The organism is Streptomyces sp. NPDC048277, from assembly GCF_040652235.1.
GTDB lineage: Bacteria > Actinomycetota > Actinomycetes > Streptomycetales > Streptomycetaceae > Streptomyces.
This window is the reverse complement of sequence record NZ_JBEZLQ010000045.1, coordinates 1-50,950: the sequence shown is the minus strand read 5'-3', so window position 1 is coordinate 50,950 and position 50,950 is coordinate 1. Positions and strand designations below refer to the sequence as shown.

The 50,950-nt window shown below is 68.8% G+C and carries 42 protein-coding genes and 6 pseudogenes; 31 read left to right on the top strand and 17 right to left on the bottom strand.

Translation table 11 applies throughout. The annotated features are described in order from the left end of the window. The 3 genes from AB0D85_RS49605 to AB0D85_RS49595 form a co-directional block, all read right to left on the bottom strand. Positions 1-185, bottom strand: a 185-nt coding sequence (locus AB0D85_RS49605; RefSeq protein WP_362337377.1) for a hypothetical protein, incomplete at its 3' end; no start/stop codon positions are given. An 89-nt stretch (positions 186-274) separates the two neighbouring features. Beyond that, positions 275-1,204 carry an LLM class F420-dependent oxidoreductase gene (locus AB0D85_RS49600; protein WP_362337363.1) on the bottom strand — a complete coding sequence of 310 codons (930 nt, stop codon included), beginning with the start codon at positions 1,202-1,204 and terminating at the stop codon, positions 275-277. A gap of 209 nt (positions 1,205-1,413) precedes the next feature. Next, positions 1,414-2,340: an LLM class F420-dependent oxidoreductase gene (locus AB0D85_RS49595; protein ID WP_362337361.1), complete on the bottom strand. Its 927-nt coding sequence runs from the start codon at positions 2,338-2,340 to the stop codon at positions 1,414-1,416. Positions 2,341-2,928: 588 nt separating this feature from the next. Between AB0D85_RS49595 and AB0D85_RS49590 the strand changes: the two genes are divergently transcribed. From AB0D85_RS49590 to AB0D85_RS49565, 6 genes are all read left to right on the top strand, one after another. Further along, on the top strand, positions 2,929-3,126 hold the full coding sequence (locus AB0D85_RS49590; RefSeq protein ID WP_362337359.1) for a ferredoxin: 198 nt from the start codon (positions 2,929-2,931) through the stop codon (positions 3,124-3,126). A gap of 1 nt (position 3,127) precedes the next feature. Beyond that, a complete protein-coding gene (locus tag AB0D85_RS49585) occupies positions 3,128-4,375 on the top strand; it encodes an FAD/NAD(P)-binding oxidoreductase (RefSeq protein ID WP_362337357.1) in 1,248 nt (415 codons plus the stop codon). Positions 4,376-4,442: 67 nt separating this feature from the next. Beyond that, complete coding sequence (locus AB0D85_RS49580) at positions 4,443-5,675, top strand: cytochrome P450 (RefSeq protein WP_362337354.1); 1,233 nt, start codon at positions 4,443-4,445, stop codon at positions 5,673-5,675. After that, the gene (locus tag AB0D85_RS49575) at positions 5,672-6,529 is read left to right on the top strand and encodes an SDR family NAD(P)-dependent oxidoreductase (protein ID WP_362337352.1); all 858 of its coding nucleotides are present in this window, start codon (positions 5,672-5,674) and stop codon (positions 6,527-6,529) included. Before AB0D85_RS49580 ends, AB0D85_RS49575 begins: the two co-directional genes overlap by 4 nt. Next, the gene (locus AB0D85_RS49570) at positions 6,526-6,939 is read left to right on the top strand and encodes a carboxymuconolactone decarboxylase family protein (protein ID WP_362337349.1); all 414 of its coding nucleotides are present in this window, start codon (positions 6,526-6,528) and stop codon (positions 6,937-6,939) included. Before AB0D85_RS49575 ends, AB0D85_RS49570 begins: the two co-directional genes overlap by 4 nt. A 57-nt stretch (positions 6,940-6,996) precedes the next feature. Beyond that, positions 6,997-7,650 (top strand): TetR/AcrR family transcriptional regulator, encoded by a 654-nt coding sequence (locus AB0D85_RS49565; RefSeq protein ID WP_362337346.1) that lies wholly within the window; start codon positions 6,997-6,999, stop codon positions 7,648-7,650. Positions 7,651-8,706: 1,056 nt separating this feature from the next. Here AB0D85_RS49565 and AB0D85_RS49560 read toward each other — a convergent pair. The 4 genes and pseudogenes from AB0D85_RS49560 to AB0D85_RS49545 all read right to left on the bottom strand — a co-directional run. Then, a pseudogene (locus AB0D85_RS49560) lies at positions 8,707-9,473 on the bottom strand (serine hydrolase domain-containing protein); the annotation flags it as partial. 756 nt (positions 9,474-10,229) lie between these two features. Beyond that, positions 10,230-10,985, bottom strand: a complete 756-nt coding sequence (locus AB0D85_RS49555) for a dienelactone hydrolase family protein (RefSeq protein ID WP_362337343.1) — start codon at positions 10,983-10,985, stop codon at positions 10,230-10,232. 101 nt (positions 10,986-11,086) lie between these two features. Beyond that, positions 11,087-11,223 (bottom strand): annotated as a pseudogene (locus AB0D85_RS49550) (IS256 family transposase); the annotation flags it as partial. Between the two features lie 237 nt (positions 11,224-11,460). Next, complete coding sequence (locus AB0D85_RS49545) at positions 11,461-11,844, bottom strand: hypothetical protein (protein WP_362337341.1); 384 nt, start codon at positions 11,842-11,844, stop codon at positions 11,461-11,463. Between AB0D85_RS49545 and AB0D85_RS49540 the strand changes: the two genes are divergently transcribed. Beyond that, positions 11,831-11,998 (top strand): hypothetical protein, encoded by a 168-nt coding sequence (locus tag AB0D85_RS49540; RefSeq protein WP_362337338.1) that lies wholly within the window; start codon positions 11,831-11,833, stop codon positions 11,996-11,998. The two genes, AB0D85_RS49545 and AB0D85_RS49540, sit on opposite strands and share 14 nt — an antisense overlap. Positions 11,999-12,121: 123 nt before the next feature. Here the strand turns inward: AB0D85_RS49540 and AB0D85_RS49535 are convergent, their stop codons facing one another. Next, positions 12,122-12,805, bottom strand: a complete 684-nt coding sequence (locus tag AB0D85_RS49535; RefSeq protein ID WP_362337336.1) for a helix-turn-helix domain-containing protein — start codon at positions 12,803-12,805, stop codon at positions 12,122-12,124. A 72-nt stretch (positions 12,806-12,877) separates the two neighbouring features. Here AB0D85_RS49535 and AB0D85_RS49530 point away from each other — a divergent pair. The 3 genes and pseudogenes from AB0D85_RS49530 to AB0D85_RS49520 all read left to right on the top strand — a co-directional run. Next, positions 12,878-13,981, top strand: a pseudogene (locus tag AB0D85_RS49530) (methylmalonyl-CoA mutase family protein); the annotation flags it as partial. Next, positions 13,981-14,304 (top strand): annotated as a pseudogene (locus AB0D85_RS49525) (biotin/lipoyl-containing protein); the annotation flags it as partial. The pseudogenes AB0D85_RS49530 and AB0D85_RS49525, both read left to right, overlap by 1 nt. 398 nt (positions 14,305-14,702) lie before the next feature. Then, complete coding sequence (locus AB0D85_RS49520) at positions 14,703-15,716, top strand: cytochrome P450 (RefSeq protein ID WP_362337374.1); 1,014 nt, start codon at positions 14,703-14,705, stop codon at positions 15,714-15,716. Positions 15,717-15,785: 69 nt separating this feature from the next. On the opposite strand, the gene AB0D85_RS49515 is transcribed toward AB0D85_RS49520, so the two are convergent. After that, positions 15,786-15,995, bottom strand: coding sequence for a hypothetical protein (locus AB0D85_RS49515; protein ID WP_362337333.1), 210 nt, complete (start codon positions 15,993-15,995; stop codon positions 15,786-15,788). A 736-nt stretch (positions 15,996-16,731) separates the two neighbouring features. On the opposite strand from AB0D85_RS49515, the gene AB0D85_RS49510 reads away from it, so the two are divergent. From AB0D85_RS49510 to AB0D85_RS49500, 3 genes are all read left to right on the top strand, one after another. After that, positions 16,732-17,346: a helix-turn-helix domain-containing protein gene (locus AB0D85_RS49510; protein WP_362337330.1), complete on the top strand. Its 615-nt coding sequence runs from the start codon at positions 16,732-16,734 to the stop codon at positions 17,344-17,346. A gap of 40 nt (positions 17,347-17,386) precedes the next feature. After that, positions 17,387-18,592 (top strand): acyltransferase, encoded by a 1,206-nt coding sequence (locus tag AB0D85_RS49505; protein WP_362337327.1) that lies wholly within the window; start codon positions 17,387-17,389, stop codon positions 18,590-18,592. A gap of 326 nt (positions 18,593-18,918) precedes the next feature. Next, on the top strand, positions 18,919-20,538 hold the full coding sequence (locus AB0D85_RS49500) for a hypothetical protein (protein ID WP_362337324.1): 1,620 nt from the start codon (positions 18,919-18,921) through the stop codon (positions 20,536-20,538). Positions 20,539-20,978: 440 nt separating this feature from the next. On the opposite strand, the gene AB0D85_RS49495 is transcribed toward AB0D85_RS49500, so the two are convergent. Further along, complete coding sequence (locus AB0D85_RS49495) at positions 20,979-22,601, bottom strand: ABC transporter ATP-binding protein (protein ID WP_362337371.1); 1,623 nt, start codon at positions 22,599-22,601, stop codon at positions 20,979-20,981. A 439-nt stretch (positions 22,602-23,040) separates the two neighbouring features. Beyond that, positions 23,041-23,430 (bottom strand): hypothetical protein, encoded by a 390-nt coding sequence (locus AB0D85_RS49490; RefSeq protein WP_362337321.1) that lies wholly within the window; start codon positions 23,428-23,430, stop codon positions 23,041-23,043. Between the two features lie 781 nt (positions 23,431-24,211). Here AB0D85_RS49490 and AB0D85_RS49485 point away from each other — a divergent pair. The 5 genes from AB0D85_RS49485 (at position 24,212) to AB0D85_RS49465 (ending at position 30,153) form a co-directional block, all read left to right on the top strand. Next, positions 24,212-24,940, top strand: a complete 729-nt coding sequence (locus AB0D85_RS49485) for a response regulator transcription factor (RefSeq protein ID WP_362337318.1) — start codon at positions 24,212-24,214, stop codon at positions 24,938-24,940. A gap of 3 nt (positions 24,941-24,943) precedes the next feature. Further along, entirely contained in the window at positions 24,944-26,494 is a 1,551-nt protein-coding gene (locus tag AB0D85_RS49480; protein WP_362337315.1) for a HAMP domain-containing sensor histidine kinase, read from the top strand. Between the two features lie 308 nt (positions 26,495-26,802). Beyond that, entirely contained in the window at positions 26,803-28,824 is a 2,022-nt protein-coding gene (locus AB0D85_RS49475; protein ID WP_362337312.1) for a hypothetical protein, read from the top strand. A gap of 138 nt (positions 28,825-28,962) precedes the next feature. Then, the gene (locus AB0D85_RS49470; protein WP_362337310.1) at positions 28,963-29,256 is read left to right on the top strand and encodes a hypothetical protein; all 294 of its coding nucleotides are present in this window, start codon (positions 28,963-28,965) and stop codon (positions 29,254-29,256) included. A gap of 100 nt (positions 29,257-29,356) precedes the next feature. Continuing rightward, positions 29,357-30,153 (top strand): IS5 family transposase gene (locus AB0D85_RS49465; protein ID WP_362337368.1). Its coding sequence is split into 2 segments (ribosomal slippage): positions 29,357-29,687 and positions 29,687-30,153, totalling 798 coding nucleotides; the frame shifts between segments, so codons are not numbered across the junction. A gap of 6 nt (positions 30,154-30,159) precedes the next feature. Here AB0D85_RS49465 and AB0D85_RS49460 read toward each other — a convergent pair. Beyond that, the gene (locus tag AB0D85_RS49460; protein ID WP_362337365.1) at positions 30,160-30,477 is read right to left on the bottom strand and encodes a DUF2625 family protein; all 318 of its coding nucleotides are present in this window, start codon (positions 30,475-30,477) and stop codon (positions 30,160-30,162) included. A 98-nt stretch (positions 30,478-30,575) separates the two neighbouring features. Next, positions 30,576-30,887: pseudogene (locus AB0D85_RS49455) on the bottom strand (DUF2625 family protein); the annotation flags it as partial. Between the two features lie 690 nt (positions 30,888-31,577). On the opposite strand from AB0D85_RS49455, the gene AB0D85_RS49450 reads away from it, so the two are divergent. Beyond that, the gene (locus AB0D85_RS49450) at positions 31,578-32,111 is read left to right on the top strand and encodes a TerD family protein (protein WP_362337307.1); all 534 of its coding nucleotides are present in this window, start codon (positions 31,578-31,580) and stop codon (positions 32,109-32,111) included. Positions 32,112-32,246: 135 nt separating this feature from the next. On the opposite strand, the pseudogene AB0D85_RS49445 reads toward AB0D85_RS49450, so the two are convergent. Further along, positions 32,247-32,519, bottom strand: a pseudogene (locus AB0D85_RS49445) (helix-turn-helix domain-containing protein); the annotation flags it as partial. Positions 32,520-32,970: 451 nt separating this feature from the next. Beyond that, complete coding sequence (locus tag AB0D85_RS49440; protein WP_362337304.1) at positions 32,971-33,867, bottom strand: helix-turn-helix transcriptional regulator; 897 nt, start codon at positions 33,865-33,867, stop codon at positions 32,971-32,973. 216 nt (positions 33,868-34,083) lie between these two features. Here AB0D85_RS49440 and AB0D85_RS49435 point away from each other — a divergent pair, with 216 nt between their 5' ends. The 6 genes from AB0D85_RS49435 (at position 34,084) to AB0D85_RS49410 (ending at position 39,182) form a co-directional block, all read left to right on the top strand. Continuing rightward, positions 34,084-34,410: a carboxymuconolactone decarboxylase family protein gene (locus tag AB0D85_RS49435; protein WP_362337301.1), complete on the top strand. Its 327-nt coding sequence runs from the start codon at positions 34,084-34,086 to the stop codon at positions 34,408-34,410. A gap of 75 nt (positions 34,411-34,485) precedes the next feature. Then, positions 34,486-34,878, top strand: coding sequence for a cupin domain-containing protein (locus tag AB0D85_RS49430; RefSeq protein ID WP_362337298.1), 393 nt, complete (start codon positions 34,486-34,488; stop codon positions 34,876-34,878). A 103-nt stretch (positions 34,879-34,981) separates the two neighbouring features. Continuing rightward, complete coding sequence (locus AB0D85_RS49425; protein WP_362337295.1) at positions 34,982-35,749, top strand: glucose 1-dehydrogenase; 768 nt, start codon at positions 34,982-34,984, stop codon at positions 35,747-35,749. A gap of 98 nt (positions 35,750-35,847) precedes the next feature. Next, entirely contained in the window at positions 35,848-36,222 is a 375-nt protein-coding gene (locus AB0D85_RS49420) for a DUF2255 family protein (protein WP_362337292.1), read from the top strand. 92 nt (positions 36,223-36,314) lie between these two features. Further along, a complete protein-coding gene (locus tag AB0D85_RS49415; RefSeq protein ID WP_362337289.1) occupies positions 36,315-37,286 on the top strand; it encodes an aldo/keto reductase in 972 nt (323 codons plus the stop codon). An 819-nt stretch (positions 37,287-38,105) separates the two neighbouring features. Further along, on the top strand, positions 38,106-39,182 hold the full coding sequence (locus tag AB0D85_RS49410; protein ID WP_362337287.1) for a lytic polysaccharide monooxygenase auxiliary activity family 9 protein: 1,077 nt from the start codon (positions 38,106-38,108) through the stop codon (positions 39,180-39,182). A gap of 290 nt (positions 39,183-39,472) precedes the next feature. Here the strand turns inward: AB0D85_RS49410 and AB0D85_RS49405 are convergent, their stop codons facing one another. Next, entirely contained in the window at positions 39,473-39,658 is a 186-nt protein-coding gene (locus AB0D85_RS49405; protein WP_362337284.1) for a hypothetical protein, read from the bottom strand. A 92-nt stretch (positions 39,659-39,750) separates the two neighbouring features. Continuing rightward, entirely contained in the window at positions 39,751-40,989 is a 1,239-nt protein-coding gene (locus AB0D85_RS49400) for an IS256 family transposase (RefSeq protein WP_362337281.1), read from the bottom strand. A gap of 424 nt (positions 40,990-41,413) precedes the next feature. Here AB0D85_RS49400 and AB0D85_RS49395 point away from each other — a divergent pair, with 424 nt between their 5' ends. The 6 genes from AB0D85_RS49395 (at position 41,414) to AB0D85_RS49370 (ending at position 50,525) form a co-directional block, all read left to right on the top strand. After that, positions 41,414-41,821 carry an NUDIX domain-containing protein gene (locus AB0D85_RS49395; protein ID WP_362337278.1) on the top strand — a complete coding sequence of 136 codons (408 nt, stop codon included), beginning with the start codon at positions 41,414-41,416 and terminating at the stop codon, positions 41,819-41,821. A 733-nt stretch (positions 41,822-42,554) separates the two neighbouring features. Then, on the top strand, positions 42,555-44,558 hold the full coding sequence (locus AB0D85_RS49390; RefSeq protein ID WP_362337275.1) for an ABC transporter ATP-binding protein: 2,004 nt from the start codon (positions 42,555-42,557) through the stop codon (positions 44,556-44,558). Then, positions 44,555-46,054, top strand: coding sequence for an NUDIX domain-containing protein (locus AB0D85_RS49385; RefSeq protein ID WP_362337272.1), 1,500 nt, complete (start codon positions 44,555-44,557; stop codon positions 46,052-46,054). Before AB0D85_RS49390 ends, AB0D85_RS49385 begins: the two co-directional genes overlap by 4 nt. Before the next feature lie 111 nt (positions 46,055-46,165). After that, a complete protein-coding gene (locus AB0D85_RS49380; RefSeq protein WP_362337269.1) occupies positions 46,166-47,344 on the top strand; it encodes a protein-L-isoaspartate O-methyltransferase in 1,179 nt (392 codons plus the stop codon). 904 nt (positions 47,345-48,248) lie between these two features. After that, a complete protein-coding gene (locus tag AB0D85_RS49375; RefSeq protein WP_362337266.1) occupies positions 48,249-48,587 on the top strand; it encodes a restriction endonuclease in 339 nt (112 codons plus the stop codon). Positions 48,588-48,608: 21 nt separating this feature from the next. Beyond that, positions 48,609-50,525 (top strand): ATP-binding protein, encoded by a 1,917-nt coding sequence (locus AB0D85_RS49370; RefSeq protein ID WP_362337263.1) that lies wholly within the window; start codon positions 48,609-48,611, stop codon positions 50,523-50,525. Positions 50,526-50,950 lie beyond the last annotated feature (425 nt).

Sequence of the window (50,950 nt, the reverse complement as noted above, 5' to 3'; positions counted from 1 at the left end):
AGGCCCGCGTCACGGACCCGGGCGGCGGAAGCGGCGAGGTCGGTCAGTGCCTCACCGCGCGCCTGGAGCAGGACAGCCGCCTCGGCGACGTCGAGGGCGACGCCGTCCCTGGCGCGTTTGAGGGCGCGACGCATGGAGTTCTCGGTGGGGCCGGTACCGCCGGGGCGATCGGTGATTCTGTTCAAGGCGTTCCCGTCTGGGGGCAGGTGGACGGCGGGCGTGGAGGTCTCCGCGTACCGGTCGCTCACCGTCCCCCGTACAGCGGCGAGCGAGGTTACGACAGCAGGACGTTCGCGAGGCGGCGCCATCCCTCTCGGACCTCGGGGTGCAGCGGCTGCCCCTCGGTCAGCTGCCGGGCTTCGGCCGGCTTGTCGGTGATGACCTGGATGGCGACGTGGTCCGCACCGGCGGCGAAGAACATGTCCAGCCGTTCCTTGATGCGCTGCTCGTCGCCCCAGGCGATGAGCGCGTCGACGAGCCGGTCGCTCCCGCCGTTCGCAAGGTCCTCCTCGGTGAACCCGGCCCTGAGCAGGTTGTTGGTGTAGTTGGGGGTGACGGTGGTCGGAAGGAACATACGGCCGATGGCGCGGGCCCGGTCGGGGTCGGTCTCCAGGAGAACCTTCACCTCGGGGGCGAGCAGGGCCGCGTCGCCCAGTGCCTCGCGGGCCTGCGCCGTGTGTTCCACCGTGGAGTGGTAGGGCAGCGAGCCGGCGGACCGGTCACGCGCGAGTTTCAGCATCTTGGGCCCGAGAGCAGCGATGAGGCGGCGGTCGCCCGGCTGGCCGCCCGCATCGAGGTCGTCAAGGTAGCCGGCCATCGCGGAGAGGGGGCGGCGGTAGCGTTCGTTCACGAGCGTCGCGTGGCTCACGCCCAGACCGAGCAGGAACCGGCCGGGATGTGCTTCTTCCAACTGGGCGAACTGTTGGGCCACGCTTTCGGCCTTGTGGTCCCAGATGCTCAGGATGCTGGTGCCCACGGTCAGGTGGGAAGTCTCTTCGACCAGTGGTGTGATCTGCTGGACGGACGGGCTGCCGCCGATCCAGACCGCGCCGTAACCCGCCTCCTCCAACTCCCTGGCGACTTCGCCCAGTTCCGCGCGCTGGGACGGATTCATCACGCGTAGCGCCATGCTCCAGGCGCCGTAGCGGCCGATGGACTCCTTGAGCCTGGCAAGATCTGGGCTCGCGTTCGCTGTATCGATCATGCGTTCAACTCCTTCGGGATGTGGGGCGGGGGTGGGGTGGGGCGTTGTGCGCGACGAGCGACCCGCCACGGTGCGCAGTCATCCACCTGTCCTGACGACACTTGCTGCGTCCGTCCCCAGGGCGGACGAGGGCCTCCGCATTCCGGCGCTCCCGCTGCCCGCACGTTGCCCCTTCGGCGACTGTCGGTTGCGGTCGCGGCTGTCCATGGTCAGGAGAAGAGGATCTGGCCGAGGCGGCGCCAGCCTTCGCGCAGCTGGCTGTCGAGCGGCTGCCCGCCCTCCTTGTAACCCCTGTCCAGCGGGGTGTCGGTGAGGATCTGGACGGCTACATGGTCGGCGCCCGCGGCGAAGAAGGCGTCCAGGCGCTCCTTGATACGGGCTTCGTCGCCCCAGACGACGATCGAGTCGACGAGCCGGTCGCTGCCCCCGTCCGCCAGATCCTCCTCGGTGAAGCCCGACCGCAGGAAACTGTTGGCGTAGTTCGGAGCCGTGAGGCTCGGCCCGACGTGGAGTCGTGCGACGTCACGAGCACGGCTCGGGTCGGACTCCACGACGACCTTCACCTCGGGGGCGAGCAGAGCATCGTCGCCCAGGCCCTTGCGGGCCTGCGCCGTATGCGCGGTCGTGGACATGTAGGGGAACGAGCCGATCGACCGCTCCCGGGCCAGTTTCAGCATCTTCGGCCCGAGAGCCGCCAGGAAACGGCGCTCGCCCGGCTGGCCCCCCGCGTCGAGGGCATCGAGGTACTGGACCATCGCGGAATAGGGCTGGTGGTATTGCTCGACCGCACCGGCATGCCCCACTCCCAGGCCGAGCAGGAACCTGTCGGGATGGTCCTTCTGCAACTGGGCGAAGTCCTTCGCCACATCGGTCGCTTCGTGGTCCCAGATGCGCTGGATGCTGGTGCCGACCGTCAGGTGCGAGGTCTCCTCGATCACCGTCCGGGCGTGCCGGATGGAGCCGCCGCCCACCCAAGCCGCGCGGAAGCCGATGTCTTCCAGCTCCCTCGCCGCGGCACCCAGCTCGGAGCGCCTCGCCGGATCCTCCACACGCAGAGCCAAGCTCCAGATCCCATAGCGGCCGATGGATTCCTTGACGGCGCCGAGATCGGGGTTCGTGGTCCTTGCGTCGTCCATCAGTACTTCCTCTGGATCGGTCGTCGGTGTGGCATGGGGCCCACACCGTCTGGGATCGGGCTTTTCGCCCGGTGAAATGGGGTACGGCAGCGGTGCCCGGATAAAACGGCGGGGTACCCCGTTTGCCTCTCCGAGGACGATACGGAGAACCCCGCCGGTTAGCAAACAGAAACATGGCCATCTGGCTCGAACTCGGTGTCGCGCCGGTGTGGTGCCCGTGTCCGGGTGGCTGAAAGCCGCCTGTCGGGCCCGATGCCATGGGCGTCCCGGGTCGCATCGCCGGTGGTGCTCCGATGCTCGCGGAGGTGCCGCTCCCCGTGTGGGCGGGGGTGTCGCTCCTGGTGGGCGATCGCTCTCGCGCCCTGGTTGCGCGGTGCCGCCGAGGGTGACCTTGACCGCGCCTTTGCCGCCCCTTTCCTTCCGTTTTGCGGCGACGGTCCGGCACCCCTGAAGAGAGTGCTCACTGTCTCCAGCAGCTGCCTTGCAGCTGTGACGTCACAGTCGTAAGGTGACGAACGTCAGGCCATCGTCAGGCGGCACAGACCATGGCTGCAAGGCCTGAACTGTGCATGTGGGAAAGGCAGTTGTATGAAGATCACGGTCGATGAAGAGAAGTGCTGCGCTGCTGGACAGTGCGTGCTGGTTGCTCCGGAGGTGTTCGATCAGCGGGACGAGGACGGCATCGTGGTGCTGCTCGAACCGGTGCCCGGGACGGACCAGGAGGCCGCCGCGCGAGAGGCCGCGCAGGTGTGTCCGGCGGCCGCGATCCTGATCGAGGAAGGCTGACATGACGGCCGCCCCTGAACCGCGGCGGCTCGTCGTGGTCGGCGCGTCGGCCGCCGGTCTGGCCGTGGTGGAGGAGGTGCGGCGGCGTGGGTTCACCGGTGAGGTGACCTTGATCGGTGACGAGCCCGGTCTGCCGTACGACCGTCCGCCCCTGTCCAAGCAGTTGCTGGCAGGCGAATGGGAGACGGACCGGTTGCTGTTGCGACCGCGTGAACAGTGGGAAGCGCTCGGCGTCGTACACGTGCCCGGAACGGCGGCCGTGGGGGTGGACACCAAGGCCCGCCAGGTGCGTCTGGCCAACGGCACCACATGTGAGTACGACGCGCTGGTGATCGCCACCGGAGCGGCCGCGGTGCATCCCGTATCGCTGGGCGCCGGACTGGCCGGCGTCCAGGTGCTGCGCAACCTCCCGGACGCGCTCCGGCTTCGCGGCGCACTCGCCCAAGGCGGTTGCCTGGTCGTGGTAGGTGCCGGATTCGTCGGGGCCGAGGCGGCCGCCGTCGCTCGCGGCATGGGCGTACCGGTGACGATGGTCGACCCGCTGCCTCTCCCCATGGTCAACGTCCTGGGCGAGGAGGTGTCGGGAATGCTCGCCGAACGCCACCGGGCGGCCGGAGTGGACCTGCGGTGCGGCGTCGGCGTCACCGAGGTGCTCTCCGACGGCGGCCGGACCACGGGCGTGGCCTTGGACGACGACGGTGTCGTCGGCGCGACCAGCGTACTGGTCGCCGTCGGCGCTCGCCCGGCCGTGGGCTGGCTCACGGACTCCGGTGTGCCGCTCGGCGACCGGAAGCGCGACGGTGTCGAAGGCGTGCTGTGCGACGCCCACGGGCAGGCCGGCGAGGGAATCTGGGCGGCGGGCGACGTGGCCGCCTGGTTCGACCCGGAGAGCGGGCGTCACCGGCGCAGCGAACACCGGCTCGCGGCCACGGAGGAAGGGCGTGCCGTCGCCGCCGCCGTGCTGGGCGAGGAACTCCCGAAGCCCTCGCTGCCGTACTTCTGGTCCGACCAGTACGACCTGAAGCTCCAGTCGTACGGCACCACCGGCCGGGACATGGCCTTCACGGTCGTGGAGGGCTCGCTCTCCGAGGGCAGATTCATCGGCGTCTACGGTCATCGCGACGGCGACGGCCGGCCGCGCACGGTGGACGGCGTGCTGGGCAACGGCATGGCTCGCTCTCTGCGCACCTGGCGCCAGGCCGTCCTCGACCGCACGCCATGGCCCGAGGCCGCGCCGTTCGCCGCGTAGGCGCCGACGTACCTCGGTTTCACAACCCCCCTATAGAACAAAGACGTTCGAAAGAAGGCAAGGCGATATGACCACCTCCGCACCCCCCGCCGCGGCATCCGACAGCGAAGTACCCTTCTTCCCGACCCCGCGCAGCTGTCCCTTCAGCGCGCCGCCGCAGCACGCCGAGTTCCGTGAGGCCGGCGGTCTGCACAAGGTCAGCATCTGGGACGGTTCGCAGCACTGGCTGGCCACCCGGCACGAGGACGTCCGTGCCGTGCTGGGCAGCCAGTCCTTCAGCGCCGACGTGCGCCACCCCACCTACCCGCTCGACTGGTCCACCCAGCGCGAGGAGCAGGGCGGCCTCTTCCTGCGCCTGGACGACCCCGAGCACGCCCGGCTGCGGCAGATGCTGACCCGGGAGTTCAGCGTCAAGCGCACCCGGGCGATGCGCGACGAGCTCCTGCGGATCACGGACGAGCTGATCGACGAGATACTCGCCAAGGACGGGCCCGTCGACTTCGTCCAGGAGTTCGCGCTCGCTCTGCCGTCCCGGGCCATCTGCCTGATCCTGGGCGTGCCCTACGAGGACCGCGAGGTCTTCCAGAAGCACGCGGACCTCGGCGCCGACCTGACGGCGACTCACGAGGAGCGCGTCCAGGGACAGGTGGAGGCGATCGCCTACTACACGGACCTCATCGAGCGGAAGCGCCGCGCGCCCGGCGACGACATGATCAGCCGGCTGCTCGCCGACCACTCCGGAGAGGACGGCTTCCCGCCCGAGACCATGCCCGGCCTGGTCGCGCTCCTGACCGGAGCCGGACACGAGACCACCGCGAACATGCTGGGCCTGGGCCTGACCGCCCTGCTCGTCAACGACGACCAGCGCGAGCGGCTGGTCGCCCACCCCGAGCTGGCGGCCAGCACCGTGGAGGAGATGCTGCGCTACTGGAGCATCGTCGCCGTCAACCCGCGCCGTGTGGCTGTCGAGGACGTGGAGATCGGCGGGCAGCTGGTCCGCGAGGGCGAGGGCGTCATCGTCTCGCTGGTCGCCGGCAACCACGACCCGCGCGCCTTCGACACCGACGAGCGCCCCGCCGACCAGGTCGACATCGGCCGCAACCCCCGCAACCACATCGCCTTCGGCTTCGGCACCCACCAGTGTCTCGGCCAGAACCTGGCGCGCGTGGAGATGGAGGTGGCCTGGCCCCGCCTGCTGGAGAGGATCCCCGGGCTGCGACTGGCCGTCGAGAAGGACGAGCTGGACTTCAAGAGCGAGACCGCCGTGTACGGCCTCAAGACCCTGCCGGTGACCTGGTGAGCGCCGAGACGTATGCCGTCGGCGGGTACCTCGACGGCCGCGGCAGGCGCATGGAGGGCACGGCGGCGCTGATCACGGGTGCCGGCAGCAGTGGCGACTTCCTCGGTACCGGAGCCGCGACCGCCTTGCTGCTGGCCGCGCAGGGCGCCACCGTCGGGATCCTCGACGTCAGCGGGGAACGCGCCGACCACACGCGGTCGCTGGTCGAGGACGCCGGGGGCAAGGCGGTCACGCTGGTGGCCGACCTCACCGACGAGGACGCGGTACGCGAGGCGGTGGATGCCTTCGCGGTGTCCGCGGGACGGCTGGACGCGGTCGTCAACAACGCGGGCGTCACCCCGAACGGCGACATCAGGACCACGACCCGCGCCGACTGGGACCGGGTCTTCGCCGTCAACGCGACCGCCCCCATGCTGGTGGCCCGCGCCGCCCACCCGCACCTCATGCGCAGCGGCGGAGGCTCGATCGTCAACGTCTCCTCCATCGCCGGACTGCGCGGCTTCGGCACCGGCGCCTACGGCGCGAGCAAGGGGGCCCTGCAGTCGATGACCGTGGACCTGGCCTACAGCTGGGGACCGGACAACATCCGTGTCAACTGCCTGGTCCCCGGGCACCTGTTCACCCCGATGGGGGACCAGGGCGGGGCAGGGGGCCGGGAGCTGCGGCGCAAGGCCAACTATCTCGGCCGGGAGGGCACGGCCTGGGACCTGGCCTGGGCCGCGCTGTTCATGACGAGCCCGGAGTCACGGTGGATCACCGGCACGGTGCTCCCGGTGGACGCCGGCACCACCGCCTCGACCGGCCTGGGCATGCTGGCCCGACTGACCGCACCCGAGAACGGAGAACAGGCATGAGCGAGACCGAGTCCGTCGACGCGGTCCGTACGGCGGCCGAGCGGCAGGCGGCGGGCGAAGGCGTCGTGGCGGAGATGCTGGGCGAGGAGTTCCTGGCCGCGAACATGAAGGCCATGCAGGCGGGAGAAGGCGCCGCGTCAAGCATGGGCCGACTGGCGCTGGAGCATGTCTTCGGCGACATCTGGACCCGTCCGGGGCTCGCCCGGCGTGACCGCAGCCTGATCACCCTGGGCGTGCTGATGGCCCAGGGGCATCAGACGGAGATCGGCAACCACGTCGTGGCGGGCCGGGCCAACGGGCTCAGCCCGGAGGAGATCCTGGAAGCCGTCCTGCACACCGTCCCGTACATCGGCTATCCCGCGGCGGGTCAGGCAATGGCCACGGCCACGCGTGTCCTCGGGCAGGCGTAACCGACATCAGGCGGGTGGCCCGGCCGGGCCACCCGCCCCGTCGGCATATGCATCACAATGAGAAGGGTGAACAACCAGCCAACCGCCACCGCACGGAGCCGCAACCCCCGAGGCCAGGGCGAGCGTCTCCGGCAGGACATCCTCGAGGCCGTGGCCCGCCTGCTCGACGAGAAGGTGGCCAACGACACCCTCCCCGTCTCCCTCCGTGAGGTGGCCCGCGAGGTCGGCATCGCCGCCCAGAGCATGTACCTGCACTTCGCCGACAAGGACGAGCTGGCCCGAGCGGTCATCGAGGACGGGTACGAGCGCCTCGTGACCGTCATGCGCGACGCCGACGCGGAGGTGGCGGCCCGTGGAGCCGACGCCCGCGAGAGGCTGACAGCGCAGGCGGAGGCCTTCTGTGAGTTCTCGCGTACCGAACGGGGTGTCTACCGCCTCATGTTCGGCTACGACGCCACCGCATTCGGCGTACCGCGCGAGGCCCATCCGTCCCTCGACCTGTGGCAGCAGTGGCTCGACGCCTTCCGTACCTGTGAGAACGAAGGCCTGAGCTGGGACAAGGGGACCGAGCACGCCGCCATCACCCTCTGGTCGGCGCTCTTCGGCCGGTTCGCCCTGTGGAATTCGACGTTCGGACGACAGGACCCGGAGGAACTCACCGCCTTCGCCCGCTGCATGGTCGACACTGTGCTCCGTGACGGGACCAGGTGACACAGGTCAGAGACCGTGGCCCGATATCCGACCGGCGACGGGGTCCGGTCGGCGGACGGCCTTCGACGTCGGTGACCGGTTCCGTCGTCGAGAAGAGCGCGGCGGTGTCGGTGAGGTGGAGCCCGTCTTCGTCCTGGCGGTGGTTTGTTAACCAGGGTTGCAGAGATCAAGAGGTCTGCCGCTGGCGACGGTGTTGATGAGTTCTTGGAGTGCTGCAGGTGGGGCTTCGTAGACCATGCCCGCCAGTAGCGTTGCAGCGTGGACCAGGGCGTCAGCCAGCCACGGACGGCCCGTAGGGCTTGGGGCCAGGACGTCGGCAGCGGCTGGTGGGATGGAGGAGTGCCCCCTCTCTGGCCGGCTGGGCACCGGCTTCTCCTCGTCCGCGGCGGGTATGGGCGGGGCGAGCCAGGTGTTCCAACAGAAGCTGAACGCGCAGTTGACGAGGGTCTGGTGGCGTCGGATGGCTGTGTCGGAGCGGACCTGGAAGTCGGCCCATCCGAGTTCGTCCTTGACCTGTTTGTAGCTCTGCTCGCCCCAGTGCCGCAGCCCGTGGATCCGGACGATCTCGGCGAGGGGGCGGGCGGGTAGGGCGATGCGGCGGCGCGGGGCGAGTGCGGGCGGGGCAGGTCGGTGGCCAGGTACCAGGTGGCCTTCGCGGGCAGGGTGGCCGGATCGGCGGTGGCCACGACCAGGCGGACATTCCCGTCCGGACCCCACCAGCCCAGCCGGGCCTCGGCGGCCCACCAGGTGGCGGTGTGGCCGTCGCCGAAGGCGCGCTCGATGCGCGTCCAGTCCCCGGGATGGTCTGCATCCCACCAGGCCAGGAGGCGGGCTGCGTCAACCGGGGTATGCGCATCACGCCCGTAGGCCCAGGTGCCGTGGCGGGGTTTGAGGGCCATCACGAACGGCAGACCGGCCGCGTGCAAATCGGAGCGGAAGCTGTCCTGGTCGCGATAGGCGCAGTCGGCGGACACCGCCCGAAAGAGGGCCCACAAGCGTTCAGGCGAAGGCGAGTTGGCGGAAGGTTTGGCGCACGTCGGTCAGCAGCACCGCTCATCGGTCCTGGGCTGGTGAGATCCACATGCCGGTGCCGGTGAACCCGTAGTGCACCCACACGTCCTGCTCGTCGGCGCTGCCGGGCTCCGGGTGCCAGAACAGACCTCGGGCGGGCTCCAGACCGTTCGTCTGCACGGTCAGGGAGTACGCGGTTCACTCGGCCCCGAGACCGGCCTGAGCGGGGGCCGTGGAGGCGTCGAGCATGTAGCGCAGGAAGACGGCGAGGTCGTCGAGGATGGTGAAGACGCCTGCGATGCCGCACACCCCGCCCAGGAGGCGGGCGGAGAAGTCGTGAGCCGTGCCCTTGAGGTGGGTGTCGGTGTCCTGGTCGAGTTCTGTCGGCGCACAGCGCGCGGCGACCTCGGCGAGCAGCGGGCCGAAGCGGGTGGAAGCCATGTCCAGCGGCCCCCAGGTGCGGGCGTCGGCCAGCTGGTTCAGCGGCCGGCCGGAGAGGTGTTCGGCCAGGTCGCCGAGGATGAGGGCGGCTCGGTCCCGTAGAGGTTCTTCAGTTGGGCCCGGAGCGGGACGCCCGCGGTGTGGGTGAGCAGCTGGCGGGCGGTCACCGCCTCGTGCGGGTGACTGGTGACCTCGGGCCAGAGGGTGCCGAGCGGAACGTCGAGATCGAGGACGCTGTCTTCCCACAGGGTCCCGATGAAGGACCATACGGCGAGGATCTCGGTCAGGCTGGCGGCGTCGAAGACGGTGTCGGGCTGCATTTTCGTGCCCGGTTCGCCGGGGTCCAGGACTCCGGTGGCGCCGGAGGCGCGGGTGCAGGCGGCGTCACGGGTTCGAGGAGGCGTGAGGTCATCTCGATGTAGGTGTCGAGGCTGATCGTGCTGCCGTGGATGGTGCCGGTGGTGGCAGGGCCCGGGGTATGGAGGGGCAGGCCGGCGCCCATGAGGAGGAGCACGGTCAGGGACATGGCGAAGTGTTGCCAGACGTACGTGCGGACACGGGCTCGTGGCCGGTTTGTGGTGCATGGTGTGCGGACGGCGCCTTACCTGCCCCCAGGTGGAGGCCCCTCGGGCCCGCCGCTCCCCTGTGGCGGCGGTCTACCGGGCCCCTGACCGACGAGGGAGACTTCGCCTACGTCGTCTACCGCAGTGGCAGGACCCAAACCGACTCCGACGGCCGCCACTACGACGAGACCGGACAGGGCGACCGCAGCAAGGCGCAGTACGACGCCGACCGCACGTATTGGCGCCCCTGGCCGACCACGATGGTCTACGTCGTGGACGGCATCGTGAAGCGCATCCGCCCGATCGAGCCTGACTGACCTCGACGCCTGGAAGCGCCATGGCAGCAAGTGGGAGATTCCTGTCAGTGATCCCGTTCTTGATCCTGCCGAGATCGCCGAGAAGTTCCCCACGCTTGGCCTCTCCATCGGGGATGCGCTGCCCGCCCGGCGCGGAAGCCTGCTTCGCCGGACCGACCCGAAAGGTGCGTGGACGTCCCGATCTTGGGCAGAGAGTGCGTCGTCAACGTCCTGCGCCGCTGAAAGTGGTGTGACAGGTAGGCACTGGTCAGCGGGTGCCCGAGCGTGGACTGACCAGCCACTCCGTCACGGGCAGGCACTCGGTGAGCAGGTCGACGACGTCGTGCCAGGCTCGCTGCGCGTGCCGTGGGTGGTAGCCGACGCCGGGGACCACGGGGTGGTCGACCGGCGGGTGGTGGAAGGCGTGCAGGGCGCCGCCGTAGACCGTGAGGCGCCAGTTGACGCCCGCGGCCTGCATCTCGGCGGTGAACGCGTCCCGTTGCGCGGGCGGCATGATCGGGTCTTCCGACCCGACCCCGGCCCACACCGGGCAGCGGATGCGCGCCGCCTCGCCCGGTCGGCCCGTGGTCAGCGCGTTGACTGTCGCGATCGCGCGTAGGTCGACGCCGTCGCGTCCGAGTTCCAGCCCGATGGCGCCCCCGGTGCCGTAGCCGACGGCGGCGATCCGGTCGGGGTCGGTCCGCGGTTCGGCGCGCAGCACGTCGAGCGCCGCGTGGCCGATGCCCCGCATCCGGTCGGGGTCGGCGAGCAGCGGCAGGCAACGGGCCAGCATCTCCTCGGGGTCACCCAGATAGCGCCCGCCGTGGAGGTCGAAGGCCAGCGCCACGTATCCCAGCTCGGCGAGCGCATCGGCCCGGCGGCGCTCGACGTCGTTGAGCCCCATCCCCTCGGGCCCGACCAGGACGGCTGGCCGGCGGCCGGCGCCAACGGGGAGCGCGAGGTGCCCGACCATCGTCAGACCGTCGGCCGGGTATTCGACCGTGCGCGCTGTAGTCGTCGCCATGAGACTGGACTGTAGTGATCGTCGAGCCCGGCCGGGCCGCTGTTCTGCCGCTGGCAGAACAGTGCGGGTCTCCCTCTGGAATCGCCCCTCCACGCCTAGCGGAGGTGATCGGTGATCTCCCCTTCCAGGGCCGAATCCAGGACCCGCTTGGTCAGCTGCTGCAGCAGCCCGCCCTGCCCGGTCAGCTGCAGCCCTCCGACCGGGCCCGCGCGACCAGTTGCTCATCGGACACGGGCACAGGCTGCCCGGACCGAGCACTCTCGACAGGCTCCACGGTCTCCAACTCCACGGCGGTGTCAGTCGCTTGACGTCTCTCCCGTGATCGTCGGATCCGCCGTTGGATTTACACTCCCGCTCCCGGACAGGCTCCGCTCGCGATTCTGCCGGCGCGGAGCCGACCGCTGCCGGTGCGCGTTCGGATCGGGCAGGACCGTGACGAACGCTGGCGACGTCGCCGCGCACGCTCCTCGCTCCGTCAGATCAGGGCCCCTTGGCCGTCACGGATCCGCGATTCGGGTACAGGGGTGGCGGTCGGCGGGCATACGGTGCGGGGATGAGCGACGAGGTGGTGCCGGTCGGCGCGAGCGTATTGCCCGAGGTCGGCGACGTCCTCGCCGATGTCCTGGTGGCCCAGGGGGCGGGCCGGGTGCGGCTCCGTCGCCTTTCGAACGCCGGGATCATCCCGCCGAGTTCGTTCCGGATGCCGTTCCACCGCTACGGCAGCTACAGCGGTCTGGGCTTCCTTGGCCTCGTCCTGGTGGGCATCCTCGTCAGCGGCCGGCAGCCGAGCCCTGATTTTCTGGGGCAAGACGGACTTCAGCGCGGTGACGATCGGCGTTCCGGTCGTGGCGCTGATCATCTACCTCGGATGGTTCCTCGTGCGGCGCAACGTCGAGGAGCACACCCAGGGGCAACTCGACTTTCGCTGGCCGGCCTTCGACCGCACCGGACAGCCGGCGCGCGGCCTTGCCGCTCCGGTCATGGAGCATGAACTCGTCCGGGAGAGCGACTGACGGCGGGGAACCGTCACCACGGCGCCGCTGGGCCAGGTCTGCGCCGCATGGAGCAGCCGCCCGATCACCGGGCGGTTGGAGACGGCGAACGGCGGGACAGTCCCTTGCCGTGGCTGTCCCGCCTCAAGACGTGCCGCCACCCTCGACAAGGCGTCGCAGTGCGGGGAGCAGGGCATCGATGTCCTGCCCGGTCCTGAACGCGACAACGGTGGTCCCCCCGCCGGGCTCCGGCGGGGGGCCGGGCACCGGAAAGAGCGCCAGCACCTCCTGCATCGCGTCGTCGACCTCTCCCACGGGATCCGTCGACTCACCCCGCAGCCATCGCCGCAGTACGTGGTTGTGCGCCGCCACGACGGATGCCGCCATCAGTTCGGCCCTCAGTGACGCCGACTCGGTGGGGTCCCCCATCCAGTCGCTGATGAATTCGCGGAACAGCCGCTGGTAACGCGCCACGCTGGCGATCTCGCGGTCGCGGAGGGTGGCGACTTTGCTGGTCAGGACATACCGGCGGCGCGCCAGGTCGCCTTCGTCGATGTAGTGCAGAAGCACCAGCCGAACCGCGTCCGAGACGGCGACGAGGGCGGTGCTGTGACTGGACGTGGCTAGCCGGTCCCCGATCAGCGCGAGCAGCCTGTCGTGGTTGGGGAAGATAACCGCTTCCTTGGACCGGTAATGCCGGAAGAACGTGGTACGCCCGACTCCGGCGCGCTCGGCGATGTCCTCGACGGTGGTCTGCTCGTATCCCCGCTCGTCGAAGAGGGCGAACGCTGCTTCTGCGAGTCGGATCCGCGCGGCTGGCTTGCTCATGACCGCCCATCTTCTCCCGTCTCGGTGTCCGGATGTCTCTTGCCCCCACCCATGGTACTGGGTACCGTCTATATGAGATTCAGTACCGAAGGAGACGGTGTGGACAGCGTGGCGCTCAGCGAGTCCGACCTGCCGATCAAGCCGCTCTACGACGGCTCCTCGCTGGAGGGTTTCGACGCGGGAGCCGGGCTGGGCGCCCCGGGGCGTTTTCCCTTCACCCGTGGCGTGTATCCGTCGATGTACACGGGCCGGCCGTGGACGATGCGCCAGTACGCCGGGTTCGGCACGGCGAAGGAGTCCAACGAGCGTTACCACGAGCTGGTCGGTGCCGGTACGGGCGGCCTGAGCGTGGCCTTCGACCTGCCGACGCAGATGGGCTACGACTCCGACGAGTCCATCGCCCGGGGCGAAGTGGGCAAGGTGGGTGTGGCGATCGATTCCATCGAGGACATGCGGACGCTTTTCCAGGGGTTGCCTCTGGACAAGGTGTCGACCTCGATGACGATCAACGCCCCCGCTTCGACGCTGCTCCTGCTGTACCAGCTCGTGGCGGCCGAGCAGGGAGTGCCTGGTGACCGCCTGACTGGCACGATCCAGAACGACGTGCTCAAGGAGTACATCGCCCGCGGCACCTACATCTTCCCGCCGCAGCAGTCCCTGCGTCTGATCAGCGATATCTTCCGCTACTGCCACGCGGAGCTGCCTCGCTGGAACACCATCTCCATCTCGGGCTACCACATGGCGGAAGCCGGGGCCACGCCCGCGCAGGAGATCGCCTTCACGCTCGCCAATGCCATGGAGTACGTCCGTACCGCGATCGCCGCGGGCCTGGACGTCGACGACTTCGCTCCGCGCCTGTCCTTCTTCTTCGTCGCTCGGACCACGCTGCTCGAAGAGATCGCGAAGTTCCGTGCGGCCAGGCGCATCTGGGCCCGCATCATGCGCGACGAGTTCAAGGCGAAGAATCCGAAGTCGCAGATGCTGCGGTTCCACACCCAGACCGCGGGAGTGCAGCTGACCGCGCAGCAGCCTGAGGTCAACCTGGTCCGAGTGGCCCTGCAGGGTCTGGGGGCGGTGCTGGGCGGGACGCAGTCCCTCCACACCAACTCCTACGACGAGGCCATCGCCCTTCCCACCCAGAAGGCCGCGCGGCTTGCCCTGCGAACCCAGGAGGTCAGGTCTCCCTCCCGGCCTCCCTGGGCATGACCCTGGCCCGCACCGGCCTGGCCGCCGGCGCCAAGCCCAAGCGCCGCGCCGCCAAGAAGTCCGGCCCGGTCGCCTCCGGCGACAGCCTCGCCTCGCCCATGCAGGGCACGATCGTCTAGGTCGCCGTCGAGGAGGGCCAGGAGGTCAAGGAAGGCGACCTGATCGTCGTACTGGAGGCCATGAAGATGGAACAGCCCCTCAACGCGCACAAGACCGGCACCATCAAGGGCCTCGCCGCCGAGGTCGGCGCGTCGCTCACCTCCGGCGCCGTGATCTGCGAGATCAAGGACTGAGGGAAGCACCACACGCCGTCGGAGGAAGAGACGACACTTCCTCCGACGGCGTGCAGAACAAGGCGAAGCCGATCGTGGAAGCGACTCACGGTCCGGTCCGCAGAGCCGCCGAACGGAGACCGAACATGGCTGGACGGATCGTCTCAACAGCCCGAACCGACAAGACGCCCGAACCCCCGAGAAATGCTGACGGACTCGATCTGCTCGATCTCTTCGCCCCCAGCTTCGTCAGTGACCCGTTCCCCGCTCTGGCGGCGTTGCGGCGCAGCGCCCCGGTACGGCACGACCCCGGAACAGGTCTCTGGCTCGTCAGCAGGTACGCGGACGTACGACAGGTACTCCTGGACCCGCGGACGTACCGCCCGGACAACGCCCAGAACGTCGTCGCCCGGTTGTCCGTGCCGGCGCTTCGTATTCTGGCCCGGGCCGGCTTTGCACTACCGCCCGCACTCGCCAACAACGACGGCCCCACCCACATATCCCTGCGCCGCATGGTCACCCGGTTCTTCGACTCCGGACGAGTCGCGACCGCGCTGCCACTGATCGAACGGACAGCCGAGGAATTGCTGACCGATATACGGCGGGAGCTCGACCGCGGGAGCGCCTGCGATCTGGCCACACAGTTCGCCCGGCCGCTGCCCTGTCTGGTGATGATGCGGATGCTCGGTCTGGGGAACGTGTCGCCGGCAACGCTGATGGCATGGAGCGATGCGGCGCTTGAGCTGTTCTACGGACGCCCGCCGACGGAGCACCAGCCTCAACTGGCCGATCAGGTGGGCGAATTTCACCGGTGGTTGTCGGAGCAGCTCACCGATGGCGACGAGAGCGGTCTTTTCGGGGCTCTGCGCGCCCACCGTATGCCGGGCGGGGGGCTCCTCGACGGCCCGACGGCCGTGGCCGTGGCCTTCTTCGTCCTCGTCGCGGCGCACGCGACCACCGGTCAGCTGATCGCAACCCTGCTGCGCAGGACGTCGGCGTACCCGCAGATCTGGTCGCGGGCCGCCGCCGAGGAGGGCTTCGCGGAGGCCTGGTTGGAGGAGATCCTTCGCCGTGAGCCTCCGGTCACGAGCTGGCGCCGAGTCACCGCTCACCCGGTCGAGCTGGCCGGCACCAGGCTGCCGGCCGGGGCCGAACTGCTGCTGATGCTGATGGGTACCGGATCCGACCCCGAGGTGTTCCGTGACCCGGAGGAGCTCTGTCCGTACCGCCCAAACCTCAGACACCACCTGGCTTTCGGAGTTGGTCGCCATCGCTGCCCGGGAGCCTCGCTGGCGCGTGCCGAGGCGACGGTGGCCCTGCGTACGGCAGCACGTCGTCTGCCCGAAGCGCCGCTCCTGGTGCAGGACGAGTCCGACATGCTCGGTCTGCTCTCGTTCCGCGCGCCTTTGCGTGTGACGATGCGACGCCCCTGACGCCGTATCTGTGCCGCACGCCGCCTACGGGCGTGAATGTCACCGACCGCCCTGCGCCGCGACGCGCACTTACAGAGGCAGGGCCGGGTCATTGAGGCAGCGCCGCAACTGTTCCTGGAACTCGACGTCGTGCAGGAAGTGTTCGGGCATGCCATGGCGTCTGACAGGGACGCCGAGGTCGTCGGTCAGGTGGCGTGCGTCGGTCCAGCGGATGAATGCGCTGATGCCGGTGCGGCGGCTGGCTCGCATGGTGATGAGCCAGCCGCCGAGCCAGGTCATGAACTCGATAGCGGCCCTGATGCCGTTGCGGGCTCTTCCCGCCGAGCCGGCGGTGAAGCGGCCGCAGTGGGCGCGCCGTCTCGCGGCGCGTACGACGCCTCATTCGGCGAAGTTCATTCTCTGATCGAGGTGCACCTGGAAGAAGGTCATCGACCCGACGGCGACATCCTCCACGACGGTTGGGGAGCACTCCGGGATGACGCATACACCGGGGCTTGCCCGGCAGCGAGCGGTGTCATGTGCGGCGGCGGGGAGCACTTGATGACCTGCTCTTTAGGGAGCGGTGTGCCAGCCCCTTGGCTGGCTCGTCTGTGCGGTGGGTGTTGACGGGTATTCCACAGCAGGACCGTAGCGGCTGTCTGTCCGCTGAGGTGATGTCAGTCGGGTGTGGTTGGGTCGTCGGCTGTCGGGTGTGGCGCATGCTGGAGGTTGCGGCGTGTTGGAAAGGCCGTTCGGTGAGGTGGACGAGTCGGCGTGGGGGAAGGCCCGGGGGCTGGATCCTGCGGGACCGGTAACTCCCGGAGGGCCAGCGGCGTTGTATCGCGCGCGGGTTGGGGATGGCCGGGGATCTTGGTCGGGCGCGGTCGTTTGCCGGGTTGTGTGCCGGGCTTCATGGCCTGGGGAAGCTGTCGGGTTTCGAGTTGTGCGACGTGCGGGCTCGTGAGCGCAGGCAGTGGTCGCCGCCGAGATCGAGTGCACGCAGGAGCGGGCACGGTCCCGCAGTTACGCTGCGGGCATGCGGACGGTGTCGAAGAGTGATCTCACAGGGCGGGCGCGGCTGCGTGAGGCGGCGTTGGAGTTGTTCGCCGAGCGGGGGTTCGAGGCGACGTCGACTCGAGCGGTGGCGGCTGCGGCCGGGCTCTCGCCGGCGCTGGTCACCCGCCACTTCGGCTCGAAGGAGGGCCTGCGCGCGGCCGTGGACGAGCATGTCCTGGGGCGTATCGCCGAGCAACTGCGCGAAATCGATCCGGACAAGGGGGTGATGGCCTCACTGGGCGAGGTCTCCGCCCGGTTGTTCGGAGCGGATCCGGTGCTGCGCGGCTACCTGCGTCAAGTTCTCCTTGAGGACAGCGAGGCGAGCGCCGAACTGTTCGGGCGTCTGCTGTCCGGTGCGCGTGTGGAGCTGGAGCGGCTGTCCACCGTGCACGGGGAACGGGGGCCGGACGAGGAGTGGGCGCCGTTCCAGATGCTGTGCCTCATCCTCGGCCCGCTACTGCTTGAGCGGGTGATGCAGCCGCAGCTGGACGAGCCGATGTTCGGGCCCGAGGTGCTGGCCCGCCGGAGCGCGGCCAACCAGCAGCTCCTCCTGAGGGGGTACTACGGCAGGCTGGAGGGCTCGGACGGGGGTTAGCCCCAGTGTGGTGTGTACAGATGTTTACAAGACTGAACGCATGGACACCTTCCCGCTGTCATTACCGTCCCGCACTCCCGACCGCGTCGCACATCGTCTCGCCTGGCTCGACAACCTCCGCGTCGTACTGACCGTCCTGGTCGTCCTCCACCACGCCGCCCAGCCGTACGGCCCCGCCGACTGGTGGTACGTAGAAGGCCAACCGCGTGAGCAGGCGCTGGCCACCTTCTCTGCCGTGAACGGCTCCTTCTTCATGAGCCTCTTCTTCTTCGTCTCCGCCGTCTTCGTACCGAGTTCCTACGAGCGCCACGGCGCCCGGCGCTTCCTGATGGGACGTCTGTTCCGACTCGGCGTCCCGGTCGTCGTCGGCGCGCTCACGATCGTCCCGGGTGTGCTGTACGCCTACTACGTCCACTACCGCGGCTACGGGCCGATCTCCTTCCCCCACTACTTCACCGACGTCTACCTTGGGCTGGGGGAGAAGCCCGCCGACTGGACCGGCCCGTCCTGGCCCGACCTGCAGTTCGCGCACCTGTGGTTCATCCAGAACCTGCTCGTCTACAGCGTCGTATACGTCCTGTGCCGCCAGGTGGCCCGACTGACCCGGCGACGACCAGACCGCGCGCGCCACGAGCTGCCGGCGCCGGGCCACCGCATCCTGTTCGCCGTCACCGCCGTGATCGCCGCCGCAACCTTCGCCGTGCGCGTCCGGTTCCCGCTGGACACGTGGATCCCGTTCCTCGACTTCCTCCAGATGGAACCCGCCCGGCTCCCGCAGTACGCGGCCTTTTTCAGCTTCGGTGTTCTTACCCGGAGCCACGGCCGGCTCCACCGCTTCGACTCCCGGACCGGCTGGATCTGGCTGTCCGGCGGGCTCGCCGGAGTGGCCCTGCTGTTCGTGGTCGGCGCCGACGCGCCCTGCTTCGGCCCGGGCGGGTTCAACGCACCATCGGCCCTGTGGTCCCTGTACGACAGCGCGCTGTGCGTGGCGCTGAGTGTCGGCCTGCTCACCCTGTTCCGCGAAGCCCTCACCGGCGGCAACGGTCTGACGCGCGAGCTCGCGGCCGGCTCCTACACCGTCTACATCGTGCATCTCCCGGTGGCAGTGACCCTGCAGTTCTACCTGGTTGGCCGCGGGCTGTCCGCGACCGCCGCATGGAGCCTGGTTGCCGCCGCGACGGTGCCGATGTCCTTCCTCCTCGCCACCGGGCTGCGCAGGCTACCGGGACTTCGGCGCGTGCTGTGACGGCCGGTGGAGACGGCGTGCCGGGACGGCGCGCTTCTGCGGTCATCTCCGGTCCTGGTCGGTTGCCGGAAGGCGCCGACGAGGGCCTGTCGCATAATCCTCGAGTGTCCGAGAGCCCTGTCCCGATACCGCCGGGATCCGTTCCAGCCGGTGCTGCCGCCTGGCTGTCCGCCGATGCCGAGGAGTGGGCGCGGCTGCGTCCCCCGTCCTGGGCTCGGCCGAAGTGGTCCGTCCTGGCCTTGATCGCCACTGTCGTGTGGGCGATTTCGGCGGAGCCGGATCTGCCGTGCGGCAACGCGGCTCCGTGCGGTCCGGACTGGGGAGGCATGGTGCAGATGGGCCTCGCCCTCGGCCTGCTGTACTGGTTCGCCAAGGTCCCCGAACTGGCCCTGGTCACCGCACCCCTCCTCGCGATCATCGTGGCGCGGGTCGAACTGCCGGGCGCCGACCGTGTTTCCCAGGCCGCCAACCTCGCCGTGCTGGCCGCCCTGGTGTTCGGCTGGGCCGCTGCCCGAGCCAGGCTGGCCGTACGGCGCAGACAGCGGCAACTCGCCGAGCGGACCGCCGGCACACGACACCGCCTGCCTGAATGCGTCGGTCCGCCGGTACGGGGAAGGATTCCGATCGCCGCAGCGCTGGTCCTGTTCGCCGTGGCCGCGGGGGCGGTCGCCCTGGGACTGCACGGCATTCACGCGGACGAGCACCATGCGGCCCGGGCCGTGCACACCACCGGGCGGGTGGTCCACCAGGGCGAGGACTCGGTACGCATCCGCACCGACGAGGCACGGAACATCACCGTCGGCGCGGACTACCCGGAGGACTACGGCATCGGCAGCACCGTGAGCGTCCTGGAGGACGGATCGTGGCGGCGCCTGGCCGTAGAACGGTACGACGCCATCGGCTGGCAACTGCTGACCCTGGCCGTCGCTCTGCCCGGCCTCTCCCTGCTCGCGGCGGGGGTCCTGGCCCGTCGGCGGGCAGGGGCACTGCGGCGCGCACCGGTGCCGGTCCTGCGTGTGCTTGAACGCTTCGACCGCGACGGCAGAACCGTGGTCTATGCGGCTGACGACGACTCGGGGCGTACCCCGCTGCTCGACTGCTACTGCGAGTCCACGCTCCCGGACAGGGACGAGTCCACCGGGGCGGACGACGCGGTCTACGACGATGAGGCGTATGACGACGAGGGAATCCCCGTCGACAGGCAGCTACGGGAAGCCGTCATGTTCGGCGCTCCGTACGAAGGCGGCGAGCTGGTCTTCGTCACAACCGGCATGGACGCGAATCCGCTGGTGATACGCACCGTCAGCGCAGTACATCTGCCAGGGACGGACAAGAACCCGATACCGTCCGGCGAAAGGAAGCCACGCCGTCAAGAGCGCGTGGACCGGGCCGCCGCGCCCCTGAAGCCCGGGGGACAGTCGATGTACTGGGGCACGAGCACCGCGGCCAGGGCAGTCGGCTCGGCAATCACCGTCGGTATCGTGGCCGGGGTCTGGACCCTTACCCGATCACTGATGACGGACGGGTTCGGCTGGGATGTCATACCGACCGTCGGACTGATCACGCTGGTCGACCTGGCAGCCAAACTCCTCAACTGGCGGGTCACCGCAGACAGCACCGGGGTGTGGCTGACGGGCGCCTGGAAGACGCGGCACGCGCCCTGGGAACGGGTACGAGCAGCCAAGTACACGGAGGAAGGCAGCGTCGAAATCCGTCTCACCGGCGGAGAGACCTGGCATCTGACCGGACTGGGCTGGCCCGAGGCGGAACGCCGCCTGCGCATCCGACCCTCATACGTCCGCATGGCCGAGGAACTCACCGCCCTGCGCGATCATCCGGAACTGCGCCCCACCGACCCCGGCCAACCAAGCGGCCGTGGTCGGCCACTCGGCCCCCTCCTGCTCCTGCTGACCGGCCTTGGCGCCATGGTCGCGATCATCGCGTGAGCACGGTGCAGGGCCGGTCGTGTCTCCACAAGGCGAGGACCAGTGCGACCGCGAGCGTCCGCGGTCCGTCCAGTCCGTTCACCCGGCCACTGCGCAGGCTGCCGACGGGAATCCCCGGCTCGCACCCGGTGCCGCCGGGGCCGTGGGTCTGAGGACGCTGGTCGTCGTGTCCCGCTTGGTTTCCGCCACGGCCGTCGCGTCCGGTGACTTGGCCATGAAATGAGATCGCTTCCCGTCTGCCGGCTGATTCGAGCAATCCGGTGCACCTGCTTGCAAAGCAAGCGCACATGCCGGCGAAGTACGGAAGGTCCTCGACTCGCATCCCGGCGTCGTCATCCACACCGGAGCTCAGACCCGCAGCGCACTGAGCCGACTGGGCCTGAGCCGTGCGTTCGACATCTACGAAGGAGCCGCAGCGAGGGGTGAATGGTCAGCGGTGTTCACATGGTTACGGGGCTCAGGGTGTTCAGGGATCCGTGGTTCAGCTCCACGACCAGGTCCGCATGGGCTGCCAGTCGCAGGTCGTGAGTGATGAGAAATGTCGTGCGGCCGAAGGTCAGGTGGCGCAGGGGCTCCATGATGCGGGCGGTGGAGGCGTCGTCGAGGCCGGCGGTGGGTTCGTCCAGGACGAGTACCGGCGTACCGCGGATCATGGCGCGGGCGATGGCGATCCGGCGGCGCTGGCCACCGGACAGCCGCTGCCCGCGGCGGCCGGCCGGACTGTCGTAGCCGTCCGGCAGGGTGCTGACGAAGTCATGGACGTCGGCGGCCACCGTGGCGGCGAGCAGCTCGTCGAGACTGGCGTCGGGACGGCCGTACAGAATGTTTTCGCGGATCGTGCCGTCGAAGAGCATGCTCTCCTGCGGCAGCAGGGTGACGTGCCGGCGCAGCTCACCGACGGGCAGCTCGGCGATGTCGCGTCCGTCGAGCAGGATGCGGCCGGTGCTGGGTTCAAGGAAGCGCAGCAGCAGCTTGCCGAGTGTGGATTTCCCGGCGCCGCTGGGCCCAGTGATCACGACCAGCTGGCCGGGTTCGACGGTCAGCTGGGCCTGGTGCACGATCCGCAGGCTCGTGCCGGGGTAGGCGAAGCCGACGCCGTCCAGGGTGATCGCACCACGGACGGGGGTGGGGCGCGCCGGAGAGCCCTCTTGGATGCCATGGGTGTCGATTTTGAGGGTGCTGAGCACTTCCTGGACCCGTTCGGAGGCGGCGGTGGCGGAGGAGGCGCCGACGAGGAGGTCGCCGAAGGACTGGAGGTGGGGGTAGAGGTAGCCGATGTAGGCGGCGAAGGCGAGCAGTCCGCCGACGGTGAGCCGGCCTTCGCTGATCTGCCAGGTTCCGCCGCCGAGGACCGCGAGGACGGTGAGGGTCTCGATGAATTCGCCGAGGGGACCATACACGGAGGACAACCGTGCCTGCTTCAACCCGGCTTGCATCCAGACCCGGCCCTCGCGGTGCACTTTGGCGCTCTGGGTGAGCTGCTGGTTGTACGCCTGGACGACGGGCATGTTGGACAGGCTCTCCTCCAGCAGCGAGGCGAGTTCGCCGTTGCTGTCCCGTTCCTCCCGGCTGGCGGTGCTGGCCCGGCTTGCGAAGACGCGGGTGACGCCCCAGATCACCGGTACCGCGGAGAAGGAGACCAGGGCCAGCCGCCAGTTGGTCCAGATGGCGGCGGAAGCGAAGAAGGCGGCACTGACGGCCGCGGTCATGAACTCCACGGGTGCGGAGGCGGCCAGGGCTTCCACGGCCTCGATGTCGCCGGTCAATCGGGTGACTAGGTCGCCGCTGCCGTTGCGGTCGAAGAAGTCGGGCGGGAGCTGTTCGATGTGCCGGAAGGTGCGGTCGCGTAGCCGCAGTAGGAAGTGTTCGCTGGTCCAGCTGGCGAGGTAGCTGCCTCCGAACGAGGCGACGGCACCCACGCCGGCCAGTCCGGCCCACAGTTCGGCGGGCCGCCAGAAGGCGGCCAGGTCGCCCGTGGCCAGCACGTGATCGGTGACGTACGAGACGACGCCGATGGACGCGGTGTCGCACCCGGTGGAAATCATCAGCAGAAAGACCGACATCGACACGGCGAAACGGTTGGGCCGCACCAGCGGCCAGAATGTCCGGAAGGCGGCGAGAGGCGATGTCTTCGTACGACGGACCGGTCCGCCGCGTTTTCCGCTCGCTGTGCGCGACGACGTCATGTCCTCCCCCTGCTCCTGTGCGGCTCAGCAGTTGAAACATTCCTGCGCGCGCTCACTGCCACCGATGGCAAGGAGGAGGCGCGCAGGAATGGTCCTGTCGGAGTGCGCGGTTACTTGCCGGCCTTCTTGGCGTGGTGCTTGTGGTGGTGATGGTGCCCGTGCCGGTGGTGCTTCTTGTCGTCGGCCTTTTCCTTCTTTTTGGCCTTCTTCACCAAAATGATCTTGCGGAAGGACATGATGGAGACCCTTTCCTTCGAGTGTTCGCGAGGGATTTACCCTCTTGCTTTTCCGTTTCCGGAAATCTTCTGTCCGCCCGTCAGGCGGATGGGCTGGCGCTCGCGGTGGGGGATTTGCCGCTGTGTTTCGGCAGCAGACTCCGGCAGGTCTTGAGGGCCTGGACGGTCTTGGGGTCCGCGGTGCTGAGCCCGTGCAGGGCGCCGGTGCCGGGCGAGGCGGACGGCACCACGGCACCGTGCTCCGTGAGGCACTTGGCGAGGGCCTCCTTGTCGGCACCATCCCCGTGGCCACGGTGGTTGCCCTTGGGGCGCAGGCCGGCACATGCCTGTTCGGCCTGCTTGCGGGTGGGATCGGCCGACGCACCGTTGGAAGGTGCCGCGGTGCTGTCCGTCGCGCCTGCGCTGGGCCGTGCCTTGGGGGTGAAGCCGTGCTGGGACAGGCATTGGCGGTAGGCGGCCGTCTGCTGCATCCGCGCCGTCCCCGTCGAAGCGGACGCCCCGGTCTGTGTGCTCGCCGTGACCGACGAGGAACCGCACGCGGTGAGCAGGAGGGCACCGGCGGCCAGGCCGGTGGCGGCAACGGCGGCCCGGACCGCCGCTCTTGGGGAATACGACAGCCGGATGGGCGTCGGCGTCGTGGCGGGGTTCTCGTTGTCGTGGGGGGGAGCTGGTGGCTGTCACGGCAGGAAATACGAGTGGTCCCAGACCCGGACTCAGTCGATGAGCTGGGGGTTTCCTGGAAGCTTCCTGGGAGATTCCTGATAGACCGCGCCGCGACGGGGCGGTGTTGCCACAGGCGACCGGCATTACCCAAGACCGGGAAGCTGCGGTCTGCTGGTCATGATGCGTCTGAGGCAGCGGGGGCTCGTCCGTGAAGGGCACTTGAGGGGGTTCGCGGTTGCGGGAGTGGACCAGGGCCGCGTTGAGGCCGACGGGGTCGGAGATCGCGGTGGTGATGACTGCCGGCCTTCAGAGGTCCCGCAGGGCTCCCGTTCCCTCATCAGCCCCGTCTGAGCAGCCGTAATGCTGTTGACTTCCCGGACTTGGGCTTCACCTGGCCGTACGCTCCGGTGACGGGCGGTCCTCCGACCTGAGCGAACCCGAGTCCGTGTCCGTACCGAAGGGCATGAAGGCGGGAACCGGCGATGGCACGCAGTCGGCCTGGGAGTTGATCCCGGCCGCAGGCGTTGACGGTGTACCGCGTGGCGACAGGATCGTATTTCCGCGATCACTCCAGGGGCCACGAGGACAATGGACACATCGGAAGCAAGTCTGCTGGTCGTCGACGACGAGCCCAATATCAGGGAACTGCTCTCGGCTTCCCTGCGTTTCGCCGGTTTCGTGGTCGCCTCTGCGGCGACCGGATCCGAGGCGCTGGAGTCCGTGGCCCGGGTGCGCCCTGACCTGGTGGTGCTCGACGTGATGCTGCCCGACATGGACGGCTTCGCGGTCATTCGACAACTGCGTGAACAGTCCGGTCGAGGCGCCGGTGCGTCGGCCCACGCCCAACTGCCGGTGCTCTTCCTCACAGCCAAGGACGGCGTGGAGGACAAGATCAGTGGGCTGACGGCCGGCGGTGACGACTACGTGACCAAACCGTTCAGCCTGGAGGAAGTCATCGCCAGAATCCGCGCGATCCTGCGCCGGACCGCGGGAGCCGCGGACGGCGACGTCATGACCGTCGACGATCTCGAACTCGACAAGGTGGGACACCAGGTCTCGCGGGCCGGCCGTCCGGTCTCCCTGACGCCCACCGAGTTCAAGCTCCTCGAATACCTGATGACCAACGCGGGCCGGGTGATGTCGAAGCGCCAGATCCTGCAACACGTCTGGGCCTACGACTTCGGCGGCGACCTCAGCATCGTCGAGTCCTACATCTCCTACCTGCGCCGGAAAATGGACCCCGGAGCAGACGGCGCGCCCCGGCTCATCCACACCGTCCGCGGTATCGGATACGTGCTGCGCCGCACCCAGGACTGATCCATGGCGCGCGCCCATGTCCCGAAGCCGGTCCGGCGGTCAGCGGTGCGATTCCGCACGCTCTCGCTGCGCTCACGGCTGGTCCTGCTCGCCGTGGCGCTGGCGGTGCTCGGCCTCGCCGCCAGCGACACGGTCGTACTGGGCTCGATCCGGGGACAGTTGGTGCACCGCGTCGATCAGAAGCTCAGGCGCTACGGCAAGCCGGTGGCCCGCAAGGTGGCTGACGGGGGTGGTCTCTCGGACAGTGATCTCCACCGGGCTCGCGGCGGTTCCTCCCTCAGCGGCCCGTACGCGGTCGCCTTCGCCGACGCCGACGGCACGGTCACCGAGCAGTTCGGGCCGGCGCTGACCGAAGGGGCGGCGTTCCCTGGCTGGCCTTCGATGGACGGCGCCCAATTGCGCGCCCGCGCGGGCAAGGCGTTCACCCTGCCCGGCGACGACAGCGGCAGCCCCTGGCGGGTGCTCGTCCTGTCCGTCGGCAACGCCATCGGCAATTCCGTCGACACCACCGACGACACGGCCGATCCTCCGGCCGCCGTACTGGTGGCCACCTCGCTGGAGGAGACCGACGCCACCGCCGCCCAGATGCGGGACGCGTTCCTCCTGATCGGCGCGATCGTCGTGACGCTGCTCGGACTGGGCGGCTGGTTCGCCGTAGGCGCGGGGCTGCGCCCGCTGCACCGGATCGAGGCCGCCGCGGGCGAGATCGCCGCCGGGCGACCGCTCTCCCACCGGATGCCCGACGCCTCCCCGCACACCGAAACAGGGCGGCTGGCCAGCGTGCTCAACAGCATGCTCACGCAGATCGAGTCCGCCTTCGCTGCCCGCTCCCAATCCGAGCAACGGATGCGGCGTTTCATCGCCGATGCCAGCCATGAACTGCGTACACCGCTCGTCAGCATCCGCGGCTTCGCCGAGTTGTACCGGATGGGCGCGTTATCGGATGAAGCGGATATCAAGCGCACCATGGACCGCATCGAGAGTGAGGCAGTCCGCATGGGCCGGCTGGTCGAAGACCTGCTTCTGCTCGCCCAGTTGGACGAACAGCGCCCTCTCCAGCTCGCCCCGATGGACCTGCGCACGCTCGCCGTCGACGCCTTGCACGACGCCACGGCACTCGACCCGACCCGCCCCGTCTCCCTCACCGGCCCCGGCGGGCCGGGCACGTCGCCCGGCCCGGCCCCGGTCCTGGGCGACGAGGCCCGGCTGCGCCAAGTGGTCACCAACCTCGTCGGCAACGCCATCGCCCACACCCCGCCCGGCACGCTGCTGCGGATCGGTGTGGGCACGGCCGCCGACACCACCAGGGTGATCGAGGTCGCCGACTCCGGCCCAGGACTGCCCCCGGACCAGGCGGCCCGTGTCTTCGATCGCTTCTACCGGGTCGACGCCTCCCGCAGCAGGCAGGAAGGCGGCGGCGCGGGACTGGGACTGGCCATCGCCTCAGCCCTGGTGACAGCCCACCAGGGCAACATGGAACTTGAGACCGCGCCAGGTCAGGGTGCCTTGTTCCGAGTACGACTGCCCCGCGACGGCGGGGACACGAGCACCTGAATGACTCCGCACGGACCCGGCGTGGTTCAGCAAAGCCGCGCTGTCGCCGGTTCGTCCCGTGGGGTGGTGTCTCCCGATGCAGGCAGGACCACCGGTGATGGGAGTTCGTACTGGACAGCGTCATTGATTCCCCTGGCCCCCGGTGACAGGCCCCCCGCGAATTTACTGCTGCCGCTGCTTCAACACTTCGGAACCATGATTGCGCATAGACTCGCGACTCCTCGCCGCAGGTATCTGAGGATGGGGCCATAAAGCGGACCGAAGGCGGCCGGCCACGCAACTGGCCGACGCTGACGGCTGATTCCCGAGTGACGCAGACGGTGTACGACTGGGTGGTGGGCGAGCCCACCAGTACCATCCAGGACCCGGGCGGGCTGGCCATCACCGAGAAGGCCACCTACGACACCGCCGGACGCCAGATCACGCGCAGCCTGCCCGCATCCAATGGATCCGACGCCGGCACGCTGATCACGGACTACTACACCGGCGACGGCACCGGAGTCTGCGGCGGCCGGCCCGAGTGGGCCGACGAGGTCTGCCGTACCCGCCCCGCCGCGGCGATCGCCGGTGGAGGCTCCAACCCGACCCAGCTGGTGACCACGACGGCCGAGTACGACCGCTGGGGCGAGACCTCCAAACTCACGGAGACCGCCAACAGCACTACCCGCGTCAAGACCACCGACTACGACGACGCGGGCCGCACGAAGACCGTGACGGTCACCGGGGGCACCGGCACCGCCGTCCCTGCGGTCACCACGACCTACGACCTGGCAAGCGGAAAGGTGGCCGAGGTCGCCTCCACCGGCGGCGGAACCGTCAAGAAGGCGTACGACAAGCTCGGCCGCCTCATCTCCTACACGGACGCCGACGGCGGGGTGACCACCAGCCAGTACGACGCCGAGGGCCACGCCGTCCAGGTCAGCGACAACGTGCCCTCCAGCACGAGCTACGCGTACGACACGAGCGTCGATCCCCGCGGCCTGCCCACCTCCATCACCGACTCCGTGGCGGGCACGTTCAGCGTCCGCTACGACGCCGACGGACAGGTGAGCTCCCAGAAACTGCCGGGGGGCCACACCATGAGCCAGAGCACCAACCCGGCCGGCATGGCGACGCAGCGGACGTACACCCGCGACAGCGACGGACAGGTGCTCTTCACCGAGAACCTCATCCCCACCGTTCACGGCCAGCGCTCCTCCTGCATCGGCTCGCTGGGCCAGACCTCCGGCCAGACCTACCGCTACGACAAGGCCGGCCGGCTGGTCCGGGCCGAGGACGACACCGTCGACAGCGTGTGCGTCACCCGCAGCTACACGCTCGACAAGAACGCCAACCGCCAGACCCTCGCCACCGCGGCAGCCGAACCCGGCCTGGCCTGCACCACCACCGGTGCCACGACCACCAGCCACACCTACGACAGCGCCGACCGCCTGGTCGACTCCGGCTACACCTACGACGTCTTCGGCCGCACCACCGCGGCCCCCGGCACCACGCTGGCCTACTACACCAACGACCTGGTACGTCAGCAGACCGCCGGAAGCCAGCGGCAGACCTGGGCCCTCGACTCCCAACTGCGCTTCCGCGGCTGGACGGTGGAGTCCAACGCGTCCGGCAGCTGGACGCAGACCCAGTCCAAGCTCAACCATTACAGCTCCGACACGGACACCCCGCGCTGGACCGTGGAGGACACCGCCCCCGGCGCCGTCACCCGCAACGTGAACGGGTTCGACGGCCAACTGGTGGCCACCACCGCCAAGACCGGCTCGACCGTGCTGCAACTCGTCAACCTGGACGGCGACGTGGTGATGCAACTGCCCACCACCGCCGGACAGGCCCCCACCGTGCTCACCACCGACGAGTACGGCAACCGTGCCAACACCTCCAGATGCAACACCTACGACTACGCCTGTGCCGACCCCGTCAACAACGACGACGTCACCGGCTGCGCGACCTGCCGCGTACCCAAGCACGCCTGGACCGGTCGCAGTTCCACCACGGTCCTGCGCACCACCCGCTGGAGCTACACCGGCTGGCAGAACGTCAACTGGCACTGGTACGTGGACATCCTGAGCGGTGATTACGGGCCGGTCCCCATCAGCGCCTGGAAACGCCAGTACCGGTACCGCAAGCAGTACGTCTTCAAGTGCAAGGTCGTGGCCTGGTACGGCTGGGGCCGGCAGAAGATCCTGGCGACCTACGAAACGCACTGGCAGTACTCCTACCGGATCAAGTGGACCGGCATCAAATGGACCCGGACCGGAGGCTGGAGCTGGACAAGAACGTCCTGGCGCTACGTGTCCAGCTACCGCATCGTCTACACCAAGGGCTGAGCCTGCCCTGACCAGCGCCTAGGGTGGTGCTCCGCGACAGCCGTCGCGGAGCACCATCTCCCCGCCCCTCAAATCCGCAAGCCACCGGCCGCCTTGTCCACCGCACGGCCTCGGCTTCCCCTCGTGGAGATACCTCGCATGCTTCCTGTCGTCGCTTTCGGGCTCGCCTTCTTCTGCCTCACTCTGTGGTGCGCCGTCGCCGTTGCCCGGATCCGTGAGCTGCCCGCCTGGCGAAGGTTCTTGCCGCTCGCACTCTTCCTGATCGCCGCCGGCGCGAGCCTGCTGCGCGCCTTCCACATCCCGGAAGTGGCCAACGCCATCGCGTTCCCCCTGAATCTCGCGGTCGTCGTCCTGTCGCTCAGGGAGATCCGCATCCGCCGTCAGCACGGGCAGGAGGGGCACCGAACCGCACAGGAAGGGAACGGCGCGTGAGGACCCGTGCAGGGAGGGCATGACGGCGTGCGGGTCGGACATCGGCGCCTTAGAGATCGTCTCAACTGGCTTGATCACTAGGCTGGCGGCCGTGATGGCGATGGTGGGGCGTCTGGTGCCGGACGGGTTGTGGGAGTTGTTCCAGCGGGTGGTCCCGGCTGTGCCGGTGCGTCCGCAGGGTGGGGGCCGACGCCGCTACGGTGATCGCGAAGTGCTGGCGGCGATCCTGTTCGTGGCCACGACGGGGTGTACCTGGCGGCAACTGCCACCGATCTTCGGCCCGTCCGGGCCGACCGCGCACCGGCGGTTCACCGAGTGGAGCCGGGCCCGGGTATGGGGCAAGCTGCACCGCCTGGTCCTGGACGAACTCGGCGCGCGTGGCGAGTTGGACTGGTCCCGGTGCGCCATCGACTCCGTGAACATGCGCGCGACGAAAGGGGGGACCTGACGGGTCCGAATCCCGTAGATCGCGGCAAGAAGGGATCAAAGATCCACTTGATCACCGAGCGAACCGGTCTGCCCCTCTCTATCGGGATCTCCGCCGCGAACACCCAAGACAGCCAGGGGCTCGAACCCCTCGTGCGCGGCATCCCGCCCATCCGCTCCCGCCGCGGGCCGCGCCGACGACGGCCCACCAAGCTCCATGGTGACAAGGGGTACGACTACGACCAGCTGCGCCGATGGCTACGCTCCCGGAACATCACCCCTCGCATCGCCCGCAAGGGCATCGAGTCCTTCCAGCGACTGGGCCGTCACCGATGGACCGTGGAACGCACGGTGGCCTGGCTTGCCGGGTGCCGCCGTCTGCACCGCCGCTACGAGCGCAAGGCAGAACACTTCCTCGCCTTCGCCGGCATCGCCGCCGCGCTCATCTGCTACCGGCGTCTGGCTGCGTGAGCCGGTTCATGCGACTCCGAGGAACCCCGGGTCGGCGCCGTCGAACTGCAGGCACGAGTCGCGGCTCAGCCCCAGGAGTTCCGCCATGGGCACCGCACGGCGACTGGTCGCCAGCAGGTCCTGGCGGGCCTCGGCCGACCGCAACGGTGGGAAGAACGACAATCCCTGCCGGCCGTTCAGTACGGACACCTCGCTGCGCCAGCCGTCCCACCGCAGGCTCCCATAGAATTCATGGAGCCCTCCGGAAAGAATCCAGGACAGCCAGGCCGAGTGCCCGGCGCCCAGCGCCTCCCAGCCAAGGGAATCGGGGGCGAAGTAGAGGATTTCGCCCGGTTCACCGGGCCGAGCGGTTTCACGGGGTTTCCCCTGTTGAGGGCGAACACCCCGCCCAGCACATCGTGCGCAACCACGAGTCCCGCCCCTGGCCGCCAGGCCGGATCGAACGTCGAGGGCATCGCGTTGATCTCCGCCAGGCCCGGCAGCCTCTCGGCGTGGGCGTCCCCCGGGCTTCCGAAGATCCGCAACCAGCCGCTGTCCACCAGCAGACCGCCGCTATTCAAGACAATCCCGCCCAGATTCGACCGGGCCGAGACCTGGAGCTGCAACAGCGAGGCACGGCCTGCCTCGGCATCGCCGGGCAGCACGTCAACTGGTACGTCAGTGCCGGACAGCTCCTGGAGAAGGAGCGGCCAGGCTGGATCATCGACGTTGAGCAGCTCATCGGCCTCGCGCATTCCCGCATCGTCGCACCAGCACTGAAGACGCAGTCCCCCGGGGCACCTTCACTTCGATCCACCAAACGAGATGATCTCTTAGGGCGTGGAGGGGCTGCTCGCCAGCGGCACAGGCCGGAATGATCAACGAGGCGTTGTCGCTCTCCTGTAGCCCGTGCGCGGGCCGATGATGGGGAGCTGACCGGCACTTGCGCGCTGTACGACAGAGGCACCGAGGTGACCGTCCTCGAGCCGGGATGAAGCCATGCACGCGGGCGCTGCCGCAGTGCGGGTGGTGCGTGAGGACCGGAATGCCCTGCCGCTGACCGACCCTTCTTGCGATCTCGTCGCCCACGCGCATTCCTTGCAGTGGACTGTTCCGGCCCCCTCCGGCCCCTCCGGAGGCACTTCGTGTCGTGCGCCCGAGGTAGTCCGGCCGGCGGGTCAGGCTGGTCTGCGAGGCACACGCCGCCCGGTTCGCTGGACGAGGGCGGTCTCCGTACGTTTTCGCCCTGGACGCAAGCTGCTGAGCGAATCGCTCCCGGATGGCAGGGGGCGAGGAGACTTACCTGATTGATCTGCTGGTGGTCGCCCGCTCGTGCCAACTCGGCGACTTCGGGAGATTCGCGTCAAGGAGGCATCAAAAGCCTGGTCAGAGCACATACTTGAGGTTGCGGGGGTGTCTCGCGGTGCCTGACGGGGAGTGACAGGGTGAGTGGTGTCGGTGAGGGGCTGGGCAAGGTCGAGGTGAAGCTCCGGTGGGACCCGAGTCCGTACGGGCAGCCGCCCCGGCATCTCGACATCATCGCCGCGACCTTTTCGGCGGACGACCCCTACGGGCGGCCCGTGTACGTCGTCCACACCGAGAGTCGGTCACCGGACGGCACGATCAACATGAGCCGGCACAGCGAGACCGGGATGGGCTTCGGGTTCGTCGAGGCGATGGTGCTGGAGTTCGAGCGGATGTCGCCCGCGTACGGGCGGGTGGTGGTTGGAGTGGCGATCCACCAGGACGGCGGTCCCCGTGTCTTCCGTGACATATCGAACGCCGGAGTGGTCGTCGTCGAGGGGTACCGGGAGCTGCTGGCGGACGATTTCACGCAGGTCGCCGATGCGACGGCGGCGACGGTCGCGGAGTTCGGCAGAGACCCGTCCGGGTGGTGGGTATTCCGCGAGATGGTCCGGGGGTTCGACGCCGGCCCGGTGCAGTTCGCCGTGGAGATGGGCAGCGTTCGGCAGCAGTGATGCCGGATCGCTGCCGAAGACAGCCGCACGGCGGCGGCCGGCGCGGTTGTATGTGCGGTCGGTTTTCTCCTTTCCGGGCACGGATCACCATGGACGGAGGCGTCGCCCTGCCGTTCCGTCCAAAGGCCGCCGTTTTCAGAGCTCTTCGGTCGGCCAGTCCAGGAGCCGGGCGCCGATGACGGCGGTCTGGAGTTTGTAACGGTGCGCGGGATCGGACGGATCGGCGCCGGTGAGTTGGTGGATGCGGTTTAGGCGGTAAGTCATGGCCCGCACGCTCAGGGAGAGACGTCGGGCGGCCTCGGCCGCGACGCATCCGGAGTCGAAGTACGCGGTGAGGGTGTTCAGGAGGGGCTGGGCGCCGCCCCGGGCGGCGGTGAGCGGGCCGAGCGTGTTCACCACCAGGTCGGCCCGGCTGATCGCGAAGGAGTTTTACGAGGGCATCTCCTCACCCGCCGCCCACGACGACACCGCCCGCGCCCTGCACGCAGCTGTCTCCGCTGTACGTGCCGCCGATCGCCCTGGCCGGAGGCGACCTGGACCCCCTTCATCCACTTCGGCCCCTGAACCAAGAACTGAACCGCTCCTGGACCGGTGGAGGCTCCACCAGACCCGAAGCAGTTCATACGCATGGGGAATCAGGCTGGCGGTTCTGAGGCACACCCTGACGCCGGACGACCGGCTGACTATCGTTGATCCGGACAACACGGAGGCACCGCCCCGGCCGCCAGGGCCGCCGGCACACCGCCCCACCAGTGTGTATCCCCGGCCGGGAGGGTGTAGCCGGACACGAACCCGACGAGCCGGCCGCCAAGCAGGTTGCCCGACGGCTCGGTGGGGCGTGCTGCCGGTGTCCGCCTCGTCAGGAGTGCTGCTCGCTGGCGTGGGGCGCGGGGATCTCGCGTTCGCCGTGGTCGAGGGTGGTGTACCAGGCGGCGAGGAGAGTGAGGGCGTCCTGGGCGGGGGTGCCGGTCTCGGCGCTCAGGGCGGTGAGGGTCAGGCCGGGGTCGGTGGGGATGGGCAGGGCTTCGAAGGCGAGGGTGAGGTCGCCGACGGCGGGGTGGCGGAAGCGTTTGAGGCCGGTGTGGTGCAGGCGCACGTCGTGCGCGGCCCACAAGGTGCGGAAGTCCTCGCTGCGGGTGGACAGCTCGCCGATCAGGTCGCTCAGTTCACGGCTGTAGGGGTCACGGCCGGCTTCGGTGCGCAGGAGGGCCGCGGCGGTGGCGCGCTGGGCCTGCACCTCGGGCATGTAGTCGGCGGCATGAGGGTTGAGGAACTGGAAGCGGGCGAGGTTGACCGGACGGGCCGGGTCCTGGAACACGGGCCAGTAGAGCGCCTTGCCTAGCGGGTTGGCGGCAAGGATGTCGAGGCGGCCGTTGCGGATGAAGGCGGGTGCGTCGGTCATCGCGTCGAGCAGTTGCTGCAGAGCGGGCCGGACGGGCTGGGCAGCGCGGCGCCGGACCGGGGGCCGGGTGGTGCCGGCGGTGCGGGCGAGGTCCATCAGGTGGGCGCGCTCGGACTCGTCGAGCTGGAGGGCGCGGGCGAGGGAGTCCAGGACGGCCTCGGAGGTGCCGGAGAGGCTGCCGCGCTCCATGCGGGCGTAGTACTCGGCGCTCACCCCGGCGAGCATCGCGACCTCCTCGCGGCGCAGCCCCTTGACCCGGCGGTGGCCGCCGTGGGCGGGCAGGCCGGCCTGCTGCGGGGTGATCCTGGCGCGGCGGCTGGTGAGGAACTCGCGGACCTCGCTTCGGTTGTCCATGCCGTCGAGGCTACGACGATCGGCGAACGTGAGAGGTGCCCTGCCAGTACACGTATCAACGGTTCCTTCCGCACACCTGTGACCTGCCGTTTCCTCGAAACCAGGCCACCAGATGGCCTCCCTCCCCTCGGTGGCATCGCACGGGAGCGGGGGGCGCAAACGCCAGCCGATGCCCGCCATGTGCCGTTGCGGGCATCCCTCGGAAAGGAGCCGATGATGGCGCAGGACAAGCCGAACGAGGGGCCACGTCAGCAATTCGGGGACCTCGCCCCGGCGCTGGCCGGGTACAGCGAGGACGTGCTGTTCGGGCAGGTATGGGAGAACCCGGACCTGTCGCCGCGCGAGCGCAGCCTGGTCACCGTGGCCAGCCTGATCACCAGTGGCAGCACCGAGAAGCTCGCCTTCCACCTGGGCCGGGCCCGCGAGAACGGGGTCAGCGACCAGGAGCTGATCGAGACGATCACCCACCTGGCCTTCTACGCGGGATGGCCCAAGGCCATGTCGGCGCTCACCGTCGCCAGGACCGTCCTCACCGGCTCCTGACGCCGCCCCTCCCGGTCCCGGCGGCGCCCTCACGACCCGCTCTCCGCACCAGCAGCACGCGAAGGATTACTGATCATGGAAATTGTGCAGCCCCCGGCGACGATGAAGTTGTCGGCGCAGATGTTCACCGGGGACGCCTGGGCGGATGTGGTCTACCGCGGCGAGGATCCCTCTCGCGCGCGGGCGAACATGGTCCGCTTCGCCCCCGGTGCCCGCACCGCCTGGCACTCCCACGGTCTGGGCCAGACCCTCTACATCGTCGAGGGCATCGCCCTGGTCCAGGCCCGCGGCGGCGGCGTCCTCGAAGCCCGCCCCGGTGACGTGATCTGGACCCCGCCGGGCGAGGAGCACTGGCACGGCGCCGCCCCGGACCGGTTCATGGCGCACATCGCCCTGTGGGAGGGCGACGAGGTCGACTGGCTGGAGCACGTCAGCGACGCCGAGTACGCCGGCCCCCGCAGCTCCTGAACCAACACCCCGCCGAACAGCGATCCGCACCGCAGCCTGGCATGCCCCTGGACCAGGAACGGCAGCTGACGGCCGGACACCACAACGATTGGACCCACTCCTCGTGAACCCGCAGTACAACTTCGAAGGCCAGGTTGCCCTGGTCACCGGTGCCGCCTCCGGCATGGGCCTGGCCGCCGCCCGCCTCTTCGCCCGGGCCGGCGCGGCCGTCGTCTTGGCCGACGTCGACAAGGACGCGGTCGAAGCAGCCGCCCAGGAACTCACCGATGCCGGACACCAGGCCCTCGGCGTCGTGTGCGACGTCACCGACGAGGACCAGGCCGCCGCCATGGTCGACCAGACGGTGGCCGCCTACGGCCGTCTCGACATGGCGTTCAACAACGCCGGCATCCAGGTCCCGCCCTCCGACGCCGCCGACGAGAAGGCCGAGGACTTCGACCGCGTCAACGCCGTCAACCTGCGCGGCGTCTGGGCCGCCCAGAAGCACGAGCTGCGCCAGATGCGCACCCAGGGATCCGGCGCCATCGTCAACAACTCCTCCCTCGGCGGCCTGGTCGGCCTGCCCGAGCGCGCCGCCTACCACGCCTCCAAACACGGCGTGATCGGCCTGACCAGGAGCGCCGCCGTCGAATACGCCCCCCGCGGCATCCGCATCAACGCCGTCTGCCCCGGCGTGATCGAGACGCCCATGGTCGCCGACATGCTCGAAGGCCAGGCCGAAGCCATGGCCGAGATCATGAAGCAGCAGCCCATCGGCCGCCTCGGCACCGCCGCCGAAGTCGCCGCCGCAGCCGTCTGGCTGTGCAGCCCCGCCGCCAGCTTCATCGTCGGCGCCGCCCTGCCCGTCGATGGCGGCTACACCACCCACTAGCAAACGCCCCCGCCCCAGACCCCCGGGGCGGTACGGGCACCCCCCCCCGTACTGCCCCTCCTCGGACCCCCTTTCACCACGGAGTTTCCCCTTCCGCCATGAGCACCTGGGATCAAGCGCATCTGCACGCCTTCGCAGCCGCCGACGACCTGCACATCTCGCCACTGCGCGAGGACGGCCGCACCTACGGCACCCCGACCTGGATCTGGTCCGTCGCCGTGGGCGGCGAACTCTATGTCCGCCCCTACAACGGCCCGGCTTCCCGCTGGTACCAGGCGGCGATGACGCAGAAGGCCGGCCGTATCCGCATCACCGGCGCAGAGCACGAGGTGACCTTCGCACCGGCCGACGACAGCGTCCTCAACGCCGTCGACGACGCCTACCGCACCAAGTACGCGCCCAGCCCCTACGTGGAGCCGATGCTGCGCAGCGAGCCCCGGTCGACGACCATCCGCATCCGCCCCGCCAACTGACACGGCCAGCCGCCCCGACGACAGAGACGCGGCAGCCCTCCCGCGCCACCGCAGCCTTCTCAAGCCATGCGCGACTCACTGGGAGCACCACTATGGAGTACATCCGTCTCGGCACCACCGGCCTGAAGGTAAGCCGGCTTGCTCTGGGCTGCATGAGCTACGGCGACCCGGCCGTACCAGGCGCCCATCCCTGGGCACTGACCGAGGACAAGGCCCTCCCGTTCTTCCGGCAGGCCCTCGAACTGGGCATCAGCTTCTGGGACACCGCCAACGTCTACCAGGCCGGCACCTCCGAGGAGATCACCGGCCGCGCCATCACCCGATACGCCCGGCGCGAGGACATCGTCCTGGCCACCAAGGTCCGCGGCAAGATGCACAACGGCCCCGGCGGCGAGGGCCTGTCCCGCAAGGCGATCCTCGAACAGGTCGACGCGTCCCTCAGCCGGCTGGGCACCGACTACATCGATCTCTATCAGATCCACCGCTTCGACGACGACACCCCGGTCGAGGAGACGATGGAGGTACTGCATGACGTCGTCAAGGCCGGGAAAGTCCGCTACATCGGCGCCTCCTCGATGTACGGCTGGCAGTTCGCCAAACTCCAGCACGCCGCAGACCTCGGCGGCTGGACCCGCTTCGTGACCATGCAGAACCAGTACAACCTGCTGCGCCGCCAGGACGAACCAGAACTCATGGCCATGTGCGCCGACATGGGCGTCGGACTCGTGCCGTACTCGCCGAACGGCAAGGGCCGCCTCGCCCGCCCCGCCGGGGAACAGAGCACCCGCTCCACCACCGACCACGTCGTGCAGTCCTTCGACAGCCCCCACGACGAGCCGGTCATCAACGCGGTGCAGCAACTCGCGCAAGCCCGCGGCCTCACCATGGCCCAGATCGCCCTCACCTGGGTCCTGCGCAACCCACTCGTCTCCGCGCCCATCGTCGGCGCAACCAAGCCCCACCACCTCCAGCAGGCCGCCGAAGCCCTCGACCTCCAACTGTCAGACGAAGAAGCGGCCACGCTGGAAGCGCCCTACGTCAACGCCGGACCCTCCTGGTTCTGAGCACCTACGGCTCCATTCAGACCAGGGAAGCCGCCGTAACAGGCCGAATCGGGCGCTGTTGGAGGTCGGCCAGGCGGTAAGGCCGAAGAGAGCGTCAGATTCAACACGCTGGCCGATATGACGGGCCCGGAAGTCATCGAGCTCTATCGCTTCCATCGGAAGGCCGACGGGGAGCTCGGAATCGGCGTGGCCGATCACTGCGGTCTGCACGCGGCGTCTGTCCAGGGCCATGCAACCTCCAGCCGTACCGGAGACGAGATCCGCCTCCGCCCGGCGCCCGGCCACACTGCCGAGCGCCCAACTGGCTGACGGTACCTTGCGCCACTGACAATGCCCGGGCTGTCATGGGCGACCGGACCGGACCGGACCGGCCGGACTGACCGGGCACGGGGTACCGCCGAAGCCAGGCGGACGTCTCCCATGCCGCACCCCATGGGCTCGCGTGGAGAAGGCCGGCGGCCAGGCAGGGAAGCTCCTGAAGCCGACGGCGTGACCGGCGTTGTCGTCGCGGTCGGTTCCGCTGCGCCTCAACCGGCCTTCGAGGCCGGCGCACACCACGAAGGCGTCACTGATGGCGCTTTTTCGAAACGGCGGCGGCCGCTCCTCGACTCGCTTGACCCGTTGTTCAACGGACTGGGGAAGTTCGGAGCCAGGTGCCGTGAGTGGGGCTTGAGCCAGTTGGCTGAGCCATGCTGCGCCCGCGACGGCCCGCCAGTGTTTCGCTGTATGCGGTCGCGCGATTACGCATGGTGTCTCGCGGGCTGCTGGTCCGGCCTGAGGTTGCCGGGCCAGGTCGCACAGAGCCAGAAGTGAGACTCGATGAGCAACACCCAGCCGGCCCCCACCGGTCTGCGGGCCGACATTAAGCACCGCGCTGACGGCAAGCACCAGATGTACGGCCTCCACCTGCGCTGGCAGATCGGCGACAACCAGCCGGATCACGGCACCTGGCCCCCGCCGGCCGACTGGAACGACGGCAACGCGCCCTACCCGCACGTGTACGAGGTGTGGATCAACGACCAGGCACGGCAGACGGTCTTCCTCCACTGGCCGTCCTGGGACTGGTCCCTGTCCAACACCCACTGGGTGGACCTGGGCGAAGAGCCGGCCGACCTCTATGTGGTGAAGATCCGCGCCAGGACCGGCGACGGCCAGTACACCCCGTTCACCAACGCGGTGACCGTCAACGGCGGCGAAGCGGTGAACTGGACCGCCCCGGCCCCCCGCCACGACGCCCCCGCCGCTCCCGCCGAGGCCGGCCCGCGGCACGGAACCGTGAACCACCCGCGCAGCCGTGCGGCCGCCGTGATCCGGGACCTGGACCCCTCCCCGATCTGCGAGGAGGCACGGAGGCTCAACACCAGCACCGACTGGCATGAAGTCCTGCCGGGTGCGGAGCGGATGCTCGCCGACTACCCCTGGAACCACCAGGAGCAGTACCTGGAGTACCGCAAGTTCTTCGACGGCAGCAATGTCGCCTCCACCGGGAACCCGGCGTACCGGGGCCTGGACCTCGCACCGGACGACAAACTGGGCGACTGGCCGCTGACGGAGCTGGACACGGGTACCGCCACGCAGACCTTCACCTACGACTACATGGCCTACCACACCGGTGAGACCTGGTCGCACCGGTGGTTCATCACCCGCGAGGAATGGAGCCCGGGCAACGGGCTCACCTGGGAAGACCTCGACCCCATCCCCTTCCTCGTCGAGATCCACGGCAGCACCGAGGAGGAATCCACCTCCTGGGAGTTCACCACCCTGCCACGGCGCCTGGGCCGGGCCGCACTCGTAGAGGTCTGGGGCGGACACGGCGGCCCCCACACACCCAACGGCGAGAACGGCGGCAACACCGGCGAGTTCTTCCTCTCGACCTGCGACGTCGTGCTCCGCTGACGAGACGGCCGACGGCCCGGTGAAGAACACGCCGACCCGCCGGTAGCGGCCAACACCGGTCTCCGAGACACGGCCCGGCGCGGCGCTTGGCCTCCCAGCCACCGATACCGGCCCGCGCCGCGCCGTGCCGGCAGGCTCGCGCACCTTGGACCGACACAGCCCTCGCCCTCACGGGCCACCCCTGCCCTGAGGCCTCGGCGGCGTGCCAACGCGCAGCCGCCCGGGGAATCCGGCCGAGCAACTCTGATGCCAGCCCGAGCGGCCAGTGAGGATGTCAAATATCGCCATCATCACTGGCCGACGTCGGCCCGCATCGCGCTGCGAAGCTGCTTGACCGCCGCCTTGTAGGCGTTCATCGCGGCCGTCTCCTGCGCCGGACCCACGGCGTTCCCAGCGATCAGACAGTCCAGGTACTCACGGACACGGTCAATTGCCTGATCAGCAGCTTGAGTGACGCCGTCTGTCCCGAGGATCATGACTTGCTCACGGTAGGAGTAGAGGCCGGCCCGGTGGGTCACGTCCGCTGGAGTGGTGTATCGACGGCCACTCGGTGATCTCTTCTTTGAGGCTAGGCGGTGAGTTCGGTGGGCAGGGCGGTGTCGTCGGTTTCTGACTCGATCGGGTGGAGGCGGGCCTTGGCGAGGAGCTCGCGGCCCATGTAGCGGCGGGCTTCGGTCCACTCGTCGTTCTGCTCGGCGAGCACGGCGCCGACCAGGCGGATGACGGCGGTGCGGTCGGGGAAGATGCCGACCACGTCGGTGCGGCGGCGGATCTCCTTGTTCAGGCGTTCCTGCGGGTTGTTCGACCAGATCTGCCGCCAGATCTCGCGTGGGAAGGCGGTGAAGGCCAGGAGGTCGTGCTGGGCGGTGTCCAAGTGGGCTGCGGCCTTGGGGAACTTGGCCTCCAGCGCGTCCAGGACGTGCTGCATCTGGGCCTGGGCGGCGTCGGTGTCGGGTTGTTCGAAGACGGTCCGCAGCAGCGTGGCCACCCAGGGCTGGGCCGATTTCGGCACCTGGCTGAGCAGGTTGCGGGCGTAATGCGTGCGGCATCGCTGCCAGCTCGCGCCGGGCAGGACCGCGCCGATGGCGTCGACCAGGCCGGCGTGCGCGTCCGAGATGACCAGCTGGACACCGGACAGGCCGCGGGCGATCAGCGAGCGCAGGAAGGCCAGCCAGCCGGCGCCGTCCTCGGCGGTGGCGACATCGATGCCGAGGATCTCGCGGTGACCGTCCGCATTGACGCCGACAGCGATCAGCGCGTGGACGTTGATGATCCGGCCGCCCTCGCGGACCTTCTGAGTCAGGGCGTCGACCCAGACGAATGAGTAGGGTCCGGCCTCCAGTGGCCGGTTGCGGAAGGCGGCGACCTGCTCGTCCAGGTGCTTGGCCATTGCGCTGACCTGGGACTTCGACAGCTGGGTGACGCCCAGGGACTCGGCGAGCTTCTCGACCCGCCGGGTGCTGACACCGAGCAGGTAGGCGGTGGCGACCACCGAGATAAGGGCCTGTTCGGCCCGGCGACGGCGTTCCAGGAGCCAGTGCGGGAAGTAACTCCCGCTGCGGAGCTTGGGAATGGCCAGCTCGACGGTGCCGGCGCGGGTGTCCCACTCGCGCGGGCGATATCCGTTGCGATGGTTGACTCTCTCGTCGCTGACCTGCCCGTATTCGGCGTTGCAGAGGGCGTCGGCCTCCGCGGACATGAGCGCGACGGCGAACGTCTTGACCATCGCGCGCAGCAGATCGGGACTCGCCGCGGCGAGGTTGTCCTCGGCGAGGACGTGCAGGGGCAGACTGTCTGGTGCGGTCATCGTGCTGATCTCCTTCGGGCTTCGACACCTCGAAGATCAGTCGGTGGCCGTTCATCTATGCGGGCCTCATCCCAACGCCGGAGCAAACCCCCGGATCAGGTCGAACCCGCGTACACCACTTCGCAGGACGTAACCGTCGTTTTTTCACGCAGGAGGAGGACGTCTGGACGGTACGCCAGGGTGGCCCGCTGCCGCTGTGGGACACGATCGAACAGGCTCTCACCGCATGGAAGGACGCCGGAAGCCCAGACATCGCCACCGTGCGGCTGCACATCAGCCAGGAGACCCACACCTACTGGATCGAAGGCCATCCGCTACTCCGATGGCAACACCACGTTCTGTGATCGAGACCCAGCAACTGTTGCGACAGTGAAATACTCGTTCGCCAGAAGCAGGCAAAGTCTTCCACGTGAGACGGGTGAGTATGACGGACCGCCCCGGGAAAACCCGCGGATGCTTTGCCATCGTCGTGACGCCGCGAGGTGAGGTTCTGCTTCAGCTGCGGGACGACAAGGCCGACATCGGCTGGCCGGGGCATTGGTCGCTGCCGGGCGGCGGAGCGGAAGCGGGCGAGACGCCACGAGAGACGATCCTGCGTGAACTGCGGGAAGAGACTGGACTCTTCCCGGAGGCGATCGAGGAAGTTGCGGTTACCGCCTACGCGACCGGTAAGACGCCACCGCATGTATTCGTGACGATCTGGGATGGAGCCGCGCATGAGCTCGTCCTTGGCGAAGGCCAGGATCTGCGTCTGTTTCCCCTGAGTGCTCTTCCCGAACCGATGCCGCCACACGTCCGGCACTACGTCGAGCAGTTCGCCCACGGCCTGTGACACGGCTCCGCCGCCGTCATCCCCCCTCAAGACTGGGCAGACCACATTCGGATGACCGGTCCAAGCGCGCAGCTGCCGGAGATCACTGTCCCACCCCCAGGCAACCACCTCGTTCAGGGCCGTCAGCCCCGGAGCCCATGCCTCGACTGCGTAGCGCACACAGTCCTCGTCGAAGCGGAACCGATCACGGAACATCACACCGGCGGACGGATTGTCCTGGCAGCGGATGATCACACCCGCCTGTTCATCTATGGCGGCGGCGCCGTCCGGAGAGGCCATGAGCCGAACGCTGGGCCAGCACCACAATCCTCGTCACCACAGTTCCTCGTGGGCAGGGACACAGCTTCTACGGGAGTCGTCCTGCACGTACGAACCTGTCGTGCTCGGTCTCGTCACCCCGTCTGGCAAGCCTCCAATGGGGTGACCCGTCCACGATCGAACGAGTTTGGAATCCGCCGGCAGCTGCCTCTCGCATGCAACCGGCCAAATCAGAACGTCAGTTCGTGAATTGCCTCGAAATAGCCGTGACGTCCTCGAATCCGGCGCGTTTTTTAGAGCACCAGTGCCACCGCGACCCCCAGACGGAGGACACCATGCATCCCGTTCCCGGCCCAGCGCGCCGTTCCCTCGGATTCGAACAGCAGTCGGCTGCTCCTGGCCTTTCCGTCGCTGCCGTGCGGTGTGCTGGCGTCCCCGCCTCCCGCGGAGCGCAACCGGATACGAGGCGGGCAGCATGAGCGAGCCCACGGACGCGGCCCAGGCAGGAAGCGACGTTCCGGCGCCGCGGGCGGCCCCGCTCCCGCTGCCGCCGGCCGAGGCACCGGCCGACCCGCAGGACGGTGACGTGGCCGAGGACCTGGAGGAGACGTACTGGTCTGTCCACGACGGCGCCTCCGCCAACGCCACCGTGTACCAGGTCCTCGCCCGCCTCCCCAAGATCACCCGGTTGATCGGTCGGCTCGCCTGGCACGCAGACCGCACGGCGACCACGGTGGTCATCACCTGCCAGCTCACCTCCGCCGCCATGAGCGCGTTCAGCCTGCTCGCCTCGGTCGCCGTCCTGCAGCATCTGTTCGCCCAGGGCCCGACACCCGACCGCGTGCGCAGCGCCATCCCGCAGATCCTCGTCGTGGTGGGTTTCCTGGCCGCCCGCGCTTTGCTCGACACCGCCGTGGCTGTCGCCCAGGCTCGGATCACCCCCAAGATCCGCACCGCGCTCGAATGCGAATTCCTCCACCTCACCGCGCACGTCCGCCTGGAAGCCGTCGAGGACTCCACGTGGCACGACGAGGTCTACCGTGCCAATGACCGCGGCCTGTTCTACGCACGCCAGATCGTCGGCCAGGTCATCGCCCTCGCCTCGGCCGCCCTCGCACTCACCGGAACCGCCGGCGTCCTGAGCATCCTGCACCCGGCCCTGCTGCCCCTGCTCCTGCTGTCCGTGTTTCCCGTGGGCATGGCCGCCGTGCGCAGCGCCCGCGCCCGCTTCCACTCCTTCAAACGGTGGAACGCGCTGCAGCGGCGGGTACGGGTGTTCTCCTGGCTCCTGATCGACGTGGACGCAGCTCCCGAACTGCGCGTGGACACCGCCCAGGGCGCGCTGCTGGACGAGCACCACCGGCTGACCACCAAGATCGCGGAGGAGGACACGCGGCTGGGCGTGCACGCCGCACTGATCAACCTGGCCGGGCGGGCAGTAGGCGGCTTCGGCACCGGCATCACCTACACCGTGCTGGGCGCGATGCTGATCGCCGGATGGCTACCCCTGCAAGCAGGCGCCGGCGCCGTCCTTGCAATCCAGGCCGGACAGTCCGCGCTGACCCGGCTCGTCGACGTCGCCCACCTCGTCTACGAGCACGCCCTGTGGGTGGATGACCTCCTCGCCGTACAAGACCACTCGCGTAAGCTCCTCCAGCGCCAAACCGGACAGCCGGCACCCCATCACGTGAAGACGATCACCGCCAGGGACGTGCACTTCACCTACCCCGGCAAGACCGAGCCGGCGCTCAACGGAATCTCCCTGACCCTCCATGCCGGCCAGACCGCAGCGTTCGTCGGCCTCAACGGATCCGGCAAGAGCACCCTCGCCAAACTCCTGGCCGGCCTGTACGAAACAGGGCAGGGCAGTGTGTGCTGGGACGGCGTCGACGTGCGGGAGATGGACGCGGCATCACTGCACCGGCAGGTGGCCTGCGTGCTCCAGGAGCCGGTGCGTTTCCCCTTCAGCGCCCTGTCCAACATCACCATCGCCACCGGCACCCTCGACCGGGCCGACCCGCAGCGCGCGATGGACGCCGCGCGGGCATCCGGCGCCGACCAGGTCATCGCCGCCCTGCCCCGGCAGTGGCAGACCCTGCTGTCGAAGCGGTTCAAGGGAGGCCACCAGCCCTCGGGCGGCCAGTGGGCGAAACTCGCCGTGGGCCGGGGCCTGTACAAGAAGGCGCCGCTGCTGATCCTGGACGAGCCCACCGCCAGCATGGACCCGCCCTCCGAACACGCCGTCTACGAGGCCGTGCTCCGCGGCAGGCTGCGCGACGACCAGATCACCATCATGATCTCCCACCGGCTGGCCAGCGTCGTCGACTGCGACCAAATCCATGTCTTCGACCAGGGCCGCATCACCGAATCCGGCACCCACGACGACCTTATGGCCCAAGGCGGCACCTACGCCGCCATGTTCACCCTCCAAGCCGCCGGCTACCAGCCCCGCACCGCCTCTGAGGAGGTCGGCACGTGACGTCCGCTTGCCCCCGCGCCTCCGATCGCGATCCCAAGCAGAAAGACGCGACCGTGCCGCCCGCCCTGAGTGAGATCAACAACCTGGTCCACACCTACCTCGCACGCTATCCCGACGAACGCCTTCAGCTTCAGAACCTGTTGGCGCTGTTGCAGGGAACGGCAGGCGATCCCACCAGCCGAGCCACTCTGCCCGGGCACATCACGTGCAGCGCGGTCGTGATCGACCAGAACCTGCGCGTCCTACACAGCGACCACAAGGCCACCGGTCTCGTCCTTGCCCCCGGCGGCCGAGTCGAGTCCGACGACCGCACTCTGCTCGCCACCGCGTTGCGGCAGGTACGCGAAGGGGCCGGCATCGCCCCCGGCGCCCTTTGCTTGACACGGCAGTTCCTCGAATCCGCCGCCGACATCAATGTGCACGACATCGCCGCCGACCCGGCCGAGGGCGAGCCGGCCCACCAGCGCTACGACGTCCGCTTCGTGTTCTATCTCGCCGGCAACGAAACGCCGGCGATCACCCCGCGCAGCGACGAAGTCTCAGAAGCCACGTGGTGCCCCCTGGCCGACGTCACTTCCCCGACACTGCGCGCGAAGCTCCAGAACGCGCAGTTGGATGGCCGGCCCGAGCCGGTGAACGCCTCCGTGGTGATCCACGACGGAGCGGGCCGCTACCTGCTGCATCTGAGGGACCAGCGCGACGGGATCTGGGAACCAGGCGCCTTCGCCCTGCTCGGCGGCGGGTGGGAGCCGCAGGACCCGTCGCTGGAATCAACACTGCTGCGCGAGCTCACCGAAGAGGTCCCTGGCCTGCGCCTGTGTGACCTGATGCCGTTCTCCGTGGAGTACGCCACCAGCATCGACGGCTTGTGCGTGCCCGCACAGGTCTTCACCGGCCGGTGGAACGGCAACCCCGACGAAGTCATCCTGAACGAGGGCGTCCTGCTGCGCTGGTTCGCACCGGAAATGCTGCACCGGCTGCGGCTCCTCCCGTCCACCGCCGACATCATCCACCACCACGCTGCCCAGCTCCCGGCATTCCCGCGCATGACCGTCAACGCGACAGTACGCAACGTGATCGGCGTCCACCTCTACCTGGAAGACGATCACGGCAGGGTCCTGCTCGGACAATGCCACCCCAGCTCCCCGTACGCCGGCGGCATGTGGCACTTCCTGGCGGGCCACTGCGAACGGGAGTCGGCCATCCAATGCCTGATACGCGAAGCGTTCGAGGAGGCCGGGCTCGTCATCGATCAGCGCGACGTCACCCACGCGCACACCATGCACCTTCGCGACGCCCCCGATGCCGAGCCCCGGATGCAGATCGTGTTCCGCGTGCGCACCTGGCAGGGCACACCACAGGTGCTCGAGCCCGACAAGTGCCAGCAATGGCAGTGGTGGCAGCCGCAGACCCTGCCCGAACCCGTTGTCCCTTACACCCGGCATGCCATCGAGAAGATCCTGAATGGCCAGCCGTACTCAGAGATGGGGTGGTGAGCAGTGACCTCCCTGAACACCGGCCCGCCCCAGCTTGCCGCCCCGACCGGGACCCCCACACAGGCACAACCGGCCCCAGCTGTGCTGGACCCGGCCTCCGCTCGGGCCGCGATGGTCGAGCGGCTCGAAGCCGACGGCGCGCTGGGGCCCGGCCCGGTCCGCGACGCCTTGCTGGCTCTCCCACGCGAAGTACTCATGCCGCAGGCGTACGTACGGCGTAGCCCCGCCGGTGAGATACCGCCGCGGTGGGATCTCCTGGACTGGGCGGCGCCGACCGACCGGCCCGAACTGGTCAAACTGCTGTACAGCGGGGGCAGCGTGCCCGTCCAGCACAACGGGGAGCGAATTGTCGGACGGGCACGCGGCTCTCGCTCGGGTGCGTCGATCACGTCGATGTCGACCGTGATGAACCTGACGGCCTCGCTCCTGGAGGAGCTGGACCTGCGTCCGGGGCAGCGGATGCTGGACGTCGGCACCGGCGCGAGTGTGACCGCCGCAGTGGCCTGCCTGGTGTGCGGCGACAGTGGCGTGGTCACTGTCGACCGGGACCAGCATGTCACCGACGCCGCCACCGTCCGGCTGGACGCCCTCGGACTGCGGCCGTCGGTGACGTGCGGGCCGGGCGAAGCCGGCTGTGCAGCCAGGGCACCGTTCGACCGGATTTTCGTGTCGTACGCGCTTCCCAACGTGCCGATCGTGCTGGCTGAGCAACTTGCTGCCAGCGGGCGACTGCTGGCGCACGTGACCACCGCCTCCCCGTCGTGGCCCGCCCTCGCCGTCGTCGAACGGAACCCGGGTGGGCGACTGCGCGCGGAGCTGCGCGGGGTGGAGTTCGCCCATCGTGCCGGGCACGGCATGGAGCGGATCCACCTCACCGAGGAGTTGCGCGTTCAGATGGCCACCGCGCGAGGGGACCGGACGCAGCGCAGCCGGATCGCCCCGCCCTCAGATTGCGACAGAGGCCTTTGGCTGGCGGTCGACCATCTACTCGGCGGCACCCTTGTGCGGGACTTCACTGCCGAACACCTGGCGATCGGCACGCCCGGCTGTGGCTCCTGGCTGCGCGTCGAGCAGGCAGGAGCCCGGTGCTGGAACGTCACCACGTCCGGGCCCCGGGACCTGTGGACGGAGATTCAAAACGTGCTCGACCGGTGGCGGGCGGCTGGTTGCCCTGACCGCTACCCGCTGTCGTTCAACATCGACGGCACCCAGCAGGTCGCATCGCCCTGCGGCCGCCTGTCCTGGCTGCTGCCGGCATTCAGTCCGGTCGATAAGAAGGCACGCTCGTGACCTCTCTCAACCAGCCCGCCTCGCCCCAGCGTCTGACGCGCGCGGCACTCTTCACCGCGGCCGCAGAGAATGCCTGCCACCGACCCGGGTACTTCATGCTTCCCGCTGCGCGCTGTAAGGGCGCGGGCGATGCGACGGGGTGCCGGCCATGCGCCCGGCAGCGCCGGAGGACGCCCAGGCCATCATCTGGCCGCGGCCGCAGTTCCGCCCCGGGAGGAATGAATCGAGAGCGGCAATGCCTGCAACACCGCCGCACCCAGTCCCAGCGCCCGCGCTCGGACGAACCGGGCCACCCTCAAGGCTGCACTGTCCTTCGTCGCACGAACCAACTGCACGACCCGGTCGGGGCACTGGAGCTTCGGCGACAGGCACTGGGCTGTGCAGACCAGCGATCCTGCCGCCGCGGACGGGCCGTCGAGCTGTCACGGCAGCGCTGCCCCAACGGCTGTTGACCTGCGAGGAGTGATCTGTGGGATACACCCGGGACGACTGGTCCCAGCACTACGCCGACGTGTTGCGGCTCCCTTGAAGGTGAGCAGGTCAGTGGTTTCTGAACTGGGCATTGCTCACTTCTGATGAGCGGAGCCTTTGGTACGGGCTTGCCGTGGATGGCCTCACTTGACCTTGGATGAACTCGCCGATGGATTCGTTGTGCCTTTGTTTCGTGCCTTGCTCACTGTTCAGGGCTGTGTTGCTCACAGGGAGCGGGCGCTGCGCACCTTCACTGAGCCGTCGGTGTAACGGTCGAGTGATGGCTTCGCGGGATGGCCTACATCCTGCCCCGCGAGGTTGGGGGAGTGGTGATGCGGGCTGTACTGGCGAGCCCTCTCCGTCAGAAGTGTGGTGGTGGTCGGCTGGTGAAGAATGGGGCCCGACGGCACCACTGCGATTGTGCGAAGGCGGCATGGATTCTTTCGACTTGGGACGCCTGACGGACCATGACTTCGAGGTCGTCTGCCGGGATCTTTTCGGTGAGATTCTCGGCATGCCGCTGGAGCTCTTCCCGCGCGGCCGGGACCGGGGGATCGATCTGCGTCACACGGCGGCGGACGGCACCATGACCGTCGTCCAGTGCAAGCACTGGCCCAAGGCTGCGCAGGCGACGCTGACGAAGCGCCTGGTCAAGGACGAGCTGCCCAAGGTCGTCGCGCTGAAGCCGGCCCGGTACCTCATCGCTACGAGCGTGGGCCTGACTGTTGACGGCAAGCAAAAGATCCGTGATGCGTTCGTTCCTTATGTGTAGACCACCGGCGATCTCTACGGGGTGGACGAGATCGTCGCCGAACTGCAGAGCAGACCCGAGCTGGTCCGGCGCCACTTCCGTCTCTGGCTGAGCGGCACTGCCGTACTGCAGACGGTGCTGAACCAGGAGAAGTACGTGCGCTCGTCCTGGCTGCGCAAGCGGATCCCACGCACGGCGGACACCTTCGTACCGCACGAGGGCTTCGACCGGGCGAAGGCCATCCTGGACGAGCAGCACGTCTGCGTCATCGCCGGGATTCCGGGGGTGGGCAAGACGACGGTGGCCCTGATGCTCGCTGCGTGGCTCATGGGCAACGGGTATGAGGTGCATGAGATATCGCAGGATGCCGAGGAGATCGCGGCGCTGTGGCGCGAGGACACGCCCCAGCTGTTCCTCTACGACGACTTCCTTGGCCAGACGACGCTGGAGTCTCAGCTCAACAAGAACGAGGACGCCCGCCTCATCGACATCATCAGGGAAATTCAGGAGGCTCCGGACAAGGCGCTGGTGATGACGACCCGTGACTACATCCTGGAGCACGCCTTGTTGAAGCATGACAGGCTCGGCGCTCCGGATGTCTCACAGGCGACCAGCGTCGTCCACCTCACCGACCTGAGCCTCGGTGTCAGGGGCCAGATCCTCTACAACCACGTTCACCACGCGCGGCTGCCTGCCGGGCAGAAGGGGCCGTTCGCCGACCGGACGGTGTGGCAGCCCATTGTCGAGCATCCCAACTTCAGCCCCCGGCTGATCGAGGAGACGCTCCGGCTCGCGGCCCGGCAGGGGCAGGACGTCGCCGCCGCCGTACGGAAGAACCTCGACGATCCCCGCCGCATCTGGGAACGGATCGTGGAGAACGATGTGACCGACGAAGCGGTGCATGTACTCGAAGTCCTCTTCACTTTGCGCACGGCCACACTGGACACGCTGAGTGAATCCTGGTCCTGGTATCGCCAGGAGCGCGGGCTGGAGGCAGACGTCCGGGCCTTCCGCAGGGCGCTGCAGGTGCTGGACGGCACGATGGTCGCCGTTGAGCAGCAGGCTGTGTCCTTCGACAATCCGTCGGTCGCGGACTACCTCCGCTTTCATCTCGACGCCGGGCGGGCCCCGATGGACGCGCTCCTGGGCGCGCTGGTCGAGCCGGTGCAGACTCACAGCCTGATCGACGCGGCCGGAATGGCGGACGGGGCCGGCATTCTCGCGCAGCTCAAGGCGGAAGCGGCACGGACCGGGTCTGCGGTGCTGGAGACGGCGGAATTCGTCGAGTGGTCTCCTGAAGTCGCATACGAGAGCGAGGTGTCCAACCTCCAGTGGATCCTGGAGGCTGCCGAACTGCTGGACTCCGCCCCGCTGGCCGCGCATGTCGTCAAGGAGAGGGGCGCGGACCACTGGTACGGCGAGCACGTCGAGCACCTCGTCAGCCTGGTGCATGCCGTGACAGGCAGCCGGCTCATTTCCCAGGAGGACATGACGCGCTTCGCCGGTGAGGTGGCGGACGCCATCCGGCTGGAGCTGGCGGAGCAGGTGGAGGACGGCGACTGGTACGGGGCCATCGGCCTCTACGAAAGCCTGAAGGAGATTCCCGGCGACGCGCTGAGCGGCCCTGTTCTGGAGGCCCTCGTCGACCGCGCGCTCGAAGCGCTTCACCTGGCCACTGGCGAGGATGGGTCCTTGTACGACGCTCATCCGTTGGAGATGCTGCTGCAGTTCCTGTTCGACCAAGGCTATGAAGGTGGCGCGGACGACGAATTCGCTGAGGACTTGGCCACCCTCCAGAAGAGGGTCGGCCGGTTCGGCAAGTTCCGTGAGGTGCCACGTTTCGAGCCCCGCCAGGAGACCGCTGCACCAGGCCCGTACAGCGACGAGGAGCGGGACCGCGAGGTCATCACCGAGCTGATGAAGGGACTGAGAGACCCGGACATCACCCCCGGCGTATGAGAAGCTGCAGCCCGTCCTGCCCTTGTACCGGCGGAACCGGGTGCGAGACCCTGGGCTGTGCTGGCTGTTGCGTTCCCCGGTGACCGCATCACGAACATCACGGCCGTGCGCGACGCCGCCCACTTCTCGCTGTTCAACCTGCCGCACGCGTGGGCGAAGAATCCGGGTCGTGTGTCGCCATGAGCCAAACGCAGGCGCGGGCGTTGAGCCGGGCAAGACTGGGGCGAGGCTTGTCCCCGGCGAGGGGCACGCGGAGTATGTCGGCATGATCGAACGTGACCACGCGCCGAACGCCGGAACGGGACTGCTCGGAGCGAACTTCAGCCGCCGCAACCGTCAGGCGCCCGCTTCCCGAACACCGTCCAGTGCAGGACCGCGCATGCCCTGGCGTACGGGGCCGTCGGCCACCGCTTCAGCGGTCGCCT

What these genes read in the sequence shown, in the direction of transcription:
- AB0D85_RS49375 (WP_362337266.1), top strand. Translation starts at nt 48,249, where the DNA reads ATGGATTCTTTCGACTTGGGACGCCTGACGGACCATGACTTCGAGGTC.
- AB0D85_RS49480 (WP_362337315.1), top strand. Translation starts at nt 24,944, where the DNA reads ATGGCGCGCGCCCATGTCCCGAAGCCGGTCCGGCGGTCAGCGGTGCGA.
- AB0D85_RS49490 (WP_362337321.1), bottom strand. Translation starts at nt 23,430, where the DNA reads ATGCAGCAGACGGCCGCCTACCGCCAATGCCTGTCCCAGCACGGCTTC.
- AB0D85_RS49545 (WP_362337341.1), bottom strand. Translation starts at nt 11,844, where the DNA reads ATGATCAGCGCCACGACCGGAACGCCGATCGTCACCGCGCTGAAGTCC.
- AB0D85_RS49595 (WP_362337361.1), bottom strand. Translation starts at nt 2,340, where the DNA reads ATGGACGACGCAAGGACCACGAACCCCGATCTCGGCGCCGTCAAGGAA.
- AB0D85_RS49510 (WP_362337330.1), top strand. Translation starts at nt 16,732, where the DNA reads ATGCGGACGGTGTCGAAGAGTGATCTCACAGGGCGGGCGCGGCTGCGT.
- AB0D85_RS49580 (WP_362337354.1), top strand. Translation starts at nt 4,443, where the DNA reads ATGACCACCTCCGCACCCCCCGCCGCGGCATCCGACAGCGAAGTACCC.
- AB0D85_RS49535 (WP_362337336.1), bottom strand. Translation starts at nt 12,805, where the DNA reads ATGAGCAAGCCAGCCGCGCGGATCCGACTCGCAGAAGCAGCGTTCGCC.
- AB0D85_RS49400 (WP_362337281.1), bottom strand. Translation starts at nt 40,989, where the DNA reads ATGACCGCACCAGACAGTCTGCCCCTGCACGTCCTCGCCGAGGACAAC.
- AB0D85_RS49380 (WP_362337269.1), top strand. Translation starts at nt 46,166, where the DNA reads ATGGTCGAGCGGCTCGAAGCCGACGGCGCGCTGGGGCCCGGCCCGGTC.
- AB0D85_RS49420 (WP_362337292.1), top strand. Translation starts at nt 35,848, where the DNA reads ATGAGCACCTGGGATCAAGCGCATCTGCACGCCTTCGCAGCCGCCGAC.
- AB0D85_RS49395 (WP_362337278.1), top strand. Translation starts at nt 41,414, where the DNA reads ATGACGGACCGCCCCGGGAAAACCCGCGGATGCTTTGCCATCGTCGTG.
- AB0D85_RS49485 (WP_362337318.1), top strand. Translation starts at nt 24,212, where the DNA reads ATGGACACATCGGAAGCAAGTCTGCTGGTCGTCGACGACGAGCCCAAT.
- AB0D85_RS49565 (WP_362337346.1), top strand. Translation starts at nt 6,997, where the DNA reads ATGAGAAGGGTGAACAACCAGCCAACCGCCACCGCACGGAGCCGCAAC.
- AB0D85_RS49410 (WP_362337287.1), top strand. Translation starts at nt 38,106, where the DNA reads ATGAGCAACACCCAGCCGGCCCCCACCGGTCTGCGGGCCGACATTAAG.
- AB0D85_RS49440 (WP_362337304.1), bottom strand. Translation starts at nt 33,867, where the DNA reads ATGGACAACCGAAGCGAGGTCCGCGAGTTCCTCACCAGCCGCCGCGCC.
- AB0D85_RS49390 (WP_362337275.1), top strand. Translation starts at nt 42,555, where the DNA reads ATGAGCGAGCCCACGGACGCGGCCCAGGCAGGAAGCGACGTTCCGGCG.
- AB0D85_RS49585 (WP_362337357.1), top strand. Translation starts at nt 3,128, where the DNA reads ATGACGGCCGCCCCTGAACCGCGGCGGCTCGTCGTGGTCGGCGCGTCG.
- AB0D85_RS49430 (WP_362337298.1), top strand. Translation starts at nt 34,486, where the DNA reads ATGGAAATTGTGCAGCCCCCGGCGACGATGAAGTTGTCGGCGCAGATG.
- AB0D85_RS49435 (WP_362337301.1), top strand. Translation starts at nt 34,084, where the DNA reads ATGGCGCAGGACAAGCCGAACGAGGGGCCACGTCAGCAATTCGGGGAC.
- AB0D85_RS49495 (WP_362337371.1), bottom strand. Translation starts at nt 22,601, where the DNA reads ATGTCGGTCTTTCTGCTGATGATTTCCACCGGGTGCGACACCGCGTCC.
- AB0D85_RS49570 (WP_362337349.1), top strand. Translation starts at nt 6,526, where the DNA reads ATGAGCGAGACCGAGTCCGTCGACGCGGTCCGTACGGCGGCCGAGCGG.
- AB0D85_RS49505 (WP_362337327.1), top strand. Translation starts at nt 17,387, where the DNA reads ATGGACACCTTCCCGCTGTCATTACCGTCCCGCACTCCCGACCGCGTC.
- AB0D85_RS49415 (WP_362337289.1), top strand. Translation starts at nt 36,315, where the DNA reads ATGGAGTACATCCGTCTCGGCACCACCGGCCTGAAGGTAAGCCGGCTT.
- AB0D85_RS49405 (WP_362337284.1), bottom strand. Translation starts at nt 39,658, where the DNA reads ATGATCCTCGGGACAGACGGCGTCACTCAAGCTGCTGATCAGGCAATT.
- AB0D85_RS49555 (WP_362337343.1), bottom strand. Translation starts at nt 10,985, where the DNA reads ATGGCGACGACTACAGCGCGCACGGTCGAATACCCGGCCGACGGTCTG.
- AB0D85_RS49500 (WP_362337324.1), top strand. Translation starts at nt 18,919, where the DNA reads ATGGTGCAGATGGGCCTCGCCCTCGGCCTGCTGTACTGGTTCGCCAAG.
- AB0D85_RS49515 (WP_362337333.1), bottom strand. Translation starts at nt 15,995, where the DNA reads ATGACCTGGCTCGGCGGCTGGCTCATCACCATGCGAGCCAGCCGCCGC.
- AB0D85_RS49470 (WP_362337310.1), top strand. Translation starts at nt 28,963, where the DNA reads ATGCTTCCTGTCGTCGCTTTCGGGCTCGCCTTCTTCTGCCTCACTCTG.
- AB0D85_RS49590 (WP_362337359.1), top strand. Translation starts at nt 2,929, where the DNA reads ATGAAGATCACGGTCGATGAAGAGAAGTGCTGCGCTGCTGGACAGTGC.
- AB0D85_RS49600 (WP_362337363.1), bottom strand. Translation starts at nt 1,204, where the DNA reads ATGATCGATACAGCGAACGCGAGCCCAGATCTTGCCAGGCTCAAGGAG.